General features: G+C 68.2%; 47 protein-coding genes. 25 read left to right on the forward strand and 22 right to left on the reverse strand.

What is annotated here, in order from left to right; all coding sequences use genetic code 11:
- The 4 genes from Q8S38_RS00310 to Q8S38_RS00325 form a co-directional block, all read left to right on the forward strand.
- On the forward strand, positions 1-141 hold a 141-nt coding region (locus tag Q8S38_RS00310), incomplete at its 5' end, for a DNA translocase FtsK (RefSeq protein ID WP_371125807.1).
- A gap of 135 nt (positions 142-276) precedes the next feature.
- Complete coding sequence (locus tag Q8S38_RS00315) at positions 277-1,845, forward strand: cryptochrome/photolyase family protein (protein ID WP_305678417.1); 1,569 nt, start codon at positions 277-279, stop codon at positions 1,843-1,845.
- A 120-nt stretch (positions 1,846-1,965) separates the two neighbouring features.
- Entirely contained in the window at positions 1,966-3,090 is a 1,125-nt protein-coding gene (locus Q8S38_RS00320) for a metallophosphoesterase family protein (protein ID WP_305678418.1), read from the forward strand.
- Positions 3,091-3,100: 10 nt separating this feature from the next.
- Complete coding sequence (locus Q8S38_RS00325; protein WP_305678419.1) at positions 3,101-5,731, forward strand: AAA family ATPase; 2,631 nt, start codon at positions 3,101-3,103, stop codon at positions 5,729-5,731.
- A 199-nt stretch (positions 5,732-5,930) separates the two neighbouring features.
- Here the strand turns inward: Q8S38_RS00325 and hydA are convergent, their stop codons facing one another.
- Positions 5,931-7,424, reverse strand: a complete 1,494-nt coding sequence (hydA, locus tag Q8S38_RS00330; protein WP_305678420.1) for a dihydropyrimidinase — start codon at positions 7,422-7,424, stop codon at positions 5,931-5,933.
- A 198-nt stretch (positions 7,425-7,622) separates the two neighbouring features.
- Between hydA and rsgA the strand changes: the two genes are divergently transcribed.
- From rsgA to Q8S38_RS00365, 7 genes are all read left to right on the forward strand, one after another.
- Positions 7,623-8,642, forward strand: a complete 1,020-nt coding sequence (gene rsgA / locus Q8S38_RS00335) for a ribosome small subunit-dependent GTPase A (protein WP_305678421.1) — start codon at positions 7,623-7,625, stop codon at positions 8,640-8,642.
- A gap of 264 nt (positions 8,643-8,906) precedes the next feature.
- On the forward strand, positions 8,907-11,756 hold the full coding sequence (locus Q8S38_RS00340; RefSeq protein ID WP_305678422.1) for a monovalent cation/H+ antiporter subunit A: 2,850 nt from the start codon (positions 8,907-8,909) through the stop codon (positions 11,754-11,756).
- A 1-nt stretch (position 11,757) separates the two neighbouring features.
- Complete coding sequence (locus Q8S38_RS00345) at positions 11,758-12,141, forward strand: Na+/H+ antiporter subunit C (protein ID WP_305678423.1); 384 nt, start codon at positions 11,758-11,760, stop codon at positions 12,139-12,141.
- The gene (locus Q8S38_RS00350) at positions 12,138-13,697 is read left to right on the forward strand and encodes a monovalent cation/H+ antiporter subunit D (protein WP_305678424.1); all 1,560 of its coding nucleotides are present in this window, start codon (positions 12,138-12,140) and stop codon (positions 13,695-13,697) included. The genes Q8S38_RS00345 and Q8S38_RS00350 overlap by 4 nt, the downstream gene beginning before the upstream one ends.
- 3 nt (positions 13,698-13,700) lie before the next feature.
- Positions 13,701-14,192 carry a Na+/H+ antiporter subunit E gene (locus tag Q8S38_RS00355; protein ID WP_305678425.1) on the forward strand — a complete coding sequence of 164 codons (492 nt, stop codon included), beginning with the start codon at positions 13,701-13,703 and terminating at the stop codon, positions 14,190-14,192.
- Positions 14,189-14,458, forward strand: a complete 270-nt coding sequence (locus Q8S38_RS00360) for a K+/H+ antiporter subunit F (protein ID WP_305678426.1) — start codon at positions 14,189-14,191, stop codon at positions 14,456-14,458. The genes Q8S38_RS00355 and Q8S38_RS00360 overlap by 4 nt, the downstream gene beginning before the upstream one ends.
- 10 nt (positions 14,459-14,468) lie before the next feature.
- On the forward strand, positions 14,469-14,828 hold the full coding sequence (locus Q8S38_RS00365) for a Na+/H+ antiporter subunit G (RefSeq protein ID WP_305678427.1): 360 nt from the start codon (positions 14,469-14,471) through the stop codon (positions 14,826-14,828).
- A 256-nt stretch (positions 14,829-15,084) separates the two neighbouring features.
- On the opposite strand, the gene Q8S38_RS00370 is transcribed toward Q8S38_RS00365, so the two are convergent.
- Positions 15,085-17,727, reverse strand: a complete 2,643-nt coding sequence (locus tag Q8S38_RS00370; protein WP_305678428.1) for an HAD-IC family P-type ATPase — start codon at positions 17,725-17,727, stop codon at positions 15,085-15,087.
- Positions 17,728-18,578: 851 nt separating this feature from the next.
- On the opposite strand from Q8S38_RS00370, the gene Q8S38_RS00375 reads away from it, so the two are divergent.
- Positions 18,579-19,727 (forward strand): alpha/beta hydrolase, encoded by a 1,149-nt coding sequence (locus Q8S38_RS00375; RefSeq protein ID WP_305678429.1) that lies wholly within the window; start codon positions 18,579-18,581, stop codon positions 19,725-19,727.
- A gap of 74 nt (positions 19,728-19,801) precedes the next feature.
- Here the strand turns inward: Q8S38_RS00375 and Q8S38_RS00380 are convergent, their stop codons facing one another.
- From Q8S38_RS00380 to Q8S38_RS00415, 8 genes are all read right to left on the reverse strand, one after another.
- The gene (locus Q8S38_RS00380) at positions 19,802-20,512 is read right to left on the reverse strand and encodes a response regulator (RefSeq protein WP_305678430.1); all 711 of its coding nucleotides are present in this window, start codon (positions 20,510-20,512) and stop codon (positions 19,802-19,804) included.
- Complete coding sequence (locus tag Q8S38_RS00385; protein WP_305678431.1) at positions 20,509-23,226, reverse strand: sensor histidine kinase; 2,718 nt, start codon at positions 23,224-23,226, stop codon at positions 20,509-20,511. Before Q8S38_RS00385 ends, Q8S38_RS00380 begins: the two co-directional genes overlap by 4 nt.
- An 18-nt stretch (positions 23,227-23,244) precedes the next feature.
- Complete coding sequence (kdpC, locus tag Q8S38_RS00390) at positions 23,245-23,835, reverse strand: potassium-transporting ATPase subunit KdpC (protein WP_305678432.1); 591 nt, start codon at positions 23,833-23,835, stop codon at positions 23,245-23,247.
- Positions 23,836-23,848: 13 nt separating this feature from the next.
- A complete protein-coding gene (gene kdpB, locus Q8S38_RS00395; RefSeq protein ID WP_305678433.1) occupies positions 23,849-25,891 on the reverse strand; it encodes a potassium-transporting ATPase subunit KdpB in 2,043 nt (680 codons plus the stop codon).
- A 20-nt stretch (positions 25,892-25,911) separates the two neighbouring features.
- A complete protein-coding gene (gene kdpA, locus Q8S38_RS00400; protein ID WP_305678434.1) occupies positions 25,912-27,603 on the reverse strand; it encodes a potassium-transporting ATPase subunit KdpA in 1,692 nt (563 codons plus the stop codon).
- A 15-nt stretch (positions 27,604-27,618) separates the two neighbouring features.
- Positions 27,619-27,708, reverse strand: coding sequence for a potassium-transporting ATPase subunit F (locus tag Q8S38_RS00405; RefSeq protein WP_305678435.1), 90 nt, complete (start codon positions 27,706-27,708; stop codon positions 27,619-27,621).
- Positions 27,709-28,023: 315 nt separating this feature from the next.
- A complete protein-coding gene (locus Q8S38_RS00410) occupies positions 28,024-29,169 on the reverse strand; it encodes an AGE family epimerase/isomerase (RefSeq protein WP_305678436.1) in 1,146 nt (381 codons plus the stop codon).
- Positions 29,170-29,316: 147 nt separating this feature from the next.
- On the reverse strand, positions 29,317-29,772 hold the full coding sequence (locus Q8S38_RS00415; RefSeq protein ID WP_305678437.1) for an Lrp/AsnC family transcriptional regulator: 456 nt from the start codon (positions 29,770-29,772) through the stop codon (positions 29,317-29,319).
- A gap of 126 nt (positions 29,773-29,898) precedes the next feature.
- Here Q8S38_RS00415 and rocF point away from each other — a divergent pair, with 126 nt between their 5' ends.
- Together rocF and Q8S38_RS00425 are read left to right on the forward strand one after the other, a co-directional pair.
- Positions 29,899-30,828, forward strand: a complete 930-nt coding sequence (gene rocF, locus Q8S38_RS00420; RefSeq protein WP_305678438.1) for an arginase — start codon at positions 29,899-29,901, stop codon at positions 30,826-30,828.
- 2 nt (positions 30,829-30,830) lie between these two features.
- Positions 30,831-31,919: an ornithine cyclodeaminase gene (locus tag Q8S38_RS00425; protein WP_305678439.1), complete on the forward strand. Its 1,089-nt coding sequence runs from the start codon at positions 30,831-30,833 to the stop codon at positions 31,917-31,919.
- On the opposite strand, the gene Q8S38_RS00430 is transcribed toward Q8S38_RS00425, so the two are convergent.
- On the reverse strand, positions 31,886-32,761 hold the full coding sequence (locus Q8S38_RS00430) for a MurR/RpiR family transcriptional regulator (RefSeq protein ID WP_305678440.1): 876 nt from the start codon (positions 32,759-32,761) through the stop codon (positions 31,886-31,888). The genes Q8S38_RS00425 and Q8S38_RS00430 overlap by 34 nt on opposite strands.
- Positions 32,762-32,884: 123 nt before the next feature.
- On the opposite strand from Q8S38_RS00430, the gene Q8S38_RS00435 reads away from it, so the two are divergent.
- The 6 genes from Q8S38_RS00435 (at position 32,885) to Q8S38_RS00460 (ending at position 38,285) form a co-directional block, all read left to right on the forward strand.
- A complete protein-coding gene (locus tag Q8S38_RS00435) occupies positions 32,885-33,661 on the forward strand; it encodes a transporter substrate-binding domain-containing protein (RefSeq protein WP_305678441.1) in 777 nt (258 codons plus the stop codon).
- Positions 33,662-33,757: 96 nt separating this feature from the next.
- Positions 33,758-34,480, forward strand: a complete 723-nt coding sequence (locus Q8S38_RS00440; RefSeq protein WP_305678442.1) for an ABC transporter permease — start codon at positions 33,758-33,760, stop codon at positions 34,478-34,480.
- Positions 34,480-35,190, forward strand: a complete 711-nt coding sequence (locus Q8S38_RS00445) for an ABC transporter permease (protein ID WP_305678443.1) — start codon at positions 34,480-34,482, stop codon at positions 35,188-35,190. The genes Q8S38_RS00440 and Q8S38_RS00445 overlap by 1 nt, the downstream gene beginning before the upstream one ends.
- 4 nt (positions 35,191-35,194) lie before the next feature.
- Positions 35,195-36,307: a succinylglutamate desuccinylase/aspartoacylase family protein gene (locus Q8S38_RS00450; protein ID WP_305678444.1), complete on the forward strand. Its 1,113-nt coding sequence runs from the start codon at positions 35,195-35,197 to the stop codon at positions 36,305-36,307.
- Positions 36,308-36,354: 47 nt separating this feature from the next.
- Entirely contained in the window at positions 36,355-37,155 is an 801-nt protein-coding gene (locus Q8S38_RS00455; RefSeq protein ID WP_305678461.1) for an ABC transporter ATP-binding protein, read from the forward strand.
- Positions 37,156-37,313: 158 nt separating this feature from the next.
- On the forward strand, positions 37,314-38,285 hold the full coding sequence (locus tag Q8S38_RS00460; RefSeq protein ID WP_305678462.1) for an NAD(P)H-binding protein: 972 nt from the start codon (positions 37,314-37,316) through the stop codon (positions 38,283-38,285).
- An 806-nt stretch (positions 38,286-39,091) separates the two neighbouring features.
- Here Q8S38_RS00460 and Q8S38_RS00465 read toward each other — a convergent pair.
- Genes Q8S38_RS00465 through Q8S38_RS00475 form a run of 3 tightly spaced genes read right to left on the reverse strand, consistent with a single transcriptional unit; the run spans position 39,092 to position 43,867 of the window.
- Entirely contained in the window at positions 39,092-39,487 is a 396-nt protein-coding gene (locus Q8S38_RS00465) for a hypothetical protein (protein WP_305678445.1), read from the reverse strand.
- Positions 39,488-39,493: 6 nt separating this feature from the next.
- Positions 39,494-40,108 (reverse strand): hypothetical protein, encoded by a 615-nt coding sequence (locus Q8S38_RS00470; RefSeq protein ID WP_305678446.1) that lies wholly within the window; start codon positions 40,106-40,108, stop codon positions 39,494-39,496.
- Between the two features lie 33 nt (positions 40,109-40,141).
- Positions 40,142-43,867 (reverse strand): vitamin B12-dependent ribonucleotide reductase, encoded by a 3,726-nt coding sequence (locus Q8S38_RS00475; protein ID WP_305678447.1) that lies wholly within the window; start codon positions 43,865-43,867, stop codon positions 40,142-40,144.
- 715 nt (positions 43,868-44,582) lie between these two features.
- On the opposite strand from Q8S38_RS00475, the gene Q8S38_RS00480 reads away from it, so the two are divergent.
- The 3 genes from Q8S38_RS00480 to Q8S38_RS00490 all read left to right on the forward strand — a co-directional run bounded on the left by Q8S38_RS00480 (position 44,583) and on the right by Q8S38_RS00490 (position 46,311).
- Positions 44,583-45,053, forward strand: coding sequence for a hypothetical protein (locus Q8S38_RS00480; protein WP_305678448.1), 471 nt, complete (start codon positions 44,583-44,585; stop codon positions 45,051-45,053).
- Positions 45,054-45,161: 108 nt separating this feature from the next.
- Positions 45,162-45,572, forward strand: a complete 411-nt coding sequence (locus tag Q8S38_RS00485) for an NADH:ubiquinone oxidoreductase subunit NDUFA12 (protein ID WP_305678449.1) — start codon at positions 45,162-45,164, stop codon at positions 45,570-45,572.
- 109 nt (positions 45,573-45,681) lie between these two features.
- A complete protein-coding gene (locus tag Q8S38_RS00490; RefSeq protein WP_305678450.1) occupies positions 45,682-46,311 on the forward strand; it encodes a DUF2155 domain-containing protein in 630 nt (209 codons plus the stop codon).
- 3 nt (positions 46,312-46,314) lie between these two features.
- Here Q8S38_RS00490 and aat read toward each other — a convergent pair whose 3' ends face one another.
- The 5 genes from aat to Q8S38_RS00515 form a co-directional block, all read right to left on the reverse strand.
- Positions 46,315-47,004: a leucyl/phenylalanyl-tRNA--protein transferase gene (gene aat / locus Q8S38_RS00495; RefSeq protein ID WP_305678451.1), complete on the reverse strand. Its 690-nt coding sequence runs from the start codon at positions 47,002-47,004 to the stop codon at positions 46,315-46,317.
- A gap of 186 nt (positions 47,005-47,190) precedes the next feature.
- Positions 47,191-48,555, reverse strand: coding sequence for an acetyl-CoA carboxylase biotin carboxylase subunit (gene accC, locus Q8S38_RS00500; RefSeq protein WP_305678463.1), 1,365 nt, complete (start codon positions 48,553-48,555; stop codon positions 47,191-47,193).
- Positions 48,556-48,581: 26 nt separating this feature from the next.
- Entirely contained in the window at positions 48,582-49,040 is a 459-nt protein-coding gene (gene accB, locus Q8S38_RS00505; protein WP_305678452.1) for an acetyl-CoA carboxylase biotin carboxyl carrier protein, read from the reverse strand.
- A gap of 72 nt (positions 49,041-49,112) precedes the next feature.
- Positions 49,113-49,568 carry a type II 3-dehydroquinate dehydratase gene (aroQ, locus tag Q8S38_RS00510; protein ID WP_305678453.1) on the reverse strand — a complete coding sequence of 152 codons (456 nt, stop codon included), beginning with the start codon at positions 49,566-49,568 and terminating at the stop codon, positions 49,113-49,115.
- A 94-nt stretch (positions 49,569-49,662) separates the two neighbouring features.
- Positions 49,663-50,475 carry a DsbA family protein gene (locus Q8S38_RS00515; protein WP_305678454.1) on the reverse strand — a complete coding sequence of 271 codons (813 nt, stop codon included), beginning with the start codon at positions 50,473-50,475 and terminating at the stop codon, positions 49,663-49,665.
- 174 nt (positions 50,476-50,649) lie between these two features.
- Between Q8S38_RS00515 and Q8S38_RS00520 the strand changes: the two genes are divergently transcribed.
- Positions 50,650-51,873, forward strand: a complete 1,224-nt coding sequence (locus Q8S38_RS00520; RefSeq protein WP_305678455.1) for a pyridoxal phosphate-dependent aminotransferase — start codon at positions 50,650-50,652, stop codon at positions 51,871-51,873.
- A gap of 231 nt (positions 51,874-52,104) precedes the next feature.
- Positions 52,105-54,201, forward strand: coding sequence for a mechanosensitive ion channel family protein (locus tag Q8S38_RS00525; protein WP_305678456.1), 2,097 nt, complete (start codon positions 52,105-52,107; stop codon positions 54,199-54,201).
- Positions 54,202-54,209: 8 nt separating this feature from the next.
- Here Q8S38_RS00525 and Q8S38_RS00530 read toward each other — a convergent pair whose 3' ends face one another.
- The 3 genes from Q8S38_RS00530 to Q8S38_RS00540 all read right to left on the reverse strand — a co-directional run.
- Entirely contained in the window at positions 54,210-54,491 is a 282-nt protein-coding gene (locus tag Q8S38_RS00530) for a type II toxin-antitoxin system RelE family toxin (RefSeq protein ID WP_305678457.1), read from the reverse strand.
- On the reverse strand, positions 54,481-54,738 hold the full coding sequence (locus tag Q8S38_RS00535; protein ID WP_305678458.1) for a type II toxin-antitoxin system Phd/YefM family antitoxin: 258 nt from the start codon (positions 54,736-54,738) through the stop codon (positions 54,481-54,483). Before Q8S38_RS00535 ends, Q8S38_RS00530 begins: the two co-directional genes overlap by 11 nt.
- Positions 54,739-54,883: 145 nt before the next feature.
- The coding region (locus Q8S38_RS00540; protein ID WP_305678459.1) for an Rne/Rng family ribonuclease at positions 54,884-57,190 on the reverse strand (2,307 nt) is incomplete at its 5' end.

Genomic DNA, 57,190 nt, shown 5'->3' on the forward strand with positions numbered 1-57,190 from the left:
CGCCGCCTCCAGATCGGCTACAACCGCGCCGCCTCGATCATGGAGCGGATGGAGCACGAGGGCATCGTCGGCCCCGCCAACCACGCCGGCAAACGCGAAATCCTCGTCGAAACCGGCAGGGCACGGGAAGACGAGGACTGAGGGCGGCACAGCCCCCGCCTGCGTCGCGGCTGAACCGTTCGCGGGGGCAGCGCGTACTCATCGCAACGATGGGAGCGCTGCGATGAGGCCGACACGATCTGCAACCGACCGCCGGTGCCGGCGGAGCCCTGCGCGGTGAAGACCCTCGTCCTCATCCTCGGCGACCAGCTCAACCGCGACCTCTCTTCGCTCGATGGCTTCGAGCCCGGCCGAGACGTCGTGCTCATGGTCGAGGTCGCGCAGGAGACGACCTATGTCCCCCATCACAAGCAGAAGATCGCCTTCATTCTCTCGGCGATGCGCCACTTCGCCCAGGAGCTGCGCGACGAGGGGCTGAGCGTCGACTACGTCGCGCTCGACGACCCCGCCAACACCGGTTCCTTCTCGGGCGAACTGGCGCGCGCGGTCGCTCGCCATCGTCCCGACCGCGTCGTCGTCACCGAGCCCGGCGAATGGCGGGTGCGCCGGATGATGGACGACTGGGCGCAGGATCTCGGGCTTCCCGTCGAGATCCGCGACGACGACCGCTTCATCTGCTCGCGCGCCGATTTCGCCGCCTGGGCCGACGGGCGCAAATCCTATCGCATGGAGTTCTTCTACCGCGAGATGCGCCGCCGCACCGGGCTGCTGATAGAGGATGACGGGCCGGTCGGCGGCCAGTGGAATTTCGACGCGGAGAACCGCAAGCGCCTGCCGGCGTCGCTGTCATTGCCGCCGCGGGGGCGCACGGCCCCGGACGCGGTCACGGCAGAGGTCATCACGCTGGTCGCGGCCCGCTTTCCGGATCATTTCGGCGATCTCGACGGCTTCGGCTGGGCCGTGACGCGGACCGAGGCGCTGGCTGCGCTCGACCATTTCATCGCGGACGCCCTGCCGTCCTTCGGCGATTATCAGGATGCGATGGCTGAAGGAGAGCCCTTCCTCTTCCACGCCTTGCTGTCGCCCTATCTGAACATCGGGCTGTTGCTGCCGCGCGAGGTCTGCGTCGCCGCCGAGACCGCCTGGCGCGCCGGCAAGGTGCCGCTCAACGCCGTCGAGGGCTTCATCCGCCAGATCCTCGGCTGGCGCGAATATGTCCGCGGCATCTACTGGCTGGAGATGCCCGGCTATGCGCAGACCAACGCGCTCAAAGCCGAGCGGCCGCTGCCCTGGTTCTACTGGTCGGGCGAGACGGAAATGAACTGTCTGGCGAACGCCATTGGGGACACCCGCCGCAACGCCTATGCCCATCACATCCAGCGGCTGATGGTGACCGGCAACTTCGCGCTGCTTGCCGGCATCCGCCCGGCCGAGATCGAAGAGTGGTACCTCGCCGTCTATGCCGACGCCTTCGAATGGGTCGAGCTGCCCAACACCCATGGCATGGCGCTCTTCGCCGATGGCGGGCTCCTGGGCTCGAAACCTTATGCGGCGTCGGGCGCCTATATCGACCGCATGTCCAACTACTGTGGGCCTTGCGCCTATGATCCCAAGATCAAGACCGGGGCGGGCGCCTGCCCGTTCAACCCGCTTTACTGGAATTTCCTGATCGAGAACCGCGCCAGGCTCGGCAACAATCCGCGCATGGCGATGCCCTACAGGACGCTGGACAAGATGCCGGCCGAGCGAGTTGAAACGATCGCGCGAGAAGCCAACGCCTTTCTCGACGCTCTGGACGAGGCGAAACCTCCGCAAAAAGCAGGGCAGCCCGATTTGTTCGCCTGAGCGCGGCGTGCGGGCCGATCGTAGCGGCGGACAGGCGATGCCTCGCCAAACACGCCAAAGCCGCGCAGTGTCGCGGCGAACGGTCGGCGGATTCGGTGATCCGCTGGCGCGCGAGGTCTGATGTTCCGCTTCCTCCACTCCTCCGACCTGCATATCGGCAAGCGCTTCGGCAACATGCCCGAAGAGTTGCGCGGCCGGCTGCGCGAGGCGCGCCACACGGTGCTCGACCGGCTGGCGGCGCAGGCGCGGGCGGGCGGCGCGGAGACCGTGCTGCTGGCCGGAGACAGCTTCGACACCGAGACGCCGAGCCCCGCCATGCTGCGCCAGGCGCTCGCCGCCATGGCCGGCCATGCGCCGCTGCGCTGGGTCGTCCTGCCTGGCAACCATGACTCGCTGCTCGCCGACGAGCTCTGGGCCGCGACACGCGCCGCGCTGCCCGCCAATGTCGTTCTGGCGACGGAAGCCGCGCCGCTCGCGCTCGCACCCGGCGTCGTCATCCTGCCCGCGCCCTGCACCACGCGCCGGCCCGGCCGCGACCTGACCGACTGGATGGACGCCGTCGCCACGCCCGAAGGCGTCCTGCGCATCGGGCTCGCCCATGGCGCGATCCAGAGCTTCTCCGAGGATGGCGGCGGCCTCGACATCATCGCGCCCGACCGGGCGAACCGCGCCGGGCTCGATTATCTCGCGCTGGGCGACTGGCACGGCCAGATGCCGATCGGCCCGCGCAGCTGGTACTCAGGTGCGCCCGAGCCAGACCGCTTCAAGCATGATCAGCCCGGCCGGGCGCTCCTGGTCTCGCTCGCCGGCCCCGGCGCGATGCCCGATGTCGCGCCCGTGGAGACCGGCAGCTTCGACTGGCGCAGCCTGCCGCTCGATCTGCTCTCCGGCGACGATGGTGCCGCGGCTCTGACAGAGCGTCTGCCCGCCGGCCCGGTCCGACGCCAGACCCTGCTGCGCGTCGTCGCCGCAGGGCGCCTTCGGCCGCAGGCACGCGCTGGTCTCGATGCCGCGATCGCGGCGGTCGCGCCGGAATTCGCCTTCCTGCAACTGGATGCCGACGCGCTGGCGACGGATTGCGAGAGTGACGATCTCGACGCGATCGACCGGGCCGGGGCGCTGCGCCAGGCTGCGGATGCGCTGCTCACTGAGAGCCTCGACGAGGCCCGCCCCGCCGGCGAGCGCCAAGCGGCGCGCGACGCGCTCATGCGGCTGTTTTCCTATTGCGAGGCCATGCCGTCATGAGATGCCCGTCATGAAGCTGACGGCGCTGCGCCTGCACAATATCCGCCGCTTCGCCGGGCGCGGCGTCGCCGTCGAGGGCATCGGCGACGGCGTCAACGTGCTCTGCGCCGCCAACGAGTTCGGCAAATCGACCTGTTTCGATGCGCTGCACGCCCTGTTCTTCCAGCCGCATACCGGCACGCCCGGTGCCGTGCAGGGCCTGCGGCCCTATAGCGGCGGCAACCCGCTGGTCGAGGCCGACATCCTGACGGCCGCAGGCGCCTTCCGGCTGACCAAGCAGTTCTATGGCGGCAAGCGCGCCATGGTGCGCGAACTCGCCTCGGGCCGGCTCATCGCCCAGGCCGACGAGGCCGAGCGCTTCATCGCCAACCTCGTCCAGGGCGGCACGGCGGGGCCCGCCGGCCTGCTCTGGGTGCGCCAGGGCATCACGGGGATCGAGCGGCGCTCGCCCAAGGACGAGGAGGGCGAGAAGCGCGCGCGCGAATCCGTCCTGACCTCGGTCCAGGGCGAGGTGGAATCCCTCACCGGTGGCCGCCGTATGGCGCAGGCGCTTGCGAGCTGCGAAACCGAATTGTCGGTTTTGGTCACGGCGACGGGGCGTCCCAAAGCCGGCGGTGCCTATGCACAAGCCCTCGAGGAGCGCGACAGGCTGGTCGAAACCGAGAAGCGGCTCGCGGCGGATGTCGCCGAACTGCGTGCGGCGCTCGATCGTCGCCGCGCCCTGCGCGCCAGGCTCGCCGAGATCGAGGATCCGGAGCAGCAGGCGCAGCGCCTGCGCGATCTCGCCCAGTCCGAGTTGGCCTGGACAACGGCAAAGGCCCATGGCGAGGCCCTGAAGACCGCCGAGGTCGAGGCGGCTCTGGCGCGCAATCAGCGCGATGCGGCACGCGCGGCGCTGGACGCCTTCCGCAGCCAGCGCGCGCGATGGGCCGAGCTGCGCGATCGCGATGTCGCCGGCCGACAAACACGCGACGAGGCTCTGGCGCGGCAGCGGGCCGCCGCCGAGGCGGGCCAGGCTGCGGCGCTTGCGGTCGAGACGGCGGAAATCGCCGAGCGCGAAGCACGCGATCTTCTGAGCCGGCTCGAGAAAGCGCTTCAGGCGCGCGACGCCGCCGAGCAGCTGGCGCGTCTCCAGCAGGACCATGCCCGCGCCGAGGCCGGCCGGGCGGAGGTCGAGACGATCCAGGCCGAGCTGAAGGTCCTGGCGCTGCCGCCGCAGGCGGTGCGGCAGCTGGAGGCTCTGGAGACCGAGCTGATCGGCCTGCGGGCGGTGGTCGCCGCGCGCACGCCGCTGCTGCGGGTCGATTATCGTGCTGGCGCGTCGCGTGCCATAACGCTCGACGGGGCAGCGCTCGCAGATGGCGAGGAACGCGCGCTGACACGCAGCGCCGCACTCGAGGTCGAGGGCATCGGGCGCCTGATGCTGACGCTGCCGACTGCGCGCGACGGGCATGACGAACTGGCCCGGGTCGAGGCGAAGCTTGTCGCCCTGCTGAGCACCCTCGGCGTCGCGAACCTCGCAGAGGCGCGCCAGCGCGAGGCCGCCAACCGCGAGCTGACCGGCCGGCTCGACCTCGCCCGGCAGCGCCTTGCTCTGCTCGCCCCCGACGGGTTCGCGGCCTTGCACGAGCGAATGGCGCGGCTGGAGGCGCAGGGGACTGGCTCGGTCGAGATCAAGGGCGATCCCGCTGCGGTGCGTGTTGCCCTGACCGCGGCTGAAGCGCAGGTCCAGGCCTCCCGCCACGACCAGCGCGCGGCGCAATCGGCGCGGGATGAAGCCGGCGCGGCTGTTGTCGAGGCTGAACGTGCGCTGGCGAGCGTGGCCTCGGAATTGACAGGCCTGGCTGCCAGCCTCGGCCCGGAGGAGGGGCGCGAGGCGCAGGAGGCCCAGCTGGCGCAGGCCCTGGCGCAGGCGGAACCGGCCTGGACCTCGGCTCAGGCGCAGGTCGAGACCCTGCGCGCGGGCGCTGTCGATCTGGCTGCAGCGGAAGCCAAGTTCCGGCGGATGCGTTCTGTGGTCGATGGCGCCGCCGCGGAGACCGCGAGCCTGCGCGAGGAGGCGGCCGAGCTGAACGGCCGGATCCGGGCCCGCGCCGATGCCGCGATCGAGGAGGCCTGGCAGGAGGCGCGCGAGACGCTTGCGGCCGTGCAGAAGCGGCTGGCGGCGCTGGAGCGCGAAGTGGCGCTGCTGACCCGCCTGCGCGACGCGCTGGAGGCGGCGCGTGCCGAGGCGCGCGACCATTATTTCGCGCCGGTGATGACGGAGTTGCGACCGCTGCTCGGGCTGTTGTTCGAGGATGCGACCGTCACCTTCGACGAGGAGACGCTGCTGCCCCGCACCGTCAGCCGCAACGGGCTGGAGGAGCCGGTCGGCGTGCTCAGCGGCGGCATGCGCGAGCAGCTCGCGGTGCTGACGCGGCTCGCCTTCGCGCGGCTCCTGGCCAAGGACGGCCAGCCGGCTCCGGTCATCCTCGACGATGCGCTGGTCTATTCCGACGACGACCGGATCGAGCGCATGTTCGACGCGCTGCACCGCCAGGCCAGCGACCAGCAGATCATCGTCTTCTCCTGCCGCCAGCGCGCCTTCGCCCAGCTCGGCGGCACGATCCTGCGGATGGTGCCGTGGGTGCCGGAGGGCTGAGCCGACGCACCTGGCACACCCGCGCCGTCATCCCGGACAAGCCGCGTCAGCGGCGCCGATCCGGGATCCATTCCTGACCCTCTCAAGGCAACGTTCCGGAATGGATCCCGGGTCTCCGCTTCGCTTCGCCCGGGATGACACTGGAAAGGGCATGGCAATAGCGAAACCTTGCACCGACGAGGTCGTTCGTCGGAAAAGCTCACAAAATCGTCGCGCCGAAATTCCGCTCCGGGTCCATCTCCAGCACGAGCCTGCCGGTCGGCTCGGCGGCCGGACCGCCCGTGCGCGCCAGCCAGCGGCCGGAGCCTGCCTTGGCGTGGAGCGCCCCGTCGCTGATGACGACATCGCCGCGGCGGATCACCGTCTCGGGCCAGCCGATCACTTGATAGCCGGCAAAGGGTGTGAATCCGGTGAGGTCGTGCATGGCCTCATCCGTGATCGTCACCTCGCGCGTCGGGTCCCAGATCGCGATGTCGGCATCATAGCCCGGCTGGATCGCACCCTTGCCCGGCAGGTTGTAAATCTTCGCCGGCGCGGTCGCGGTCAGGTCGACGAAGGCCTCGAGCCCGCGCCCGGCGAATTCGGGGCGGCCCTTCGAGACCAGCGCGTCGAACATCAGGGGCAGGCGGGTTTCCAGTCCCGGCAGGCCGTTGGCGATCTGCTTGAAGTTGGGGTTGGGCCCGGCGGAGAGCTTGCCGCTCTCGTCGAAGCGGTAGGGCGCGTGGTCGGAGGACACCGTCTGGAGATCGCCCAGTGCCAGCGCCTGCCAGAGCGCGTCCTGGTCGGCGGTCTCGCGCGGCGGCGGCGAGCACATCCATTTCGCGCCTTCGAGGCCGGGCTTGTCGAGATCGGCCTTGGTCATGAACAGATATTGCGGGCAGGTCTCGGCGAAGACCTTGAGGCCCTGGCCGCGCGCCTGCCGGATCACGGCCGCGCCTTCGGCAGTCGAGACGTGGAAGATCATGATCGGCTGGTCGATCAGCGCGGCCTGCGTGATCAGCCGGGTGAAAGCCTCCGATTCCGAGCCGCGCGGATGGCTGATCGAATGGAACTTCGGCGCGGTGTAGCCGCGCTCGACCAGCTTCTTGCCCATCCAGGAGATCATGCCGTGGTTTTCGGCATGGACGCAGATCAGGGCCCGGTGCCGGCGCGCCGTCAGCATCAGGTCGAGCAGCGGCTCGTCGTCGACCTTGATCAGGTCGTAGGTCATAAAGACCTTGATCGAGGCGTGCCCCTCCTGGATCAGCGCCGGAAGATCTTCCTTGATCGTCTTCTCGTCGGGGTTCGCGACGATCATGTGGAAGGCGTAGTCGATCAACGCGCCGCGCTTCGCCAGTGCGGCATAGTCGTCGACGACCTTGCGCAAATCGAGCCCGCGATGCTGGGCGGCAAACGAGACCAGCGTGGTGTTGCCGCCGAAGGCCGCCGAGGTCGTGGCGCTCTCGAAGGTGTCGGCATTCATTAGCCCGCCGGCCGAGACCTGCTCGACATGGGCGTGCGTGTCGATGCCGCCGGGCAGGACGAATTTGCCGGTTGCGTCGATCTCGCGCGCTCCCTTGCCGAGCCCGGTGCCGATCGCCGCGATCTTGCCGTCCTTCACGGCGACATCGGCGACGTAGCTCGCCGTCGCCGTGCCGACGGTGCCGCCGCGAATGACCAGATCATAGGCGAGGTCCTGGGGGTGCGGGGGCATGGTGATCTCCTCGGCGGTATGGCGGCGTCGGCATGACGGATTTGCGTTCCGCCGCGACCATAGCAAAGCCGCGGCCAACCGCGATGGTGCCCGGCGCAGGGCGCGGATGTCTTGCTGCCGGGTCGTTGCGGCCGAGTCCCAGCAACGAGGGCGTTTCGCCGCTTGCCAGATCGCGGAAACCCCGCTCTATCGACGGGCATGACCATGCCCCCCGATCGCGACGCCGCTTCCTGGACACTGGCTGCGCTGGGCTGGTCGCCCTTCTTTGCCGAGCAGATCGATCCCGACGATTCCGGGCTCGTGCCCGTCCGGATCGCCACCGTCCACCGCGCCCGGATGAGCGCGATGGCGACGGAGGGCCCGGTCCGGCTGGAACTGCCTGTTCATGCCAACACCGGCGACTACACCGTCGGCGACTGGGTTCTGGTCGAACCCGGGACGCATCTCCTTCGCCGCCTGCTCGCGCGCCGCACCGTGCTGGCGCGCCGCGTCGAGGGCAGCAAGATGCCGCAATATGCCGGCGCCAACATCGATACGCTGTTCATCGTCACCTCCTGCAATGCCGATTTCAACGTCGCTAGGCTGGAGCGCTATCTCGCGCTCGCCAATGAGAGCGGCGCGGAGCCGGTGATCCTGCTGACCAAGGCCGATCTCGCCGCCGAACCCGAGACCTATCGCGCGCAGGCGGCCGCGCTGCAGCGCGGCCTGCCTGTGGTGACCGTCAACCCGCTGGGAGACGATGTCGCGGAAGTGCTTGCGCCCTGGTGCGGGGAGGGGCGTACGGTGGCGCTCGTCGGCTCGTCGGGCGTCGGCAAGTCGACCCTGGTCAATGCGCTGGCCGGCCACGCGCGCGAGGACGAGCAGCAGACCGGCGACATCCGCGCCCATGACGCCCAGGGCCGCCACACCACGACCTCGCGCTCGCTCCATGCCATCGAAGGCGGTGGCTGGGTCATCGACACGCCGGGGATGCGCACCCTCCATGTCAGCGATGCCGCGGCCGGCCTCGATACGCTCTTCGCCGAAATTAGCGAACTCACCCATCTCTGCCGCTTCCGCGACTGCACCCATGAGCACGAGCCCGGCTGCGCGGTGCAGGATGCGGTCAAACAAGGCCGGATCGACCCCGATCGCCTGGCGCGCTGGCGCAAGCTCGACGCCGAGAACAAGGCCAAGACGCCCGCCGCGCGTGGGTCGCGGGGGCAGAGGCGGTCGTGACGGCGCTCCCCGAAGCGCGCCTGACATGAAACGGGCTCCTTGCCCATGCGCGGCCCGACAGGACGAACCGAGGTCCGCCGACGATCGGAAGCGGCAGTTCCCTGTCGAAAAATGGATCAAATGCGCGATTGCGCACTAGAGCGAATCTGCAAACATGGAATAGGGTGACAAAGCTCGTGCGCCGTCGATGTATGGGCGTGGAGAGCCCGACACGATCGAACGCCTCTTCCACTCCTATTCGCAGATAGACGGGGTCGTTGTTTCATGAGCTTGTGGCTGATCCCGCTGATACCCTTTCTGGCGGCAGTATTGCCACCGCTGACGATCCGGTCCGGGCGCACCGTCTGCGCCGTCACGACGGGGCTGGCGACGTTGCTCGCGATGGTCCTGCTGCTCTCGCATGCACCGGCCGTCTATCGCGGCGAGATCGTCCAGGCGCGGTTGGACTGGCTGCCGCAGATCGGACTCTCGTTCTCGTTCTTCCTCGACGGTCTCGGCCTGTTCTTCGGCGCGCTCATCCTCGGGATCGGCCTGCTGGTCATCGTCTATGCGCGGTTCTATCTCAGCCGCAACGACCCGATGGGGCGCTTCTATGCCTATCTGCTGCTGTTCCAGGGCGCGATGGTGGGCGTGGTGGTGTCCGACAACATCCTGCTCCTGCTGGTGTTCTGGGAACTGACCAGCCTGACCTCCTTCCTGCTGATCGGGTACTGGCGGCATCTGCCCGAAGCCCGGCAGGGCGCGCGGATGGCGCTGGTCGTCACCGGCGGCGGCGGCCTGCTCCTGATCGCCGGCATGCTGATGCTCGGCCAGATCGCCGGCTCCTACGAACTGTCTGAAATTCTGCAGCGGGGCGACCTGATCAAGGCCTCGCCGCTGTATCTGCCGATGCTGCTGCTGGTGCTGGGCGGCGCCTTCACCAAATCGGCGCAGTTTCCGTTCCATTTCTGGCTGCCGCACGCCATGGCCGCGCCGACCCCGGTTTCGGCCTATCTGCACTCGGCCACGATGGTGAAGGCCGGCGTCTTCCTGCTGGCGCGCCTCTGGCCGGTGCTCGCCGGCACCGACGCCTGGTTCCTGATCGTGGCGCCCGTCGGGCTGGTCACCATGCTGGTCGCGGCCTGGATCGCGATCTTCAAGGATGATCTCAAGGGGCTGCTGGCTTTCTCCACCGTCAGCCATCTCGGCCTGATGACGATGCTGCTGGGCTTCGGCACGCCGATGGCGGCGGTGGCCGCCGTGTTCCACATCCTCAACCACGCCACCTTCAAGGCGGCGCTGTTCATGGGTGCCGGCATCATCGACCACGAGACCGGCACGCGCGACATCCGCCGTCTCGGCGGTCTGCTGACGCTGATGCCGATCACCGCGACGCTGGTGCTGATCGCCTCCGCCTCGATGGCGGGCATCGCTCCGCTCAATGGCTTCCTGTCCAAGGAGATGATGCTCGAGCAGGCCTTGCAGACCTCCTATGCCGGCATCCCCTGGCTGTTCCCGGTGATGGTGGGTCTGGCGACGCTGTTTTCCGTGGCCTATTCGGTCAGGCTCGCGGTGCGCGTGTTCTTCGGCCCGAAGCGGCACGACTATCCCGCCCACCCGCACGACCCGCCGGCCGGCATGTGGCTGCCTGTCGCGGTGCTCGTCGTCCTGGTGGTGGCGATCGGGCTTCTGCCGGCGCTGATTGCCGGGCCTATCGTCGCGCGCACGGCGCTTGCGGTGATCGGCGGGCCACTGCCGTCCTATTATCTGGCGATCTGGCACGGGGTCACGCCGGCTCTGCTGGTCAGCATCGCGGCGCTCATCGCCGGCACGGCCCTGTTTCTCGCCTATGGCCGGGTGGACGCCATCCGCCTCGGCCTGCCGCGTCCTGACGCCAAGACGCTGTTCGATCGCGTCGTCGACAGGGCGGTGACGGCCGCAAGCGGTCTCATCGCGCGCTCGCATACCGGCTCGCTGCAACTCTACTTCGCCATCATTCTCGGCGCCGTGCTGGTGCTGGCAGCCGGTGGCTTCTGGACCGCGTCGCATGGCGCCGGCGCGCGCGCCACGCTGCCGGTCTCGTTCCCGGCCGTCGTCGCCTGGCTCGCCCTGGTCGTCGCCAGTCTGGCCGCGGCGCTGCGCCACCATGACCGCGTCTTCGCCCTGGTCCTGACCAGCGTGGTCGGCCTCGTGGTGTCGCTCGCCTTCCTGCAGTTCTCGGCGCCCGACCTCGCCCTGACGCAGATCTCCGTCGACGTGGTGACGACCGTCCTCTTGCTGCTCGCGCTCAATCTGCTGCCCAAGACGACGCCAAGGGATATCGGCGGGATGGTGCGCTGGCGCGATGCCGGGATCGCCGCGCTCGCCGGCCTCGGCATTGCGGCTCTCGCCTATGGGGTGATGACGCGCGGCTACGAGACGATCTCGACCTATCATCTGGAGCAGTCGAAGCCCGGTGGCGGCGGCACCAATGTCGTCAACGTCATCCTCGTCGACTTCCGCGGCTTCGACACCTTCGGCGAGATCATCGTGCTCGGGATCGCGGCGCTGGCGATCTACGCGCTGCTGGATCACCCCTTCGGGAGGGCCTCGGCGCGGCGGCTGGCCAGCATTCGCTCTGCGGAGGAGGCCCGCGACGCCCATCCCCTGATGCTGGTCGTGGCGACGCGGGCGCTGCTGCCGCTGGCGCTGACGGTCGGCGCCTACATCTTCCTGCGCGGGCACAACCTGCCGGGCGGCGGCTTCATCGCCGGCCTCGTCGTGGCGATGGCGCTGATCATGCAGTACATGGCCAGCGGTTATGTCTGGGCCCATGATCGCGCCCGGATCGACCCGCGGGCGATGATCGGCGCCGGCATCGTCATCGCCGGACTGACGGGCATGGGATCCTGGCTGTTCGGACGGCCGTTCCTGACCAGCTCCTACGACTATTTCTCGCTGCCGCTGGTGGGAGAATTCGAGCTGGCGACGGCGATGGCGTTCGATCTCGGCGTGTTCCTCACCGTCGTCGGGGCCGTGCTGATGTCGCTGGCGCAGATTTCGCGCGTCCAGCAGCGCGCCGAGCGGTCCCCCGTGACCGATCATCCGATGGACATCGTGCTCGACGCCAAAACCGCCGTCGTGAAGGAGGTTTGAGGTGGAACTGCTTGTCGCCAGCGCAACGGGCGTGATGACGGCGGTCGGGATCTATCTCCTGCTCCGCGCGCGCACCTTCCCGGTCATCATCGGCCTGACCTTCCTGTCCTATGCCGTGAACCTGTTCCTGTTCGCGATGGGCCGCCTCGGCATCAACCAGCCGCCGATCTTCGGCGCGCAGGCGACGGGCTATGCCGATCCGCTGCCCCAGGCGCTGGTCCTGACTGCGATCGTGATCTCCTTCGGGATGACGGCGCTGATCGTCGTGCTGGCGCTGCGCGGGTTCCTCGAATCGGGAAGCGACGCGGTCGATCTCGCGGCGCCGGAGGAGGGCGGCCCGGCCGCCGCCGGGGCCCATGGCGACACGGCGCGGCGTCCGTCATGAACCACTGGATCGTCATTCCCACGGTTCTGCCGGCCATGACGGCGGCGCTGCTCATCCTGGCGCTGCCGCACCACCTGATCCATCAGCGGATCGTGTCGATCGGCGCGACGGTGCTGATGCTGGTCCTGGCGATCGGCCTGCTGATGCTGGCCGGCGACGGGGCGCCCAGGGCCTATTTCCTGGGCAACTGGCCGGCGCCCTTCGGCATCGTGCTGGTGCTGGACCGGCTGTCTGCGACCATGCTGGTGCTGACGGCGGCGCTGGCGCTGGCGGTGGCGATCTATGCCTGCGTCGGCTGGGACACGCGCGGGCGGCACTTCCATGCGCTGCTGCAGTTCCAGCTGCTCGGCGTCAACGGCGCCTTCCTGACGGGCGACCTGTTCAACCTGTTCGTCTTCTTCGAGGTCATGCTGATCGCCTCCTATGGCCTGATGCTGCATGGCGGCGGCGCACCGCGGCTGAAGGCGGGCTTCCATTACGTCGCGATCAATCTCATCGCCTCGACGCTGTTCCTGTTCGGCGTCGGTCTGATCTACGCAATCACCGGCACGCTCAACATGGCCGATCTCGCTGGCAAGGTCGCCGCCGTCTCGGCTGGCGACCAGGCGCTGCTGAAGACCGGAGCGATGCTGCTGTTTGCGGTGTTCGCCACCAAGGCGGCGCTGGTGCCGCTGCACTGGTGGCTGCCGAGCGCCTATGCCGCGACCTCGGCTCCAGCGGCCGCGATGTTCATGATCATGACCAAGGTCGGCGCCTATGCGATCATCCGCGTCTACGGGCTGATCTTCGGCGCCGACGCCGGCCCTCTCGGCGCCGTCGCTGCGCCGATCGTCATCCCGCTGGCGCTCGTCACGCTCATCGTCGGTGCGGTCGGCGTGCTCGCCAGCCGCAATCTGCGCGACCTCGTCTGTTTCGCGGTCGTCGCCTCGATGGGCAATCTGCTGATCGCGGTGGGGCTGTTCGACGGCGTCGGCACCACCGCGGCGATCTACTATCTCGTCCACAGCACGCTGACGGGCGCCGCCCTGTTCCTGCTCGTCGATCTGATCGCCCAGCGGCGCGGCAAGGCGTCCGACACGCTCGCGCCGGCGCCGGCCATCGCCAACGAGACGGTTCTGGGCGCGCTGTTCTTCCTGGGCGCCATCGCCATGGTCGGCATGCCGCCTCTGGCGGGCTTCATCGGCAAGCTGCTGATCCTCGGGGCGACGCGCGAGACAGCCCAGGCGCCCTTGATCTGGTCCGTCATCCTCGGCGCGAGCCTGCTGATGATGATCGGCTTCGCGCGCGCCGGCTCGGTGGTCTTCTGGAACAATCCAAGGCCTGGGGATGAGGCCGGCGGCGCGCCGGTCGGCCGGGTCAGGGACGGGCTGACCGCGACCGCCCTCGTGCCGATCGTCGTCGTCGGCCTGCTGCTGGGCGCGACCGCGGTGCTGTCCTTCGCCGCCGGACCCTTCACCGCCGCCTTCGAGGCGACCTCGGCGCAACTGCTCGACAAGTCCGGGTATATCCGTGCGGTGCTCCAGCCCGCCGCGGGCCCCGGCAGCGGGGGGAACTAGGCCATGGCCATGCGTCTGTTTCCGCATCCCCTGCTCACGGTCTGGATCGTCGTCGTCTGGATCCTGCTCGTCAACACGATCACGTTCGGCCATCTGGTGCTGGGGCTGGTCCTGGGCGTTCTGATTCCGCTCACCACCAGCGCCTATTGGCCGGGGCGCCCGCGCGTGCGCTCTCCGCTGATGATGATCGAGTTCATGCTGGTGGTGCTCTGGGACATCGTGGTGTCCAACATCCAGGTCGCCTCGCTGATCCTGTTTCGCCGCGGCGACAGCCTGCAGTCGCGCTTCATCACCGTGCCGCTGGATCTCAACTCGCCGGAGGCGATCACCGTTCTGGCCGGGACGATCACGATGACGCCGGGCACGGTCTCGGCCGATATCAGCGCGGACGGCCGCGCCCTGCTGGTGCATTGCCTCGAGGCCGATGGGGCGGACGACACGGTCGCCCAGATCAAGCACCGCTACGAACGCAGACTGAAGAGGATCTTCGAATGATCGAAACCGCCTGTCTGATCGCGATGGTCGCTACCAGCTTCGCCATTATCCTGAATCTCTACCGGATGGCGCTCGGCCCCGACGTGACCGACCGCATCCTCGCCCTCGACACCATGGTCATCAACGCGATCGCCCTGATCGTGCTGCTCGGCATCGTCTACGGCACGGCGATGTATTTCGAGGCGGCGATGCTGATCGCCATGGTCGGCTTCGTGACGACCGTGGCGTTCTGCAAATACCTGCTCCGCGGCAATGTGATCGAATAGGATGCTGACCATGCACGGGATTGGCGAATGGGCCGTCGCGGCCTTGATCCTCATCGGAGCCTTCTTCATCCTCGTCGGCTCGTTTGGACTGGCCAAGCTGCCCGATATGATGCGGCGCCTGCACGGGCCCTCCAAAGCGACAACGCTCGGCATCGGCTCGCTGCTGATCGCCTCGATGCTCAACTTCATCGGGGTCAGCGGCCGGATCTCGTTCCACGAACTGCTGATCACGATCTTCCTGTTCCTGACCGCGCCGGTGACCGCTCATATGCTGGCCAAGGCGCATATCCTGCGCTCGCAGAAGGACCGAGGCAGCCTGTCGCCGACCGGCCGCCCGGCCGGCTGGGCCACCCTCGACGTCGACAAGTGAGCGCCGTGCAGCCGGGCAGGGAAAGCGTCTCTGGCGGTGCTTGACGCAGCCCTGTCGACGTCGCCGGATGCCGTCGCGTCTTCCATGGCGGCACCGGATCGACCGGATGCGAACGTCGATGGGCGATCCTGTCCCGTGAATTCGCCATATCCACCGGCCTTCCCGCGCCACCGGCTGGCCGCCGTTGGACGGACCAGCGCAGGGGCTGAAGGCGGTTCCGGAAGCGTCCATCGTCTGCTGCCTGGCGAGCGGGCGGTCACATTCGGCGCAGACCGAGCCGCAGCTGCTTCTCGATCTCGATCACGATGAAGAAGACCACGCCGATGGCGACGATCAGCACCCCGTCCGCCAGCGGAAGCGCCGTCGTGCCGAAGATGCGCTGCAACGGCGGCAGATAGGTGATGGCAAACTGCGCCACCGTCGCGACGGTAACCGTGATCCAGATCGCCCGTGTTCCGCGCGCGGCGGCAAAGGTCAGCGACGCGCCATGGATGTTGCGGATGAAGAACAGGTGGAAGATCTCCAGCACGACCAGCGTGTTCATCGCCATGGTCTGCGCCTGGGCCAGCGGATAGCCGCGGTCCATCGCATAGCTGAAGATCCCGAACACCGCCGCCAGGAAGAGCAGCGACACAAACAGAACGTGCCAGACCAGACCGCCGGTCAGGAGCGGCTGGCCGCGCGGCCGGGGAGGTCGGCGCATCGTTCCCGCCTCCGTGGGTTCGAACGCCAGGGCGATGCCCAGCGTGATCCCGGTGATCAGGTTGATCCAGAGAATCTGCACCGCCGTCACCGGCAGCGCCAGGCCCAGCAGAAGCGCCGCCACGACCGTCATGGCCTCGCCCGCATTGGTCGGCAGCGTCCAGCTGATTACCTTTGTCAGGTTGTCGTAGACCGTCCGTCCTTCGCGCACTGCCGCCGCGATGGAGGTGAAGTTGTCGTCGGCCAGCACGAGATCGGCGGCCTCCTTGGCGGCTTCTGAGCCTTTCAGGCCCATCGCCACGCCGATGTCCGCGCGTTTCAGCGCCGGCGCATCGTTGACGCCGTCGCCGGTCATGGCGACCATCAGCCCATGGGCCTGAAGGGCCATGACCAGGCGCAGCTTATGCTCCGGGCTGGTCCGGGCGAAAATGTCGGTATCGAGCACCTCCTGACGGAGCTGTGCATCGTCGAGATCATCGAGATCGGCGCCCGTCAGCACGTCGCGCGTATTGGCCAGACCGATCTGCTTGCCGATCGCGGCCGCCGTTCCCGCGTGATCGCCGGTGATCATCTTGACCCGGATGCCAGCGGCCGCGCAATCGGCCACGGCGGCAACCGCTTCCGGTCGTGGCGGGTCGATCAGCCCGACGAGCCCGAGCAGCGTGAGCTGCCCCTCGAAGGCCGAGGCTCCGATCGGCCCCGGTGCGGTGCGGCGGACCGCGAGCGCCAGCACGCGCTGGCCCTGCGCTGCGATCTCGTCTGCGGTGCGGCGCCAGGCCTCGGCGTCGATCTCCGTCACGCCATCGGGCGTCCCCTGATCGACGCACATGTCGAGCACGCGCTCGGGCGCGCCCTTGACGTGCAGGAGCGTGCCCAACGGGCCGGTATGCAGCACGGCCATGTAGCGGTTGCGGGCATCGAAGGGAATCTCGTCGGAGCGGTTCCAGCCCTGTCCCGAGACCGGATCGACCTTCCCGGCGAAGGCGAGCAGGGCCCCTTCCATCGGATCGCCCTCGACGATCCAGACGCCAGCAGTCTCATGCAGTTCGGCGTCGTTGCACAGCCGCGCTGCCAGGGCGATACCGGCGAGGCCTCCAGGCGCGGGGGAGATCGCGCCTGACGGCGCATAGCCTTCGCCCCCGACGGTGAACACGCCCTCCGGTGTCGCAACCGTAACCACTGCCATTTCATTGCGCGTGAGCGTACCGGTCTTGTCCGTACAGATGACGGAGACCGCGCCGATCGCCTCGATGGCTGGCAGCCGTCGGACGATGGCGTTGCGCCGCGCCATCGCCTGGACGCCGATCGCGAGCGTGATCGTCATCACCGCGGGCAGGCCCTCTGGGATGGCGGCCACGGCCACGCCGACCACCGCCATGAACAATTCCGCGAAATCGCGATGCGCCACGGCGTAGCCATAGAGGAGCAGCAGGCCGGCGATGGCGAGAATGAGCAGGCTCAGCCAGCGGGCGAAATGGTCCATCTGCTGCACGAGCGGCGTGGTCAGTTGCTCGACCCCGGCGATGAGCCCGCCGATCCGGCCGATCTCGGTGTTCGCGCCGGTCCCCGTCACCAGCCCCTGCGCCGTGCCCTGCGTCACGATCGTTCCGGAGAACGCCATCGAGCGGCGATCCCCGAGCGCGCTTTCGCTTGCCACGGGTGCGGCATTCTTGGAGACGGGCACGGATTCGCCCGTCAGGATCGCCTCCTGCACGGCCAGGCCGCGGACCTCGAGCAGCCGCAGATCGGCCGGGATCCTGTCTCCCGGCTCGAGCAGCACGATGTCGCCCGGCACCAGAGCCGCGCCGTCGACCGTGACGCGCCGGCCGTCGCGCAGCACCGAGGCGCGCGGCGCCAGCATCTGGCGGATGGCGTCCATGGCCTCGTCGGCGCGGCCTTCCTGAACAAAGCCGATGATCGCATTGGCAAGCACCACCGCGAGGATCACGCCCGTATCCAGCCAATGACCGAGCCCGGCGGTGACGACGGCGGCACCCAGGAGGACGTAGATCAGCACATGGTCGAACTGGACCAGAAAGCGACGCAGCGGGCCGTGCCTCTCCTGCTGCGGCAGAAGGTTGGATCCATGGGTCGCAAGGCGCGCCTTCGCCTCTTCGGCGCTCAGGCCGCCGGCGGTCGCTTCGAGCGTCGCCAATGCGTCCGCCGCCGGGATCGCATGCCAATCGGGTTGGGTCATCAGCCTCTCCACCGCGCTCCTGCGGGGACGGCCGCTCGCCTCGCAGGTCGCTCTCGCCGGAACGATAAGCGCAGGCTGCGCCAAGGCCGTTGATCGAGCGCAAGGCGAAGCCAGACGGCGCTGCCCAGAACTGCGGACTCTGACGGCGTGCCTCGGACTTCACGCCGAGCGGGGAAGAGAAACCGTGTTGAGCAGCGTGCTTCGGGGATCGGAGCGCGTCAGGCCTCTCGGGCTGCTCAACGTGTCGCCTTCGACCTCGACGAGCGGCAGCAGGCCCGGCGTTGCGGAATCGACATCATCGATTTCGATCGGCTGGCCTCGCCCGAGCCCTCACCCATCGGCGGCATCCACCTCAAGGCTGAGGGCGAGCATTCGCGGCAGGCCGCCGCAGCCGTGCAGTGGGCGGTGCAACGCCGACGCTTCCGCAAGGGCGGATTCAGTCACTGCATGTCATGGCGGTCATCCATCCCGGCATCAGCTTTCGGATGAGTGTCCGTCCCGATCGTCAATGGCGGAATGACCCAACGTTCGCGTGAAACCGAAGCGCAGAGGATGCGCCATGACTTTGCGCAGACGGGCGCATGGTTCCCATGGGATCTCCGGCATGGCGGTGTGGACGCCTCAATGGCTTTGCATCAAGCTCTGAAATCTGCAATCGAGATTGCGCATGGGCCGGCAGGGGGGAGGATCATGAAGGTGTTCAGGGTCGCGCCGGTTCTTCCGGGCGCCAGGGCTTTGATCGCCCTGATCGCAATGCCGTTCCCATCCCCTTCCCAGGGGCGTCATATCTCATCGGCAGGATGCCGATGCTGTGGTTGAGCGCGCGTATCGCGTGGTTCTGGAGTTGACCGATGTCCGATGTTGCGCGCCGCCTCGCTCTCATCTGCACCATGCTGGCCGCGTTGGCGGTCAGCGCCTGTGCCTCGCGGCCCGAGACGGGGTTTCTCGCGGCGGTCGGGGAGGCGGCGCCGGGCGCGACCGAACACACCATTCTGGTCGCGACCACGCGCCAGCGCGACGAGCGGCCCGGGACGCTGTTCAACGGTGAGCGGGCCAAGCCGCTCGATTTCGCGACGGTTCGCCTGTCGGTGCCGCCAACGCACAAGCCGGGCGAGATCGAATGGGCTTCGACAGCGCCGGGCAACCCGCAGACCGATTTCGTCGTCCGCCAGGCGGGCTATCTCGATGGCGACAAGGCGTTCCTGAAAGCGCTCAACGCGCAACTCGCGCAGCGACCGCGCGGCAGCCGCAAGGTGCTGCTGTTCATCCACGGCTACAACACGATGTTCGCCGAGAGCCTCTATCGCTTCGGCCAGGTCGTGCATGATTCGAAGGCGCCGGCTGTCCCGGTGCTGTTCACCTGGGCCTCGCGGGGCGCGGTGACGCAATATGTCTACGACACCAACAGCGCCACGGCGGCCCGCGACGATCTGGAGCGCACCATCCGGCTGCTCTTCGACAGCAATGCCGAGCAGGTCAACATCCTGGCCCACTCGATGGGGAACTGGGTCACCGTCGAGACCCTGCGGCAGATCAAGATTTCCGGCAAGACACCGCCCATGGGCAAGCTCGGCGCGATCGTCCTGGCCGCTCCGGACATCGACATCGACGTCTTCAAGTCGCAGATGCGCCGGTTCGGCAAGCCGAAGCGGCCGTTCTTCGTCGTCCTGTCAAAGGACGACAAGGCGCTCGCCGCGTCGCGTTTCATCGCCGGAGGGCAGGCGCGCCTCGGCGCCGACGGCAACACCGCCGAGTTGGCCGAACTCGGCGCGGTCGTCGTCGACATGACCGATGTCAAGGCGACGGATGCCAGCAATCACGGCAAGTTCGCGCAGCTCGCCGAAATCGCGCCCCAGCTGCGCACCGTGCTGGAGCAGGGCGTCCATCGCCCCCCCAGCGCGGGGAGCGCCACGCATGATGCCGTGACCGGATCGCTCGAGGCGATCGTGGCCTTACCGGTTGCGATTCTGGGGCTGCCGTTGAAAATCATCGCGCGCTAGGAGCAATCCAGACGTGATCGCGCCCTCGCTCCGACCGCTGCGCCATCAGCGCGGCGTCGCCGCGATCATCCCGGTCAGCTGGCCGCGCTGCGCGCATCCACCAGCCGATAGCCGACGCCGGGTTCGGTGACGATGAAGCGGGGGTCGGCGGCGTCGTCGCCGATCTTCTCGCGGATATGGCCCACGGCGATGCGCAGATAATGGGTGTCGGCGGCATGGGCCGGGCCCCAGATCGTCGTCAGCAGCTGCTTGTGGCCGACCAGCTTGCCGGCATTGCGCGCCAGCAGCGCGACGACGTCGAACTCCTTGCGGGTCAGCTTCAGCGAGGCGCCGTCCACGCTGATCGATCGGCTCGCCAGATCGATCTCGAGCCCGCCGATGCGGATGGCCGCCGGCTCTGCCGCGCGCTCGCGGCGGCTGCGCAGCAGCGCCCGCAGCCGCGCCAGCAATTCGCCGGTCGAGAACGGCTTGGTGACGTAGTCGTCGGCGCCGGCGTCGAGCGCCGCGATTTTCTCGGTCTCGGCATCGCGCACGGACAGGACGAGGATCGGCACGCTCGACCATTCGCGGATCGCCTCGATCACCGCCTTGCCGTCCATGTCGGGCAGGCCGAGATCGAGCAGCACGGCGTCCGGCGCCATCGTCGCGGCGCGCTCGATGCCCAGCCGGCCGCGGTCGGCTTCCAGCATCTCGAAGCCGCCGGCGCCGAGCACGATCGCGAGAAAGCGGCGGATCGGCGCCTCGTCGTCGATCACCAGGATGCGGGCGGGCTTGGGCTCGGTCATTCGGTCTCTTCGCTGCTGGAAGGCGCTAAAGCCAGCCTCATCACGATGGCGGTGCCGCGTCCATCAGGTCCGGCGCCGGCCATGACTGTGCCGCCATGCGCCTCGACCAGCCCCTTGACGATGGACAGGCCGAGCCCGGTGCCCGCCGGCCGGCTGTCGCCCTCCGCGACCCGGTGGAACAGGTCGAAGACCCGCTCGCGCTCGGCCTCGGGGATACCGGGGCCTTCGTCGGTCACGGCGATCTCGGCCATGGCGCCGTCGGCCCGCGCCGTGATCGTGATCGACGTTCCGGCCGGTGCATATTTCGCGGCATTCTCGACGATGTTGGCAATGGCCTGGCCGATCAGCACCGGATCGACATGGAGCGCCGGCAGATCGCGCGGGGTCTCGATGATCAGGCTGTGGCCGGCGAGCACGCGCTTCAGATCGGTGCGGACGACGCCGACGATCTCGCGCAGATCGACCGCCGCGCGCTTGGGCGCCAGCACGCCATGGCCGAGCCGCGTCATGTCGAGCAGGTTCTGGACATAGCGGTCGAGCCGGCGCGCCTCGTCCAGCGCCGTCAGCGTCAGCTCGCGCCGGTCGGCGGCATCGAGCACGCCGTCGGTCTCCGCGAGGCTCGACACGGCGCCGATCACCGTCACCAGCGGCGTGCGCAGATCATGGCTGACCGAGTTCAAGAGCGCACCGCGCAGCTTTTCGCCCTCGGCCGAGACGCGGGCGTCGGCCAGTTCCTCGGCCAGACGCGTGCGCTCGACGGCGACCGCGACCTGGTCCTCGACGGCGATCAGCAGCCGTCGCGTCTCAGGGTCGAGGCCGCGCAGCCTGTCCTTGAACCGCACGCCGACGACGCCGAGCGTTCGGCCCGCCGTGGCAAGCGGCACGAACAGCCATTCGCTCATCGGCAGCGTCGCCGTGCCGGCACCGGCCGGCTCGTTTTTCTCAAACGCCCAGCGCGCGGCGCCTTCGGCGCGGGCGTCGAGGTCCTCGATCGTGGGGTGGCCCTGCACCTGCTGCAGCGTTCCCGCCGCATCGGGCATCAGGATCAGCGAGTGGCCGTCGAGCGTGGCGGCGATGTGGAAGGCCGCCGCCCAGAGCACGTCGTCGGTCTCGGTCGCCGAGGCGATCTTGCGGGCGAAATCATAGAGCGTCGCGGTTCGCCGCTGCGCCGCGCGCATCGCCTCGACCTGCGCCTTCAACCGACTCGCCAGGCTGCCTGTGAAGACGGCGCCGAGGAGGTAGACAGCGACGGAGACGACGTCTTCCGGGCGCCGCATGTCGAGCGAATAGAAGGGTGGCGTGTAGAAAAAATTATAGGCGGCCGAGCCGAGCAGACCGGCGAGCAGCGAGGGCCCCAGCCCGTGCCGGGCGCCGACGACGAGCACCGCCGCGAGATAGATCGCGGAGATCGCGCCGCCGGGGACCGCGTCCCAGATCGAGATCGGCAGCGCCAGCAGCGTCGCGATCGCGATGGCGACCAGCGCGACAGCGTAGCCTTGCCAGGGGCCACGCAGCACCGGGCCGGCGGCCGCCTTGCGGCGCTCGATGCGGGCATGGGGCGTCACCACGGTGATCTCGAAATCGGTGGCGTCGTCGAGCAGCCGGTCCGCCACGGGCTCGCGGAAGACGCCGAGCAGGCGCTGCCACCGGGAGCTGTGCGAGCGCGGACGCCCGATGACGAGGCGCGAGACATTGCGCTGCCTTGCATAGCGCAGCACCTCGGCCGCAACGTTCGACTCCGCCTGCAGCACGACGGTTTCCGCGCCCAGCGTCTCCGCCAGGCGCAAGGCTTCGAGGGTGACGGCGCGCGTCTCGGCCGGAAGCGCCTCATGGCGCGGCGTCATCACCGTGGCGACGATCCAGGGCAGGCGGGCGCGCTCGGCCATGCGCCTGCCGGCCCGCACCAGGCTGCGGGCGACGGGCGCCTCGTTGATGCAGACGAGCAGGCGTTCCTCGGCCGGCCAGGGGCCCTTGACGGCATGGTCCTGCATCCAGGCCAGCATCTCGGCATCGACCCGGCTGGCCGCCGTGCGCAAGGCGAGTTCGCGCAGCGCGGTCAGCTTGCCCTTGCCGAAGAAGTTCTCCAGCGCCTGGCCGATCTGCTGCGGCACATAGACCTTGCCGTCCTGCAGGCGCTTGATCAGCTCCTCAGGCGGCAGGTCGATCAGCTCGATCGCGTCCGCCCGCTGCAGGAGATGGTCGGGCACCGTCTCCTGCACGCGCACGCCGGTGATGCGGGCGACGATATCGTTGAGGCTCTCGACATGCTGGATGTTCAGCGTGGTGACTACGTCGATGCCGGCATCCAGCACCTCGACGACATCCTGCCAGCGCTTGGGGTGGCGCGAGCCCGGCGCATTGGTATGGGCGAGTTCGTCGATCAACGCGATGGCGGGCTTGCGCGCGAGCAGGGCGTCGACGTCGAGCTCGCTGAGATCCTGGCCGCGATAGGCGACGAGCCGGCGCGGCAATTGTTCGAGGCCCTGGAGCAAAGCGGCGGTCTCGGCCCGCCCATGCGTCTCGACCAGCGCCACCACGACGTCGAGGCCCGCGCGCTGCCGCACGCGAGCCTCCTCGATCATCGCGAAGGTCTTGCCGACGCCGGGCGATGCGCCCAGAAAAATCTTGAGCCGACCGACGCTCCTCTCCTCTTCGCCGCGCGCCTCGGCGAGGAAGGATTCCGGTGTCGGTCTGTCGTCAGGCGCGCTCGGCATGGGGTCGCGACCTGAGCATCAGCGCGCCAGCCTGTCGAGGGCGAGGTTGAGCGCCAGGACGTTGACGCGAGGCTCGCCGAGCACGCCGAGCAGAGGCGGCTCGACCTGCGCCTGGACGAGTTGCCTGACGCGCTCCTCGGCCAGGCCGCGTGCCGCGGCGACGCGACCGATCTGGACAAGGGCGGCCTGTGGCGAGATGTGGGGATCGAGCCCGGAGCCTGACGCCGTCACGAGATCGGCCGGTTGCGCCCCGCCGCCGAGCGCCGCGACGCGCTCGGTGATCGCCTGCTTGAGCGCAGCAGAGCTGGGACCAAGATTGGAGCCGGTCGAATTGGCCGCATTGTACGGGCTTTCGACAGTCTTGGCCGGGTCCTGCGGATCGGCCGCCGCGGTGGCCGAAGGCCGGCCGTGGAAGTAAGTCTCCGCGGCGAAGGACTGGCCAATCAGCGCCGCCCCGATCACGGCACCGTCCTTCAGAACGGGCGAGCCGTTGGCCTGGAAGGGCAGCACCGCCTGGGCGACGCCGGTGACGGCGAGCGGATAGGCGGCCCCCGTGAGGAGGCTAAAGGCGCCGAGCAGGACGAGCGCGGGACGAAAATAGGAGGTCATGGTGTCTGTCTCCTCAGGCGAGATGAAGCAGGTCGACGATCAGGTCGATCGCCTTGATGCCGATGAACGGAACGATGAGGCCGCCGAGCCCGTAGATCAGCAGGTTGCGGCCGAGCAGCTGGGATGCGGAGGCGGGGGCATAGCGCACGCCCTTCAGCGCGATCGGGATCAGCGCGACGATGACGAGCGCGTTGAAGATGATCGCCGACAGGATCGCCGATTGCGGGCTGCCAAGCCCCATCACGTCCAGCACCGCCAGCCCCGGATAGGCGGTGACGAACAGCGCCGGCAGGATGGCGAAGTACTTGGCGACGTCGTTGGCGATGGAGAAGGTCGTCAGGGCACCGCGCGAGATCAGGAGCTGCTTGCCGACCATGACGATCTCGATCAGCTTGGTCGGGTCGCTGTCAAGGTCGATCAGGTTGCCGGCCTCCTTGGCGGCGGGCGTGCCCGAATTCATCGCGACGCCGACATCGGCTTGGGCCAGCGCGGGTGCGTCGTTGGAGCCGTCGCCGCACATCGCGACAAGCCGCCCTTCCGCCTGCTCCTTGCGGATCAAGGCGAGCTTGGCTTCCGGCGTGGCCTCGGCCAGGAAATCGTCGACGCCGGCTTCCGCTGCGATGGCGGCCGCCGTCAGCGGGTTGTCGCCGGTGATCATCACCGTGCGGATGCCCATGCGGCGCAGCTCTGCGAAGCGCTCCCGGATGCCGGGCTTCACCACGTCCTTGAGATGGACGACGCCGAGCACGGCGTTGCCGCGCGCCACCACCAAGGGCGTGCCGCCCGAGGAGGCGATCTTGCGCACCGCCTGCTCGACGGCGGCCGACAGCGCGCCGCCGGTGAGCTTCGCCATGGTGTCGGAGGCGCCCTTGCGCAGCGCGCGGCCGTCGGGGAGATCGACGCCGGACATGCGGGTCTGCGCCGTGAAGGGCACGAAGGTCGCTCCGGCCCCGGCCGAGGGATCGAAGCCGAAGCGCGTGGCGGCCAGATCGACGATCGACTTGCCTTCGGGCGTGTCGTCCGACAGCGAGGCCAGGAAGGCGGCCTCGGCGAGATCACGCTCGCTGACATTCGCCGCCGGCTCGAAGGCGCTGGCCATGCGATTGCCGAAGGTGATCGTCCCGGTCTTGTCCAGCAGCAGCACGTCGATGTCGCCGGCCGCCTCGACCGCGCGGCCGGATTTGGCGATGACGTTGGCCTTCACCAGGCGGTCCATGCCGGCGATGCCGATGGCCGAGAGCAGCCCACCGATCGTGGTCGGGATCAGCGTAACGAACAGGGCAGCGAGATAGATCACCGGCAGCGTCGTGCCCGACCAGGAGGCGAAGAAGGGCAGCGTCACCACGACGAACAGGAAGACCAGCGTCAGCGCCGCGAGCAGGATGTCGAGCGCGATCTCGTTGGGTGTCTTCTGGCGCTTGGCGCCCTCGACCATCGCAATCATCCGGTCGAGGAAGGTCTCGCCCTGGCGGGCGGTGACGCGCACCACGAGCCAGTCCGAGACCAGCCGCGTGCCGCCGGTGAGCGAGGACCGGTCGCCGCCGGATTCGCGGATGACGGGGGCCGACTCGCCGGTGATGGCGCTTTCGTCGACCGAGGCGACGCCCTCGATGATCTCGCCATCTGTCGGCACGATGTCGCCGGCCTCGACCAGGATGACCTCGCCGGGCTCGACGAGTTCGACCTCCTTGGTGCCGTAGACGACCCGGTTGGCCGGATCGACCAGCACCTTGGCGAGCGCCGAGGACCGGGTCGACCGAAAGGCGTCGGCCCGCGCCTTGCCGCGCCCCTCGGCGACGGCCTCGGCGAAATTGGCAAACAACACCGTGAACCAGAGCCAGATCGCGATCTGCAGCCCGATCCAGAACACCGGGCCGCCGGTCAGCCCCTCGCGGACAACCAGGATGGTGGCCAGAACCGAGACCACCGCGGTCGAGAACATCACCGGGTTGCGCGCGAGGCTGCGCGGATCGAGCTTGCGGAAGGCCTGCAGGATCGCAGGCTTGATGATGACGGGCGAGAACAGGCCCATCTCGGAGGGAGCGTGCTTGCTCATGGGATGGCTTTCCAACAGCTCTAGAAGCTCTGCCCGGCCAGGATCGAGACATGCTCCGCGATCGGGCCCAGCGCGAGGACGGGGAGGAAGGTGAGGGCGCCGACGATCAGGATCGTCGCCAACAGGAGCGTGACGAAGAGCGGTCCATGCGTCGGGAAGGTGCCGGCGGTCTCGGCGGCGGGACGCTTGGCCGACAGGCTGCCGGCGATCGCCAGGATCGGGATGATATAGCCGAAGCGGCCGAGCAACATCGCGATGCCGAGGCAGGCGTTGTGCCAGGGCGTGTTGGCGGTGAAGCCGGCGAAGGCCGAGCCGTTGTTGCCGGTCGCCGAAGTGTAGGCATAGAGCAGCTCGGAGAGCCCGTGCGGGCCGGCATCCTGAACCGAGGACTGCGCGTTTCCGGTCGCGATGGCGAGCGAGGCCAGCACGAGGATGCCGAGCGGCATGACCAGCAGGGTCAGCGCGGCGAGCTTGATCTCCTTCGCCTCGATCTTCTTGCCGAGATATTCCGGCGTGCGGCCGACCATCAGCCCCGCCAGGAAGACGGTGAGGATGACGAAGAGCAGCATGCCGGTGAGCCCGACGCCGACGCCACCAAACACCACCTCGCCAAGCTGGATGTTGAGCATGGCGACCAGCCCGCCGAGCGGCGTGAAGGAATCGAGCATCGCATTGACCGAGCCGTTGGAGGCCGCCGTCGTCGCCGCCGCCCAGAGCGTGGAGGCGAAGATGCCGAAGCGCACCTCCTTGCCCTCCATGTTGCCCGCAGTGGGATCTATGAGCCCGGCATGCAGTGGGTTGCCCAGCCGCTCCGCGCCGTAGATCGCGCCAAAGCCGACAAGGAACAGCACCGCCATGGCAGCAAACAGCGCGCCGCCCTGCCGGCGGTCGCCGACGAGCCGGCCATAGGTGAAGCAAAAGGCGACCGGGATCAGCAGGATCGAAATCGTCGTCAGCAGGTTGCTGAGCGCGTTCGGGTTCTCGAAGGGATGCGCCGAATTGACGTTGAAAAAGCCGCCGCCATTGGTGCCGAGCTGCTTGATCGCGACCTGGCTGGCGACGGGGCCGAGCGCGATGCTCTGCTGGGCGCCTTCCAGCGTTGTCGCGTCGAACGATCCCGCCAGCGTCTGCGGCAGGCCGAGCGCGACCAGGACCAGCGCCAGGACGAGCGAGGCCGGCAGCAGGATGTAGAGCGTCGTCCGGGTCAGATCGACCCAGAAATTGCCGAGCACGCGGGTCTGCTTCGCGGCAAAGCCGCGCGCCACCGCGGCCGCCACCGCCGCGCCGCTGGCGGCCGAGACGAAGTTCTGCGTCGTCAGGCCGAGCATCTGGCTGAGGTTCGAAAGCGTCGTCTCGCCGCCATAGGACTGCCAGTTGGTGTTGGTGACGAAGGAGATCGCCGCGTTGAAGGCGAGATGGGCCGACAGCGCGTCGAAACCCTGCGGGTTCAGCGGCAGGACGTTCTGGAAGCGCAGCATCAGGAACAGCAGTGCAAAGCCCGCCGCGTTGAAGGCGAGCAGGGACAGAGCATAGGCCTGCCAGCGCTGCGGCTGCGGCCGGCCCTCGCCGGCGAGCCGCAGCAGGGCGTTTTCGACGGGCGCGAGAAACTGCGCTTCGCCGGTGAAGACGCGGGCCATGTAGTGGCCGAGTGGCCAGGCGAGGGCCAGCAGCAGGGTCGCGAAGATCAGGAACTGGATCAGATCGAGGGTCATGGGGAGCGAGACCTCTCAGAAGGATTCGGGGCGCAGCAGCGCCTTGAGCAGATAGGCCAGCAGCAGCGCGGCGGCGCCCAGACCGAGGATGATGTCGAGGGGCATGATGCGCCTCACAGCCGCTCAGTGGCGGAAACGGCGATGCCGGCGAGCCCGAACAGTGCGAGGCCGCCGAGGAAGAAGAGGGTGTCGATGATCATGGTGAGGCTCCGATCGTGTGTTCGATCGGAGCTAGGGGCGATGCCCGTAAGGCCGCCATGTCGAATGAGAGCGCGAGACGTAACGTCCGCGTAAAGCATCGCGGCCCTTCGGCTTGGGCGCGCGACAGGGAGCGGGCCGAACCAGTCGGCCCGCGCTCGCGCCGGGCTCGACGCCGCGTGAACGGCTGGCGGTCTTGAGGCCGCCCCCGCGATGGGGGGATCAGCCTCTCGCGGCGACCAGACGCTTGACGCGCACGACCTCGGCCAGCGCCAGCAGCAGGTGATAGAGCACGCGCACCGGAACGGCGGCCCGGTCCGGCGCGCCGGATGCGTCGATCCGGTTGACCCATAGGCCGCTGTCGGGATCGACGAAGCGTTCGAACATCAGCGCGAGATGCGGGTCGAGCCGCGCGGCCGCCACGGGGTCGTGCTCGAACGCGATGCGGGCGCTCAGCGCCTTGAGATATTCGGTCTGCGGCCAGAGCAGGGCCGCCGCGTCGAGCGTGCCGCCATCGGGCCCGATCTCGTTGACGACGGGATGCGCCGGCCCCTGACCGTGATGCCGCTCGGCAAAGTCGTAGAGCGTCCGCGCGAGAGCGCGCGCGCTGGTGCCGCCGGTGAGGCGGTCGTGATGGTACAAAAGCCAGGTCCATTCGTAATGATGGCCCGGTTCGCGCACCAGCCCGGCGCGGCCGCTGGCTGGCTGCCAGTCGGCGGTGAAGAACTCGCCGAGCGAGCCCGTCGCGAGGTCGAGCATGCGCTCCCGCATCAGCCGCACCAGCCCGTCGGCGCGGTCGAGCCAGCGCGGTGCACCGGAGGTTTCGGCCAGGGCATGGCAGGCTTCGAGCAGATGCATATGCGGGTTCTGCCGGCGCGGCAGGGTCCCCAGCGTATCCTCGGAGAAGCCCCCGTCGGGATGGGCGAGCGCCGTCTCGATGAAGCCCATCACGGCGTCCGCCCGCTCCAGCCAGATGCGCTCGCCGCTCGCCCGCGCGAACCAGCCGCAGGCGAACAGAACGAAGGCGAGGTCATAGAAGTCCGACTTCGCGTCGACAGGCTCGCCGTCGAGGCCGCAGCGATGGCTGAACAGGCCGTCGGGGCGCCGGCAATGCTGCCAGAGAAACGCCATGCCGTGGCGGGCCGCAGCGAGCGCACCGGGCACGCCGAGGATGTGGGCGTGGCTGAAGACATAGGCCAGCCGCGCGGTCACCAGCGTGGTGCGAACCGCGCTGTCGACGGGCCTGCCGTCAGGAGACACCAGCTCGACATAGCCGGGCTGCCCGGGCGTCCAGGCCCGGGCGAGCCAGCCCGGCAGCAGCGTACCGGTGAGCCAGCCCGCGATGGCGTCGGCCTCGTATCCACGCATCGCGCGCTCCTCGCATCCTGCCCGACCCGCCCCGGGGTTCGAAGCGTCACTCTCGCCGGGCGGTCATAACTGACGGCATGCCTCCGGCGAATGCAAAACGCACTGAAGCGCGGCAGCCGCCGCCGCCATACAGCCCGCGCCGGGCCGTCAACGCGGAAGGGCAGGGCTCAGCCCGGCCCGGCTGCTGCGCGGCGTCGCCAGCAGAAGGTGCGTTTCCGACGCCGCGATGCCGGCGATCAGGCGCAGCCGCGTCAGGACCCCGTCGAGGGCGGTCAGGCTGTCGGTGCCGAGCTCGGCGACGAGATCCCATTTGCCGCTCGTCGTGTGGATCGCCGTCACCTCGGCGAAGCCTGTCAGCGCCGCGACCACGCGGTCCTTGGCGCGTCCCTCGACCTCGATCAGGGTGATGCCGCGCACGGGGGCCGAGACCGCGTCCGCCCGCAGGATCACCGTGTAGCCGACGATCTCGCCGGCCTGTTCGAGGCGCTCGATGCGCGCCCTGACCGTGGCGCGCGACACGCTGAGCTCGAGCGCGAGATCAGACACGCCACGACGGCCGTTCCGGCGCAGCAGCGTGATCAGGCGCTGGTCGAGCTCGTCCATCGGTGATTGTCCATTCTGAGCGATTGGCCTTTCCATAACGGAAATCCGGCTTGTCATCCATGCCAATCTGGCGGGTTCATCCCGCCATTGCCGCGCCCTAACCTAATCGCAGGGAGGCGAGCACGCATGAGACAGACCACTTGCATTCTGCTGGGCGCACCGGTGCAGGACGGCACCGGGCGGCTCGGTTGCGACATGGGGCCCAGCGCCTTCCGCGCCGCCGGCATCGGGCCGGCCCTGCAGTCGCTCGGCCACACCGTGATCGACCGCGGCAACCTCGTCCCGGCGCCGCGACGCGACCTCACGCACGCCAACCCCGCGCTGCACGGCCTGCCCGAGATCGTGGCCTGGACCGAGGCGCTGTCGCAGACCGTCTACGAGACCGGCGCTGAGGGCCTGACCATCGTGCTGGGCGGCGATCACAGCCTGGCGGCCGGCACGCTCGCCGGCCATGCCCGCCGCGCGAGCGAGGACGGCCGCAAGCTCTTCGTGCTCTGGCTCGATGCCCATCCCGACCTCCACACGCTGGAGACGACCGAAAGCGGTCATCTCCATGGCGTGCCGATGGGCTATGCGCTCGGTCTCCCCGGGTTCGCCGGGACCTTTCCGCCGCTGGCGGCTGCGCTCGATCCCTCGCGGGTCTGCATGATGGGCCTGCGCAGCGTCGATGCGGCGGAGCGGCGGATTCTGGCCGGCAGCGGCGTGCATGTCCACGACATGCGTGCCATCGACGAGAACGGCGTCGGCGTGCTGCTGCGGCGCTTCCTCGACATCGTCGAGGCGCAGGACGGCATCCTCCATGTCAGCCTCGACGTCGATTTCCTCGATCCCGACATCGCGCCGGGCGTCGGCACCACCGTGCCGGGCGGAGCGACCTTCCGGGAGGCGCATCTGATCATGGAGATGCTCCATGACAGCGGCCGCGTCGCCAGCCTCGACCTCGTCGAGCTCAACCCCTTCCTCGACGATCGCGGCCGCACGGCGAGGCTGATGGTGGACCTCACCGCGAGCCTGATGGGCCGCAGCGTGCTGGATCGCCCGACGCGGAGCTACTGAGCATGGACCGCAAGCTCAACCTCGTCCGCTTCGTCAGCGTCGACCGGATGATGCGCATCGTCGGCCGGCACGGGATCGAACGCGTGCTGACCGACCTCGCGGCCTGCATCGAGGCCGATTTCAGGCGCTGGGAGGTCTTCGACAAGACAGCGCGCGTCGCCTCGCACAGCCATGACGGCGTTATCGAGCTGATGCCGACCAGCGACGGGCGGCACTACGCCTTCAAATACGTCAACGGGCACCCGCGCAACACGCGCGACGGCCGCCAGACGGTCACCGCCTTCGGCGTCTGGGCCGATGTCGCGACCGGCTATCCGCTGCTGTTGAGCGAGATGACGATCCTCACCGCGCTGCGCACAGCCGCGACCTCGGCCATGGCGGCCAGGTACCTCGCGCCGCACGGTGCCCACACCATGGCGCTGATCGGCAATGGCGCGCAGTCGGAGTTCCAGGCGCTCGCCTTCAAGGCGGTGCTCGGGGTCGATCGCCTGCGGCTCTACGATACCGATCCCGCCGCGAGCGTGCGCTGCGCCCACAACCTCGCGGATTTCGGGTTCGAGATCGCGATCTGCCGCTCGCCGGACGAGGCCGTGCTGGGCGCGCAGATCGTGACCACCGCCACCGCCGACAAGGCCAACGCCACCATCCTGACCGACAACATGGTCGGCGCCGGCATCCACATCAACGCGGTCGGCGGCGACTGCCCGGGCAAGACCGAGCTCCATGCCGACATTCTCCGGCGCAGCGACATCTTCGTGGAGTATCCGCCACAGACGCGCATCGAGGGCGAGATCCAGCAGCTCCCCGCCGACCATCCCGTCACCGAACTCTGGCGCGTCGTCACGGGGCAGGCCGAAGGCCGGCGCGAGGCGCGGCAGATCACGCTGTTCGACTCGGTGGGGTTCGCGATCGAGGATTTCTCGGCCCTGCGCTGGCTCGCCTTGGAGGCCGCCCGCACGGGCGAATACGATGAGCTCGACCTGCTGGCCGATCCCGACGAGCCGCGCGACCTGTTCGGCATGCTGCTGCGCGCCGGGGCGGGCCCGGCCGTCGCGCCTCAGCGGCCGCGGGAGGTCTGCGAGACCAGATAGCTCGAGATGGCGTCGGTCAGCTGCGCCGCCTTGGCGACATTGTCGGCGTTCGAGACCATCAGCGCCGTCACCAGCGCCTCGATCACGAGCAGCGCCGCGACATTGCTCGACGACAGCACGGGATGGGTGCAGCGGGCGATGAGGACCTCGCCGGCAAGCGGGGCGAGCGGCGATGCGGCCGAGTCGGTCAGCGCCACGATGGCCGCCTTGCGATCGGCGGCATAGCGCGTCAGGTGCACGACATCGGTGGCGTAGCGCGGGAAGGAGATGGCGATCAGCACATCCTCCGGTCCCAGCGCCATCAGGCGGCCGGCGGCATTCTCGGTGCCGCCGAACTCGACCACATTGACGAGCTGGCGACAGAAGGGCTGCAGGCCGAGCGTCAGCAGCCCCGCCAGATGGGCCGAGAGGCCGAAACCCATCACATAAACGCAGCGCGCCGATGTCAGGCGGGCGACGATGCGCGACAGGCCCTCGGGCTCGATCGCCTCGGCCGTGCCGCGCAGATTGGCCAGCGTGTCCTCCAGCCCCTCGCGCAGCGGCGAGCGCCCGTCCTCGCGGTTGAAGCTGCCGCGCAGCTTCTCGACCGGGCGCAGCACGGCCTGGAGCGTGTCGGCGAGCGCGGCGCGCAGATCGGGAAAGCCGCTGAAGCCCAGCAGCCGGGCGAACCGCGACAGGGTCGCTGTCGAGACGCCGGTCGCGGCCGCGAGATCCTCGATCGACAGGGCCGAGCCGCGCACCGGATTGCGCAGGAGGTGCTCCGCGATGACGCGATTGGAAGCCGATCCCGAGGCCTGCAGCGCCAGCAACTTCCGGCCGAGCTCGGAGGCAGCGAAGGCCATGTCGCTTCCGCCGCTGCCACCCAGACCATTGTGAAGGGATATTTTCATGTATTGACCTTATGAAAATTAATCGCCAGTGTGAAGCCCGAGCCGTTAACCAAGACCACTGATCGGGAGAATGTCATGCTGAAGCGTACCGTCCTCGCCTGGGCCGCAACGGCCTCGATCGCCCTCGTTCTCGGCCAGCCGGCGGTGGCCCAGGCCACGAAGCTGCGAATCGGGGTAGAGGGCAATTATCCGCCGTTTTCGATGATCGCGCCCGACGGCAAGCTGGGCGGCTTCGACATCGACATCGCCAATGCCATCTGCGCGCAGATGAAGGCCGAGTGCAGCTTCGTCCAGCAGGAATTCGACGGCATGATCCCGGCGCTCAACGCCAAGAAGTTCGACATGATTGTCGCCTCGATGACGATCACCGAGGCGCGCAAGAAGACCGTCGATTTCTCCGATCCCTATTACGACGTGCCTTCGCGCTTCGTCGCCAAGGCGGGCGCTTTTGCCGATCACTCGCCGGCCGCGCTGAAGGGCAAGACCATCGTCGTGCTGCGCAATTCGCCGCGCGCCGCCTATCTGGCCGAGAACTACAAGGACAGCACCATCGTCTTCGCCGGCAAGGAGACCGAGGTCTACATGGAGCTCGCCGTCGGGCGCGCCGATGTCGGCTTCGGCTCCTCGGTCGTCTCCGGCGAGGCCTTCCTGAAGAAGCCGGAAGGCAAGGGCTACGCCCAGCTCGGCCCGGCGATCCGGATCGGCGCCGGCTCGGGCGTCGGCATCGCGATGCGCAAGGGCGACGATGCCCTGCGCACCCAGGTCAACGCCGCGCTCGCCGCCTTCAAGGCCAATGGCGGCTACAAGGCGCTGGCCGACCGTTATTTCGACTTCGACATCTCGGGGTCCTGAGGCCGGCACCCGGCGTCAGGGTCGGGCCTGACCCGGCCCTGATGGGCCGGGCCGGCTCCCCTCGTTTCGCGGGACATGGCCAGGGCTCGCCCGGCCATGACGCCCCTTCATGCCGATCCGGACGAAGCCATGTTCCTCCACGGCTATTTCCCCGCCATTCTCGAAGGCCTGCGCTCGACGCTGCTGGTTTCGGCCGTGTCGCTGGCGATCGCCTGCGTCTTCGGGCTGATGGGGGCCGGCGCCAAGCTGTCGGCCTCGCGGGCGGCCAACATCGCGGCCGACACCTATACGACGCTGATCCGCGGGCTGCCGGAGCTCGTCCTGCTGCTGCTGATCTTCTATGGCGGCCAGATCCTGATCAACAGCCTCGCCGACAAGGCCGGGCTCGGCTATCTCGACATCAACCCCTTCATCGCCGGCACGACGACGCTGGGCTTCATCTTCGGAGCCTATCTGACGGAGACCTTTCGCGGCGCCATCCTCGCCATCCCGCGCGGGCAGAGCGAGGCGGGTCTCGCCTATGGCATGAGCCGGGGCCAGGTGCTGCGTCGTATCGTGCTGCCGCAGATGGTCCGCCACGCCATTCCCGGCTTCACCAACAACTGGCTGGTGATGATCAAGGCCACCGCGCTTTTGTCGATCATCGGGCTCGACGACATGGTCCACCGCGCCAACCTCGCCTCGGCCGCCACGCGCGAACCCTTCACCTTCTACGCCGCGATCGGCGGGATCTATCTCGCGGTCACCACGGTCTCGATCCTGCTGCTCGGCTGGGTCGAGCGGCGCTTCTCGCTTGGCGTGCGCAAGGTGGAATTCTGATGGTCGACTGGGCCCTCATCGCGGAATCCTGGCCGCTCTACATCAACGGCCTCAAGGTCAGCCTGATCCTGATGGCGATCTCGGTCTCGGCGTCGTTCCTGCTTTCGGTGCCGCTGGCGATCGCACGGGTCTCGCCCAATCCGCTGCTCTCGAAGCCGGTTTTCCTTTACACCTATGTGATCCGGGGCACGCCGCTCCTGGTGCAGCTCTACATGATCTATTTCGGCCTGGCGCAGTTCGAATGGCTGCGTGAGAGCGCGGCCTGGCCGCTGTTCCGCAACGCCTGGTTCTGCGCCTGGCTGGCCTTTGCCCTCAACAGCACGGCCTATACGACAGAAATCCTCGCCGGCGCCTTGCGCCAGACGCCCAGTGGCGAGCTGGAAGCCGCGCGCAGCCTCGGCCTGTCGACCTTTTCGATCTACCGCCGCATCCTGTTGCCGAGCGCCATGCGCCGCGCCCTGCCGCAATACGGCAACGAGCTCGTCATGGTCATGCATGCGACCTCGATCGCCAGCGCCGTCACCATCGTCGAACTCACCCGCACCGCCCGCGACGTCTACTACAACAACCTCGCCCCGCTCGAGGCCTTCGGCCTGGTGGCGGTGTTCTACTTCGTCATCACCTTCACGCTCGTCGGCCTCGTCAAGCTGCTCGAAGGCCGATTCCTGAAGCACCTGCGGCCCAAATCCGCCGACCCGAAACCCGCCTGACGCCATGCTCACCGAAACCATCGCGATCCCCGCCGCCGCCCCCGGCACGGCCCACCACCTCACCGTGCAGCGGTTCGGCCGCGCCGGGGCGCGGCCTTGCGTCTACATCCAGGCCGCTCTCCATGCCGACGAGATCCCCGGCATGATCTGCGCCCAGGCGCTGCGCCGGGAGCTCCTGGCGATCGAGGCGGCGGGACATCTGCAGGGCGAGGTGGTGCTCGTGCCGGTCGCCAACCCGCTCGGGCTCGGCCAGCAGGTGCTGGGGCAGCCGGTCGGGCGCTTCGCGCTGGGTGATGGCGGCAATTTCAACCGCGACTTCCCCGATCTGTGCGTCTCGCTCAGCCGCATCGGCGAAAACCTGGCCGACGCGCCGCAGCACAACCTGGCGATCATCCGGGAAGGCCTCGCCGCAGCCCTGTCCGAGGTGCCGGCGCTGACGCCGGCCCAGCATCTGAAGAAGACGCTCATGGGCATCGCGCTCGGCTGCGATGTCGTGCTCGACCTGCATTGCGACGCCGAAGCCGCGATGCATCTCTACACCCATACCGCATCCGCCGAGATCTTCGCCCCGCTCGCCGCATTGCTGGGCGCGCGGGCGATCCTGCTGGCCGAGGTCTCCGGCGGCGATCCCTTCGACGAGGCCCTGAGCCGGCCCTGGTTCGACCTCGCCCGGGCCTTTCCGGGCCAGCCCGTGCCCTTCGGCTGCCATTCCGTCACCGTCGAGCTGCGCGGCCAGCGCGATGTCGGCCACGAGACCGCCACCGCCGACGCCGCCGCGATCCTGGCCTTCCTGCGTCATCTCGGCGTGATCGCCGGCGCGCTGCCCACCCTCCCGCCGGCGCTGTGCAGCGCGACGGCGCTGGAGGCGTCGGAGCCGCTGATCGCGCCGTTCGCCGGCATTCTGGTCTATCGCCGCGAGGTCGGCGAGGACGTCGGCGCGGGCGATGTCGTCGCCGAGATCGTCGATCCGCTCACCGGCGAGACGACCCCGGTCGCCGCCGCGTCGGGCGGTGTCTTCTATGCGCGCTCGGCGCTGCGCTTCGCCGTGCCCGGCAGCAGGCTGGGCAAGATCGCCGGCACCCGCATGACGCGCAGCGGCAGGCTGCTGAGCCCATGACCGAGCCCAAAACCCAGCCCATGACCGAGCTGATGACGGAGGCCGCGATGGAGTCGTCGAGCGCGAGGGCGGGCGCGGAGCCCGCGACCAAGCTTCAGGCCGAAGACCTGTGCAAGCGCTTCGGCGCGGTCGACGTGCTCAAGGGCGTCTCGCTGTCGGCCAGGGCCGGCGAGGTGATCGCGATGATCGGCTCGTCGGGGTCGGGCAAGAGCACTATCCTGCGCTGCCTGAACCTGCTGGAGAAGCCCCATGCCGGCCGCATCATCGTCGGCGGCGAGGAGTTGCGGCTCATGCCCGGCAAGGGCGGCGAGCTCGAGGCGCAGGATCCCGCCCAGCTGCAGCGGATCCGCGCCAGGCTCGCCATGGTCTTCCAGCAGTTCAATCTCTGGGCGCATATGACGGCGCTCCAGAACGTCGTCGAGGCGCCGATCCGCGTGCTCGGCCTGTCGCGCGCCGAGGCGACCGAGCGGGCCGAGCGCTATCTCGCCCGCGTCGGGGTCTCCCATCGCAAGGACGCCTATCCGGCGCATATGTCGGGCGGCGAGCAGCAGCGCGTCGCCATCGCCCGGGCGCTCGCCATGGAGCCGGAGGTGATGCTCTTCGACGAGCCGACCTCGGCGCTCGACCCCGAGCTCGTCGGCGAGGTCCTGCGCGTGATGCGCTCGCTGGCGGAGGAGGGCCGCACCATGCTGGTCGTGACCCATGAGATGGGGTTCGCCCGCGAGGTCGCCAACCGCGTGATCTTCCTGCACCGCGGCGTGATCGAGGAGGAAGGCGCGCCGGCCGAGATCCTGGCGCAGCCGCGGAGCGAGCGCCTGCGCAGCTTCCTCTCCAGCAGCCTGAAATAGGGCGTCCGCCGCCAGCGGGCGGCCGAGATCGCGTGCAAGTCCGCGCGCAAGAGTCCGCAAGATCGACGATGACGCGGCGGCCCCGGTGAGGCACTCTCAGTGTCACGATGATCCTGCCCGACACCCCGCCCGACCCGCAGCCCCGCCTGCGCATCTGCCTGCTCGGCGCGACCGGCACGATCGGACGCGCCACGCTCGATGCGCTGCTGCGGCGCGGCCATGAGGTGGTCTGCTTCACGCGGGCGCCTGCCGGCGCCAGGGGCGCGGATCCCCGCCCGGAGCGCGCCCGCCTGCCGGAGGGGACTGCAATCCGGCCGGTCGATTTCGGCGATCCCGCCGCGCTTGCGACGGAGGGGTTCGCCGGCGAGCGCTTCGACGCCGTGCTGTCCTGCATGGCCTCGCGCAGCGGGGCGCCGGCGGACGCCTGGGCCGTCGACCACCGCGCCCATCTCAACGTGCTCGCGGCGGCGCAGCAAGCGGGCATCGGCCATTTCGTCCTCCTCTCGGCGATCTGCGTGCAGAAGCCGCTGCTGGCCTTCCAACAGGCCAAGCTGGCCTTCGAGGCGGCGCTGATCGGCTCGGGCCTGCGCTATTCGATCGTCCGGCCGACCGCCTTCTTCAAATCGCTGTCGGGGCAGATCGAGCGCCTGCGCCAGGGCCGGCCCTTCCTGATCTTCGGCGACGGAACCCTGACCGCCTGCAAGCCGATCAGCGACGCCGATCTCGCCGACTACCTCGTCGGCTGCCTCGACGATCCGCACCGGTGGAACGCCATCCTGCCGATCGGCGGACCCGGCGAGGCGATCACGCCGCGCCAGCAGGGCGAGGCGCTGTTTGCGCTGCTGGGGCGCGAGCCCCGCTTCCGATCCGTCCCCGTCGCGGTGCTCGATATCGTCATCGCGACGCTGAAGCTGCTCGGCGCGGTCGTGCCGCCCCTGGCCGCGAAAGCCGAGCTCGCCCGGATCGGCCGCTACTACGCCACCGAATCCATGCTGGTGCTGGACCCCGCGACCGGGCGCTACGATGCGGCGGCGACGCCCTCGACGGGAACCGACACCCTGGTGTCGTTCTACCGCGCGGTCGTGAACGGCGCGGCCGCGCCCGAGCGCGGCGACCACGCCGTGTTCTGACCCCGCCGCACCGCAACGGGACGGCGGCGTCGCTGGAGGGGGCGGGCAGGGGCGGGCAGGGCGGCACGCCTCCGCCTTCCGCCCGCCGGCCGGCGTCGGATCGATGAGGGGCAGCGGAGCGCCGCGAGGCGCGTTGGGTAACAGGCCGCATCCGTTGAGCCAGGACGCGGCGCGGGCAGATTGAGCCACTGCCCGCACGCCCCGTGGCGCTCCGCTTGCCGGCGATTTGTGACCCCGGGCCGCGCTTATCGGGTCGAAAGCCAGCCTCCGCCGCGAGCCCTTTCGACGCCAGTGCCCCTCATCGGGTTGTCGCGTCTACTCGGGCATGGGACGCAGGCGTGAGCCATAAGACCGTTCCAGCGAGCTCCTCGCACAGGGGCCGTAGTACCCCCAGGGCGGTGCCCCGAAGCCTCCCGGGACTGGCGTGCAAAGCCAGCCGCAGGCGCCGCGCCCATCCCCACCATGGCTGTGCCTTCCGGATGGCTGCCCCTCGGGGATGAGGTGGGGCATCGTAGGGTGAGAGAGAAGCGGCGGGGATAAGTCAGCCTCCTTCTCCCCTCGGGGGAGAAGGTCCGGCAGGGGATGAGGGCGCGCCCCACCGGCCCTCATCCGTCACGGCTTCGCCGTGCCACCTTCTCCCCCGAGGGGAGAAGGGATCGCGCCCTTCGCCGTATCCTAGACACTCATGCACTCTCCCGCTCCCGAATGGGAAAAGGGCTGCACAGCAAGAGAGAAGACTAGATGCGCAGAACTCTAAGTCGATAGCGAGGAATATTTGCTAAAGCACAACTGAATACGCATATTATTTAAGCAACTCGGGGCATATTTTTGAGCATAACCTGATCTTCTGATGCGATGCGGTAAGCGTTCTGATAAGCGTCAGCAATATTGCTATCAACAAATATTCTGTTTCCTATCAATTCAAGCGCTTCTTCAAGTACGGTTACAAGCTTAAGGAAATTCTCTTGGCCTTGATGCTTTTGATTAAGATGGCGGAGGTAAAAATTCTTAAAACCCTTTAGCCGGAAGCCAACGAGCGTGCGTGACTCCATTTCTAGCGCAAGAGTTAATGTCTCATCAATGCGCCTGTATACGCATGCTGCATCCTCGCGAAGATATTCAACGCTATCAGACGCCTCATAGTATATCGCTACTGGGACATAAGTCCCATGATCGATTGTAATTGAGGGCTGGTCGATCATGTCACTTTACCAAGCTTGTTTGCGATATCGCTCCTCGAAGTCGATTGGCAGCAAAGGCTCATTGGGACTTGCTTCAACAAATCCCCAATGGGTGATAACGCCCGAGGCGCTTGATGCCTCCTGTTTGTGCCGGCTCCGACCGACGACATCAATGCGCACATGCGTGACAAAGACAAGGCCGGCGGCAACGGGTGCAATCTCCCCTTGACACGCCAAGGCCGGTTTGTGGCGAACATAAAATTCCGGTTTCGTTATGAATGAGTAAACATCGAACCCGTGATTGTCGTCGGCTAGGGGGCGCTTCAGCCCCCTGAAGCACGCATGCGCATCACGAATAGACATCAATGGTCTGGTATCAAGCTGTTGAGTTATTTTGGAGGCATTGGGTAGCGGTGGAACCCTACCGAATATGAGGCTCCAAGCACTAAAGACAGGTTGGTATTTGCAGTTTTCGATGTCTTTTTGAAGATCGTGCTGCGCAAAACGGTAGAGACCGGGTTGGTCTCTGCCGAAAGGTGAGCGGCCGATCACGATGTTGGGTAAATCTCGCCATGGCGATGGCCTATGGCCACCGCCGTCGATCAACACCAGGCTGGGGCGGGAGGTGATAGAAGCCTTCATGGCGAAGTTTCCCCGCTTTCCACAGCTGCTATCTCACGAACACCCCGTCGTGCTGCCACACGTGTTGCACTTCAAACACGTGCCATTCCGCACCAGCGTGAAGTTGCCGCACTCGCCACAGCTGTCGCCGACATAGCCCTTCATGATCGCCTCGGCCCGGCGCTCGGACGCCGAGGGCTGGGCGGCCGGGGCCGCGAAGCCGAGCTTGGCCATCTCGGCCTCGCCGAAGGCCTCCGGCTCCTCCTTCAGCGCGGTGGCGCCGACCGTGGTGAAGGCGGTGACGGTGGCGCCGCCGCGGGCGGTCGTCTCCGTGCCGACAGCAAGGCCGCCGCCGCCCTGGATCGCGTGGAAGTTCATCGGCTTGCCGCGGCGGAAACCGGTCGAAGCCAGCGGGCTCGTGGTGATCGGCGTCGTCGTCTGGGGCGCCTTGTCCTGGCCGACGCCGCCGCCGATCACGTCATGGCCGATCTCGCTCGGGTCGATATGGGCGAGGTCGTGCCGGCCGAGATAGGAGATCGCGAGTTCGCGGAAGACATAGTCGAGGATCGAGGTGGCGTTCTTGATCGACTGGTTGCCCTGCACGAAGCCCGACGGCTCGAAGCGCGTGAAGGTGAAGGCCTCGACATACTCCTCCAGCGGCACGCCATATTGCAGGCCCAAGCTGACCGCGATGGCGAAGTTGTTCATCATCGCCCGGAAGGCGGCGCCCTCCTTGTGCATGTCGATGAAGATCTCGCCGAGCCGTCCATCGGCATATTCGCCGGTGTGGACATAGACCTTGTGGCCGCCGACGACCGCCTTCTGGATGTAGCCGGTGCGGCGGGCGGGCATCTTCTCGCGCTCGCGGATGACCTTCTCGACGATGCGCTCGACGATCTTCTCGGTGAGCTGCGTCGTGCGCGCGGCCATCGGCATCTGCTGCAGCGCCTCGACCGCATCCTCCTCGTCGTCCTCGTCGGCGATGAGCGCCGAGTTCAGCGGCTGGGAGAGCTTCGAGCCGTCGCGGTAGAGGGCGTTGGCCTTCAGCGCCAGCTTCCAGGAGAGCATGTAGGCGCTCTTGCAATCCTCGACCGTGGCGTCGTTGGGCATGTTGATGGTCTTGGAGATCGCGCCGGAGATGAAGGGCTGGGCGGCCGCCATCATCCGGATATGGCTCTCGACCGAGAGATAGCGCTTGCCGATGCGCCCGCAGGGATTGGCGCAATCGAAGACGTTGTAATGCTCGGTCTTGAGGTGCGGCGCGCCTTCCAGCGTCATCGCCCCGCAGACATGGACATTGGCGGCCTCGATCTCCGCTTTGGAGAAGCCGAGGAAGGGCAGCACCTCGAAGGCGGGATCGTTGAGCTTCTCGGCGGGGACCTTCAGCGTGTTGACGAGGAAATCCTCGCCCAGCGTCCATTTGTTGAAGACGAACTTGATGTCGAAGGCGGCCTTCAGGTCCTTCTCGACCGCGTCGATCTTGTCCTGCGGGAAGCCCTTGGCCTTGAGCGAGCCGTGGTTGACGCCCGGCGCCTGCGCCATCGAGCCATGGCCGACGGCATAGGCCTCGATCTCGGCGATCTCGTGCTCGCGGTAGCCGAGCGCGCGCAGCGCGTCGGGCACGGCGCGGTTGATGATCTTCCAGTAGCCGCCGCCGGCGAGCTTCTTGAACTTCACCAGCGCGAAGTCGGGCTCGATGCCGGTCGTGTCGCAATCCATGACGAGGCCGATCGTGCCGGTCGGCGCGATCACGGTCGCCTGGGCATTGCGGTAGCCATGCTTCTCGCCGAGCGCCAGCGCGTTGTCCCAGGCGATGCGGGCACGCTCGGACATCAGCGAGGAGGTGCCGCCGAGACGGGCCAGCGTGCCATGGTCGAGCGGCACGGGGGTGACCTCGAGGCCCTCATAGCCGGTGGCCATGCCATGGGCCGCGGTGCGGTGGTTGCGGATGACGCGCAGCATATGCGCGGCGTTCTTCTTGTAGCCGGGGAAGGGGCCGAGTTCGCCCGCCATCTCGGCCGAGGTCGCATAGGAGACGCCGGTCATGATCGCGGTCAGGGCGCCAGCCAGGGCGCGGCCCTCGTCGGAATCATAGCCCAGGCCCATGCTCATCAGCAGGCCGCCGATATTGGCGTAGCCGAGGCCCAGCGTCCGGTACTCATAGGAGAGTTCGGCGATTTCCTTGGACGGGAACTGCGCCATCGTCACCGAGATCTCGAGCACGACGGTCCAGAGCCGGCAGAGATGCTCGTAAGCGGCGACGTCGAAGACCTTGGTCTCGTTGTCGTAGAACTGCAGCAGGTTGGCGGAGGCCAGGTTGCAGGCGGTGTCGTCGAGGAACATGTACTCCGAGCAGGGATTGGACGCGCGGATGCGGCCCGACGCCTTGCAGGTGTGCCAGTCGTTCATCGTGGTGTTGAAGTGCAGGCCCGGATCGGCCGAGGCCCAGGCGGCGAAGCCGATCTTCTCCCACAGATCGCGGGCCTTCAGCGTCTTCATCACCTTGCCGGTGGTGCGGCCGGTCAGGTTCCAGTCGCCGTCGTTTTCGACCGCGCGCAGGAAGTCGTCGGTGAGCGAGACCGAGTTGTTAGAGTTCTGGCCGGAGACGGTGAGGTAGGCCTCCGAATCCCAGTCGGTGTCATAGATGTCGAACTTGATGTCGGTGTAGCCCTGCTTGGCGAACTGCATCACGCGCTTGATGTAGTTGTCGGGCACCATCGCCTTGCGTGCGAGCTTCACCTCGCGCTTGAGGGCGGGGTTCTTCTCCGGATCGAAGCAGGAATCGCCTTCGCCCTCGCAGTTCACGCAGGCCTTGAGCACGGCCTTCATGTGCTTCTGGACGGTCTTGGAGCCGGTGACGAGGGCGGCGACCTTCTGCTCCTCCTTCACCTTCCAGTCGATATAGGTCTCGATGTCGGGATGGTCGACATCGACCACGACCATCTTGGCCGCGCGGCGCGTCGTGCCGCCCGACTTGATCGCGCCGGCCGCGCGGTCGCCGATCTTGAGGAAGGACATCAGGCCCGACGAGCGGCCGCCGCCGGCGAGCTTCTCGCCTTCGCCGCGTAGCATCGAGAAGTTCGAGCCGGTGCCCGAGCCGTATTTGAACAGGCGGGCTTCGCGGACCCAGAGGTCCATGATGCCGCCTTCGTTGACGAGGTCGTCCTGCACGCCCTGGATGAAGCAGGCATGCGGCTGGGGATGCTCGTAGCTCGACTTCGACTTGGTCAGCTTGCCGGTCTTGTAGTCGACGTAGAAATGGCCCTGGCTGGGGCCGTCGATGCCATAGGCCCAGTGCAGGCCGGTGTTGAACCATTGCGGCGAGTTCGGCGCGACGCGCTGGGTCGCGAGCATGAAGCGCAGCTCGTCATGGAAGGCGGCGGCATCGTCTTCCGAGGTGAAATAGCCACCCTTCCAGCCCCAATAGGTCCAGCAGCCTGCGAGGCGGTCGAACACCTGCTTCGACGAGATCTCGGAGCCGGACCGCTCGCCCTCGGGCAGCTTGGCGAGCGCCGCCTCGTCGGCGACCGAGCGCCAGAGGAAGGAGGGGACGTCGTTCTCCTCGACCTTCTTGAGCCGCGCCGGCACGCCAGCCTTGCGGAAATACTTCTGCGCGAGCACGTCGCTGGCGACCTGCGACCACGCCTCGGGCACCTCGATGCCCTCCAGGCGGAACACGATCGAGCCGTCGGGATTGCGAATCTCGCTCACCGCCGAGCGGAAGGGAATGGCGGCGTAAGGCGACTGTCCGGCGGAGGTGTAGCGGCGCTCGATGCGCATGATCCGTCATTCCCTGATGCTTGCCGCGGGCGGGTCACGCCTCGCGCGGCCGGTTGATCACCGGCTCCTGATGTCAGCCCGAACTCGGTTTGATTGCCCCGTGGACGTCGCGGCGTTGTGGCCCGCCTCGCTCGTCCGGTTGCGGCCAGAAAGACCGCGCGCGCCTCTTCGACGCCACCGTTGCCGGTGTGCCGCGCAAGACCGCCTCGACCCCTCTGGAAACTCTTTCGCAGGTGTCGATTGGCGTTTCCGCCGGCCGTCACGCGACTGTCAAAACCTAGTCCCGGATGGGGCGTTCCGTCAAGGATTAGTGCCGCGCAAACCAGGTGGGCACGACATCTGGTGGGTCGGTGTGAGTTATGGGGATAAGTTCCGGCAACCCCGCTAAGCCATGGGAATCGCGACAGGATTCCGGCACTGCGGCCAGATTGCCACAAGCGCGCGCCGAATAGGAGGCCGCGACGGCGGACCGGGAATGATGCCCAAACGTCATCGGGCCGCCTCGCGCCGACGGAGTTGAAGGCTGCGTCTCCACCGGGCCGATCAAGTGTTTGAATCCATGCCGTCTTGGCCGGTCGCGCGGCCGGCGCGGCCCTTGGCCCAAACCCGAATCGACATGCCGCGAATCTGCGGGCACGGCTTCCAGCGGCGACCTGGAACCCGCCCTTAAGCAGGCTGTGCAAAGGTCGGGGGGACCTCACGGGAACGTCGCGCCATGCACATGCGGGCTGTGTTCGCCATGCTTCTGTTCATCGGCGCGTGCTCGCCGGCGGGCGAGCCGCTGTCGCGCGACTTCGCGGGCTGGTGGCGCCCCGAGGCCGGCAAGCTCGGCTGCGAGCGCGCAGCGATGCGTTTCGAGCGCAACCAGGTGCATGTGCGCCGCGACGCGCGCTTCGTCACGGTGTTCGAGATCACCGAGGCGAAGCTCGCCCCCGGCGAGGCCCGGCTGACGCTGCGAATCGCCGACGAGGCCGCGCTCCTCGCCGCCATCGATCAGGGCCGCCCGGCGATGGCGACCGAACTGCCCAAGCGGGCGATCGTCTTGACCTTGCGGCGCGCGGGCGATCGCCTCGTACCGAACAATGCCTTGATCCAGGAGAGCGGGCCGCGCGGCTTGCGCGCTCCCGGGCGAGGCGAGGCGCGCGCCATCACCCAGATCTTCACGATGACGCCCTGTCCGGTCTGACGCCCGCGCCTGCATCGCGCCGGGCTGGACAGGGCGCGCCCCGCTCTTCATAAGTCCCCGCAGTTCAATCGACCGCGACGCGCGCATCTCCACGAAGGCGACATTGCCATGAAGCCCTGGCTGCTGCAGATCTTCACCTGGTGGAACGGCCAGACACTGGGCACGCGCTTTCACACCTGGCGCTTCGGCGAGCGGGTCGGCGAGGACGAGTTCGGCAATGTCTATTACCGCACCAAGGGTGGGGTGAAGGACAAGGCGCTCGGCTTCCAGCGCCGCTGGGTCGTCTACAACGGCGACATTGAGGCCTCCAGGATCCCGCCCGGCTGGAATGGCTGGCTGCACCACACCGTCGACGTCGCGCCTTCCGAGGAACGCTACGAGGCGCGCGAGTGGCAGGAACCGCACCAGCAGAACTGGACCGGCACGCCGCAGGCCTACCGCCCCAAGGGCTCGACGCTGGCCGAAGGCGAGCGGCCCTCCGCCACCGGCGACTACGAGGCCTGGACGCCGGGCCGCTGACACCGCGCGGGGCAGGGCGGCCTTGCGCCCTTTTTCCGCTGCGATTGGCGTGTTACTGCGCGGGCGTCGCGGGCCGCCCGCGCTTCCGCTAGAGATTCGCAAAGCCGCCATGCCGTCGCCCTTTCGTCATCCGGTTCTGGCCGGCCTGGTCTCGAGCACGCTTCTGTCACTGGCTCTGACCGGCCCGGCCTCAGCCGACCGCATCCGCAACCCCACCGCGGTCTTCGCCGGGCTCGACAAGATCACCGGCCGGATCATCTCCTTCGAGGTCGCGGTCGACGAGACCGTGCAGTTCGGCGCCCTGCAACTTACCCCGCGCGTCTGCTGGACGCGGCCGCCGACCGAGGCGCCGCAGACCACGACCTTCACAGAGGTCGACGAGGTCACCTTCAACAACGAGTATCGCCGCATCTTCACCGGCTGGATGTATGCCGCCAGCCCCGGGCTGCACGGCGTCGAGCACGCGATCTACGATGTCTGGCTGACCGACTGCAAAGGCGGCACCGAACTCGTCGTCGATCCCAAGGAGCCCGAGGCGCCGATCGCGGAAGAGCCGCGCCGGCCGCGCACCGCGCCGGCCCGCGATGTCAACCAGCAGCCCGGCCTGCCGCCGCCGCCCGCGCCCGGCCAGCGCATCGACGTGCTGCCGCCCCAGGGCGTGCCGGTGGCGCCGCGCCAGGCGCCCAGCCAGCGCTTCTTCCCGACCAATCCCGGCCGCGACCCGACGGGCGGCAACTGAGGCTCAGGCCTGACCGCCGGCTTCGATCGCCGCGACGGCCTCGGGCCCGCGCAGAATCCGTCCCGGGGACCAGATCGCCCAGTCGCCGGGCGCGGCCAGCGCCCGCTCGAGCAGGCGCTGATAGGCCGCCCGCGGCACCTCCTGCGTGCCGAACTGGGCGAGATGAGCGGTCTGGAACTGCGCGTCGAGGAGGCTGTAGCCGCCCTGGCGCAGCCGGGCGACGAGATGCACCAGCGCCACCTTGGAGGCGTCGGTCTCGCGGTGGAACATGCTCTCGCCGAAGAAGGCCCCGCCCAGCGCCAGACCGTAGAGACCGCCGACCAGCCGGCCCTCGCGCCAGCATTCGACCGTGTGGACATGGCCGATGCGAAATAAGGCGCCGAAGATCGCGCGGATGCGGTGGTTGATCCAGGTCTCGGGCCGGTCGGGTCGCGATTCCGCGCAGGCTTCGATCACGGCCTCGAAATCGCTGTCGATGCGGACCTCGAAACGCTCCGACCGGACGGTGCGCGCCAGCCGCGAGGCGAGATGGAAGCGATCGAGCGGGATCACGCCGCGCTGCTCGGGCTCGACCCAGAACAGGTTCGGGTCGTCGGCCGTCTCCGCCATCGGAAAAATGCCGGCAGCATAGGCCCGCAGCATGATCTCCGGCGTGATCTCGGGCGAGCGGACGGGGATGGAACGGGCCTTCATGCAGGCAGGGGAGCGCGGAGCGGCGCGGGAGTCAAACGACGATGTCATTATCCTCAGCCCTCATCCTGAGGAGCCGCGAAGCGGCGTCTCGAAGGACGCTCCAGCCAGCACTGAAGCGATCAGGAGCATCCTTCGAGACGCGCCTGTGGCGCTCCTCAGGATGAGGGCTGAGAGAGGATGCGGGCCCTAGCCCTTGCTCGGCTCATCCATGCCACCGGCGGCGAGGAATTTCTCGAGCCAGTGGATGTTGTAGTCGCCGTTCAGGATGTCTTGGTTGCGCACCAGCGTGCGGAACAGCGGCAGCGTCGTGTCGACGCCGTCGACGACGAACTCGTCGAGCGAGCGGCGCAGCCGCATCAGGCACTCGGCCCGGTTACGGCCATGCACGATCAGCTTGCCGACCAGGGAATCGTAATGCGGCGGGATGGTGTAGCCCTGATAGGCGGCTGAATCGACGCGCACGCCCAGGCCGCCCGGCGTGTGGAACGAGACGATCTTGCCCGGCGAGGGCCGGAACGTCGCATGATGCTCGGCATTGACGCGGCACTCGATGGCATGGCCCTCGATGACGACGTCCTTCTGCTGGATCGAGAGCGGCGCGCCGGCCGCGATCCGGATCTGCTCGTTGACCAGGTCGATGCCGGTGATCATCTCGGTGACCGGATGCTCGACCTGGATGCGCGTGTTCATCTCGATGAAATAGAACTCGCCATCCTCGTAGAGGAACTCGATCGTGCCGGCGCCGCGATACTGCAGCTTCGACATCGCCACGGCGCAGATATTGCCGATCCGCTCACGCTCGCCGGCGTTCAGCGCAGGCGAGGGGCCTTCCTCCCAGACCTTCTGGTGGCGGCGCTGCAGCGAGCAGTCGCGCTCGCCGAGATGGATGGCGTGGCCCCGGCCGTCGCCGAGCACCTGAATCTCGATATGGCGCGGCTTCTCGAGATACTTCTCGATGTAGACCGCGTCGTCGCCGAAATTGGCCTTGGCCTCGGTGCGGGCGGTCGAGAGCGCGACGGACATCTCGTCCTCGCTGCGCACGACCTTCATGCCCTTGCCGCCGCCGCCCGACGCCGCCTTGATGATGACGGGGAACCCGATTTCGGCGGCGATCTTCAGCGCCTCGCCATCATCGGTGACGCCGCCCTCGGAGCCGGGCACGCAGGGGATGCCGAGCGCCTTGGCGGTGCGCTTGGCCTCGATCTTATCGCCCATCGAGCGGATATGCTCGGCCTTCGGGCCGATGAAGGTGATGTTGTGCCGGTCGAGGATCTCGGCGAAGCGGGCGTTCTCGGAGAGAAAGCCGTAGCCCGGATGAACGGCGTCGGCGCCGGTGATCTCGCAGGCGGCGATCAGGGCCGGAATATTGAGATAGCTCTCGCGGGCGCTCGGCGGGCCGATGCAGACGCTTTCGTCGGCGAGGCGCACATGCATGGCGTTGGCGTCGGCGGTGGAATGCACCGCGACGGTGGCGATGCCGAGCTCCTTCGCCGCGCGCAGCACGCGCAGCGCGATCTCTCCGCGGTTGGCAATCAGGATCTTGTCGAACATCTTGGGCTCGCCGTTGGCCTTGAGCGTCACTCGATCACCAGAAGCGGCTCGCCATATTCGACGGGCTGCCCATCCTCGACCATGATCGCCACGACGGTGCCGGCGCGAGGCGCGACGATGTCGTTGAAGGTCTTCATCGCCTCGACCAGCAGGACGCGCTCGCCCGCCTTAACGACCGAGCCGATCTCGACGAAGGGCTTGGCATCGGGCGAGGGGCGGCGATAGGCGGTACCGACCATCGGGGAGGGCACGGTGCCGGGATGGGCGACCGCGGGCTTGCCTTCGGCCGGCGCGGCCGCGACCGGCGCGGGCGCGGCGGCATAGGCCGGCGCTGCCGCCGGCACCTGGACGGTGGCGGTGATCGTGCGCGCAACGCGCACGCGCAAATCGCCCTTTTCGACCTCGATCTCGGTGAGATCGGTCTCGTTCAGGAGCTGCGCGAGTTCGCGGACCAGTTCGGGGTCGATCGGGCTCTTGGTCGCCATGGCGGGTTCACCGTCTTCGTGGTCTTGAAAGGGCGCGCGAGAAAGGCGCCCGCGTTGCATGAAAAAAGCCGGTCAGGCCGGCTTGGCCGCGCGCTTGTGGAGAAGCGGCACGATCGCGTCGAAAGCAAGGTCGTAGCTGGCGACGCCGAAACCGCAGATCACGCCGACGCAGACCGGCGCCATATACGAATGGTGCCGGAATTCCTCGCGGGCATGGACATTGGAAACATGGACCTCGATGGCCAGCGCATCCGTGCCCTTGATCGCATCGCGCAAAGCGACCGAGGTGTGGGTGTAGGCGCCGGCATTGATGATGATTCCCGCACCCGCCAAGCCAGCCTGCTGGATGAAGGTGACGAGCTCGCCCTCGAAATTCGTCTGCTTGAAGAAGAGCGCGACTCCCGCCGCTGTCGCCCGGGCCTGCAGCCGCTCCTCGACACCCTGAAGCGTCACCGCGCCATAGGTGGCGGGCTCGCGGGTGCCGAGCAGGTTGAGATTGGGACCGTTGAGGACGTGGACGGCAACCATGGCGCAGCGGGTTTCCAGCGCCGCCCCAAGGCGGCGGACGCCGTCCTCATAGACGCTGGCGGCCGGCAGGGGAAGCCTGCCGAAGCGTCAGATCTCAGCCGTTGCAGGTCGCCTTGCCGCATTTGCGGACGGAGTCGATCTTCTGCTTGAGCGCCGCCGTGCCGACCGCGCCGAAGACAACCTCATCGCCGAGGATGAAGGCGGGGGTGCCGGTCAGGCCCAGCCGATCGCCCAGCGCCACCGTGTCCTCGATCACGGCGCGCGTCTGCGCCGAGTCCATGTCCTTCTTCAGGCGCTCGACATCGGCGCCGGCTTCCTTGGCGACTTCGAGCGCCTTGGCGCCATTGATCCGCCCCTTGGTCGCCATCAGCTTGTTGTGGAAATCAAAATACTTCTGGCCCTGGAGCTGCGCCATCGCCGCGACCGCGACGCGGCTCGCCTCGACCGAATCGGGCCCGAGGATCGGGAAGTCCTTGATCACGACGCGCAGCTTGGGATCGTCCTTGGTTAGCAGGCGGACATCCTCGACAGCCCTTTTGCAGAAGCCGCAATTGTAATCCATGAACTCGACGAGGGTGACGTCACCCTGCGGGTTGCCGACGATGGCGGAGGTCTTCGGATCGATCAGCCGGGCCATTTCGGCCGTCACCGCGCTGCGCTGCGCATCCGCCTGGGCGACGGCGTTGCGGCGCTCGAGTTCGACCATCGCCTCCTGGATCAGTTCGGGGTTCTGCAGCAGCGTCTCGCGAATCAGCGCGACGACGGCCTTGCGCTGCTCCGCCGTCAAACCCGGGGTCGGGGTCTGCGTCTGAGCCGACGCGGGCAGCGTGGCCGCAGCCAGGCCGAGGCCGAGCGCCAGAGCCGTCAGCAGGCGGCTCGATCGCCGGAGCAGGGTCAGGAGGGCCATGTCGTTGTCCTTCTCGGTGCCGGCCTTTGAAACCGGGGGCAAAGCTGTCACACAATCTCCGCCCGCTTCTCGTCCGTCGTAAGGCAGGCGTCAATTCACAGCTTTGCCACCGGTTGCGGGGTAATGACGCGTCGGCTACGCCCACGGACACACAAACGCCGCCGCGGACGCATCATGTCAGACACCAAGCCGACGCCCGGGCTCGCGCCCGGTAACGCCTCGCTCGCGCCGCAGGAGGCGTTGCAGCCGGCAGAGCGGGTTGCCCGCGTCCAGCCCTTCATCGTCATGGACGTGATGAACCAGGCGGCCGCGATCGAACGCGCCGGTGGTTCGGTCATCCACATGGAGGTCGGCCAGCCCTCGGCGCCGACGCCCGCGACCATCCGCGCCGCCGCCGGCCGTGCGCTGGAGCAGGGCCGGATCGGTTACACCCAGGCGCTGGGCACGGATTCGCTGCGGGCGCGCATAGCCCGCCATTACGGGCAAGCCTATGGCGTCGAGGTGCCGGGCGAACGCGTCGTCGTCACCACCGGCTCCTCGGGCGGCTTCATCCTGGCCTTTCTCGCCTGCTTCCAGCCGGGCGCGCGCGTTGCCATCACGGCGCCGGGCTATCCGGCCTATCGCAACATCCTGATCGCGCTCGGTCTCGAGCCGGTGGCGATCGAGGTCGGGCCCGAAACCCGCTTCGCCCTGACGCCGGAGTTGATCGCCAGGGCACATGCCGATAAGCCGCTGGCGGGCGTGCTGACGATGAGCCCGGCCAATCCGACCGGCGTGGTGATGGCGCCCGAGGCGATCGCGGCCGTGGCGGCCGAATGCCGGCGGCTCGGGCTCTGGTACATTTCCGACGAGATCTATCACGGGCTGACCTATGACCAGCCGGCGACCACCGCGCTGGCCGCCGACCCCGACGCGATCATCGTCAATTCCTTCTCGAAATATTACTGCATGACCGGCTGGCGCGTCGGCTGGCTCATTGTGCCACAGCGGCTGGTGCGGCCGATCGAGCGGCTGCAGCAGAACCTCTCGATCTCGGTGCCCTATCTCAGCCAGGTCGCGGGCGAGGCGGCCTTCGAGGCCACCGCCGAATGCGAAGCGATCAAGGCCGGTTACGCGGAAAACCGCGCCTATCTGCTGCAGGCGCTGCCGGCGATCGGGCTCGGCGACTTCCTGCCGGTCGACGGCGCCTTCTACATCTATTGCGACATCGGGCGATACAGCAACGATTCCATGGCCTTCTGCCGCGACGTTCTCACCCAGTCCGGCGTCGCCATCACGCCCGGGCTGGATTTCGACGAGGGCCGCGGCGCCCGGACGGTCCGGCTCTCCTTTGCCGGTTCGCTGAGCGAGTGCGAGGAGGCGGTGTCGCGTCTCGGCGGCTGGCTGCAGCACCGCTGAGCGGCGCCGCTTGCCAAGGCCGGCAGGGCGGCAGCAATCTGCGCTGACGGTGGGGGAGACGCGATGAGAGTTCGGGGGATTCGATGGTGGCGGGCTGCGGCCGGTGCCGCTCTGGGTCTTCTCGTCGCCGGGGCGCCGCTGGCCCTGGCTCAGGCTCAAGCACCATCCCCCGCGCCGCCGGCGGTGGTGTTGACGCTCAAGGGCGATGAGTCGGCCGAGGCAATTCGGACAATGGTCGAGGCGCTGGCTGGCTCCGGCCGCCAGGTCGAGATCCGGATCGCCGCGCCCGCCGCGACCGGGACGCAAGCTCAGGCTCCGGCCGCAGCCGCGCCCCGCGCCGTCGTCGCGGAGGACACGGTCACGACCCAACTCGACGCCTTCGTCGATCATGTCGTCGAGGGTCTGGATTATGGCGGCAGTGCCATCCCCCATATCGCCGAACTGGGCCCGGCCTGGGAGCGGGCCTGGCGGGACAACCGCAACGGGGCGAGCGGCCTCTCGGCGGGCGGGCGGATCGGCGTGATCCTGCTGCTGGCCCTGGCCGTCGCCGGAGCCTTCCGCCTCGCGAGCGCAGGCTGGTTTGCCCCGAAGCTGCGCCCGGCCGGGCCGGCCTTCACGCCCCGGCTCGTCGCTGCCGCCTGGGGGCTGCTTCAGGATCTCGCCACGATCCTGCTGGCGCTCGCCGTGGCGCGGTTCACCCGCAACAGCTGGCTGCCCGAGCCCGATCTTGCGCTGGCGACAGTCACCACGATGGCCAACGGGGCCGTCATCGGCGCGCTGTACATCGCGGTGGGCCGCTTCCTGCTCTCGCCGGGCGCGCCTGAACGGCGGATCATGCCGCTGCCGCGCGCGGAGCGGCATTTTGGCCTGCTCGTCGTCTATGCGGTCGTCACGCCCATCATCATCGTGGGTCTGCTCCTGGCCGGAAGGGTCTCCACGGGGCCGCTGCCGCTCGCCGGCCTGCTCACGCTGTCGGGAGCCGTGGCGCTCGTCTTCAAGCTGTGGTGGTTTTACGATCTGCGCCGCGATCTCGCCGTGCTGATCCTCAGCGGCTCGGCCCAGCCGGGCCCCTGGCGGCGGCTGATCGCGCTGGCTGCACCGTGGTTCTACATGGCGACGGCGATCGCGCTGTGGGCGATCGGGCGCGCGGCGGCGATGATGACCAATGGCGGGCGCTGGGCCGAGGCCGCGGCCCTGACGCAGACGGCGATCGTCATCATCCCGATCCTGGCCGTCGGCATCGGCAGCTGGCTCGACTGCCGCGCGGCACGCCGCGAGGTCGAAGCCGGCGCGACGCCGCTGACTCATGCGACGAGCGCTGCGCTGCGGGCCGGTGCGGTCGGCGTGCTCTGGGCGGCGGGCTTCTTTGTGCTCGCCCGGCTCTGGGCCGGCTTGCTGCTGGGGATGAGCACCGGCCAGTTCACCGCCTTTTCGCGACAGGCGGCGGGCGTCGCGATCTTCGCCTTCGCGGGCTGGGTCGCGCTCGTCTTCCTGCGCGCCTTCTTCGACGGGTATGCGCCCCGGCGCCGCGCCACCGGCCCGGGCGACGAGGACGAAGCGCCTGGCGACGGCGTGCCCTCGCGGCTGGCCACCGTGCTGCCCGTGCTGCGCGGGGTCGTGCTCGGCGCCGTGGTGGGGCTCACCATCCTCATCGTGCTGTCGCGGCTGGGCGTCGATATCGGCCCGCTGCTCGCCGGTTTCGGCATTCTGGGCCTGGCGATCTCCTTTGGCTCGCAGGCGCTGGTGCGCGACATCGTCTCGGGCGTGTTCTTCATGCTCGAGGACGCCTTCCGCGTCGGCGAATATGTCGACACCGGGCGCCTGAAGGGCACGGTCGAGAAGATCTCGCTGCGCTCGATGCAGTTGCGCCACCAGAGTGGGCAGATCCACACCATCCCCTTCGGCCAGATCCAGCAGCTGACCAATGCCAGCCGCGACTGGGCGACGATCAAGTTCAACGTCCGGCTCGATCACTCGGCCGACATCGAGCAGGCCCGCAAGACGATCAAGAAGGTCGGGCTGGCGCTGCTGGAAGACCCCGAATTCGGGCCACACTTCATCTCGCAGCTCAAGATGCAGGGCGTCGCCGACATCACCGACAGCGCCGTGGTGATCCGCCTGAAATTCACCGGCAAGCCGGCCCAGGCCTCGATGCTGCAACGCGAGGCGCTGAAGCGGGTCTATCGCGCCCTGAACGAGGCGCATGTGCCCTTCGCCTCGAATGCGGTGACGGTGCGCGGCGGCGAGGGGGGATCGGCCTCCTCGGGAGCCGCCGCCGCAATCACCGCGCTGCCGCCGCCGAGCCCGCTGGCGCCGGCGGCGGGATAATCCGGATCTCAACGCCCCTTGGCTGCCTCGTACACGGCGGAGTGATCGCGCCGGCCGACGGCGACGACGAGGACCGTGAGGACGGTGTCATCGACCCGATAAGCCAGCCGATACCCAGCCTGCCGCAACTTGATCTTGTAGTGGTGCGGCATCCCGTGGAGGGCGTCAGAAGCGACGCGCGGACGGAGCAGGCGTTCGGCAAGCTTCTTCTTGAACTGGACGCGAAGAGTATCGCCGAGCTTGCGCCATTCCTTCTGGGCCGAGGGCAGGAAGGCGAGGCTATAGCTCATCGAGCGTGACCGGCACGCCGATCTCGTGAGAGCGAGACTTGACGATTTCGGCCAGAGCGAGGTCGTCGAGCCGCTCCAGAATCGCCTCATAGGTATCAGCGGGGACCATATAGGCCATGACGCGGTTGTGGTTCAGGACGGCAACGGGCATCCCCTTGGCGTCATTGAGGACGGCGCTGGGACTCTTTTTCAGCTCCGAAACGCTGACCGCATAGTCGGCTTCGACGCGCTGAACACCGGTCTTCATTGTCTGGCCCTCTCGGTGATCGACTTTGATAGAGTACCGAATTCGGCACTGAAATCAATTCGGATCGCACGAGCGTGCTGCCGCGCCTGGGCTGACAGATCAAGAAAAAGGGCCGCTGCGGTGTCCCGCAGCGGCCCTTGTTTCGTCAGCCTCGGCCGGCCAGCTTGTTCCACCAGCCGCCGCGCTTGGGACGGTCCGGATCGGGCGGCGTCAGCACGACGGCGACCGGTTCCTCGATCACCCGCGGCGCGGGGGGCGCAGCGGGCTCGGGCTCCGCGGCAGGAGCGGCCTCGACCGGCGCCGGCGCGGCAGCTTCGGGCTCGACCGCCACGGCAGCCGGCTCAGCAGCCTCGCCGCCCTCGGTGATCGGCACGACCTTCTTGCGCGAGCGGCTGCGCTTGGGCTTCTCGGCCTCGGCGGGCGCGGCTTCAGCCTCGGCCACAGGGGCCTCGGCGGTCACCGTCTCGGCGGCGGACTCGAGCGGCTGCTCGGCCTCGCCCTTGGGCTTGCGGCCGCGGCGGGCGCGCTTGGGCTTCTCCTCGGCGACCACCTCGGCCACCGGCTCGGCGCTCGCGGCCGCCGGCTCGGACGCCGTCACGCCGCCCTCGGACACGTCCTCGGCGGACGGCTCGTCGCCGTCCTCGTCGCCCTCGTCGTCGCCGCCATCGGCCTCGTCACTGCCGCCGTCGAGACGCACGCCATTGGCGTCACGCTCGCCGCCACGCCGGCGACGACGGCGACGACGGCGCTTGCGCCCGCCTTCGCCACGCTCGCCCTCGGCCTTGTCCTCGCGCGAACCGCCCTCGGTCGCGACCGCCTCGGCCTCGACCGGCGCGTTCTCGGCGTCGAGCGCCTCGGCCTCGGCGGCCGCGTCGAGCGCATCCTCGTCGATGTCCGACACGATCGCCTCGGCCTTGAGGCTGGACGGAACGATGCGCCCTTCATTGCCGACGAACTCGCCGCGCTCGACCTCGAAATAGCGGGTGCCGAGCAGGGTCGCGTCGGTCGAGATCGTGACCGCGATGTTGAAGCGCGTCTCGAGATCGGCGAGATGGGCGCGCTTCTGGTTCAGCACATACAGCGCCACCTCCGGACGGGTCCGGACGTTGAGGTTGTGCGAGGCGCTCTTGATCAGCGTCTCTTCGAGCGCGCGCAGGATCTGCAGCGACACCGAGGAGACCGAGCGCATCATGCCGGCGCCGGCGCAGTGCGGGCAGGGCACCGAGGAGCTTTCCAGCACGCCGGTCCGGATGCGCTGGCGCGACATCTCGAGCAGGCCGAAGGCCGAGATGCGGCCGACTTGGATGCGGGCGCGGTCGTCTTTGAGGCAGTCCTTCAGCTTCTTCTCGACGGCGCGGTTGTTGCGGTTCTCCTCCATGTCGATGAAATCGATCACGATGAGGCCGGCGAGATCGCGCAGACGCAGCTGACGGGAGATTTCCTCCGCCGCTTCGAGATTGGTCTTGAGGGCGGTGTCCTCGATATTGTGCTCGCGGGTCGAGCGCCCGGAGTTGATGTCGATGGCGACCAGCGCCTCGGTCTGGTTGATGACGATGTAGCCGCCCGACTTCAGGGTCACCGTGTTCGAGAACATCGCGTCGAGCTGGCTCTCGATCCCGAAGGAGGCGAAGAGCGGCGTCTGCTCGCGATAGGCCTTCACGCTCTTGGCATGGCTCGGCATGAGCATGCGCATGAAGTCCTTGGCTTCGCGATACGCCTCGTCTCCGGCGACGTGAACCTCGTCGATGTCCTTGTTGTAGAGATCGCGGATCGAGCGCTTGACGAGGTTGCCCTCCTCATAGACCAGCGCCGGCGAAATCGAGGCGAGCGTCAGCTCGCGCACGCTCTCCCACATCCGCATCAGATATTCGTAGTCGCGCTTGATCTCGACCTTGGTGCGCGAGGCGCCGGCCGTGCGCAGGATCAGGCCCATGCCCTCGGGAACCTCGAGCTCGCCGGCGATTTCCTTGAGGCGCTTGCGGTCCTCGGTGTTGGTGATCTTGCGCGAGATGCCGCCGCCCTTGCCGGTGTTGGGCATCAGGACGCAGTAGCGGCCGGCCAGCGACAGCCAGGTGGTCAGGGCCGCACCCTTGCCGCCGCGCTCGTCCTTGACGACCTGGACCAGCATGACCTGACGGCGCTTGATCACGTCCTGGATCTTGTAGCGGCGCATCAGGCGGCGTTTGAGCCGCTCTTCCTCGGCCATGCCGCCTTCGGATTCGTCGTCGTTCTCGCGGGCGTGTTCGTCGTGCTCGTCGTCTTCCGACGGCGCCTCGGCCATGATGGCCTCACGGTCCGCGACCGGGATCTGGTAATAGTCCGGGTGGATCTCGCTGCAGGCGAGGAAGCCGTGGCGGTTGCCGCCGTACTCGACGAAGGCGGCCTGCAGGCTGGGCTCTACGCGAACGACCTTGGCGAGATTGATGTTGCCGCGATGCTGGCGCTTCGCGCG

This window comes from Allobosea sp. (genome assembly GCF_030695125.1).
Taxonomy (GTDB): Bacteria; Pseudomonadota; Alphaproteobacteria; order Rhizobiales; family Beijerinckiaceae; genus Allobosea.

Excerpts from the sequence above, each read along its gene's own strand:
- Q8S38_RS00320 (WP_305678418.1), top strand. The coding sequence starts at position 1,966 with ATGTTCCGCTTCCTCCACTCCTCCGACCTGCATATCGGCAAGCGCTTC.
- Q8S38_RS00325 (WP_305678419.1), top strand. The coding sequence starts at position 3,101 with ATGAAGCTGACGGCGCTGCGCCTGCACAATATCCGCCGCTTCGCCGGG.
- hydA (WP_305678420.1), bottom strand. The coding sequence starts at position 7,424 with ATGCCCCCGCACCCCCAGGACCTCGCCTATGATCTGGTCATTCGCGGC.
- rsgA (WP_305678421.1), top strand. The coding sequence starts at position 7,623 with ATGACCATGCCCCCCGATCGCGACGCCGCTTCCTGGACACTGGCTGCG.
- Q8S38_RS00340 (WP_305678422.1), top strand. The coding sequence starts at position 8,907 with ATGAGCTTGTGGCTGATCCCGCTGATACCCTTTCTGGCGGCAGTATTG.
- Q8S38_RS00350 (WP_305678424.1), top strand. The coding sequence starts at position 12,138 with ATGAACCACTGGATCGTCATTCCCACGGTTCTGCCGGCCATGACGGCG.
- Q8S38_RS00355 (WP_305678425.1), top strand. The coding sequence starts at position 13,701 with ATGGCCATGCGTCTGTTTCCGCATCCCCTGCTCACGGTCTGGATCGTC.
- Q8S38_RS00360 (WP_305678426.1), top strand. The coding sequence starts at position 14,189 with ATGATCGAAACCGCCTGTCTGATCGCGATGGTCGCTACCAGCTTCGCC.
- Q8S38_RS00365 (WP_305678427.1), top strand. The coding sequence starts at position 14,469 with ATGCACGGGATTGGCGAATGGGCCGTCGCGGCCTTGATCCTCATCGGA.
- Q8S38_RS00370 (WP_305678428.1), bottom strand. The coding sequence starts at position 17,727 with ATGACCCAACCCGATTGGCATGCGATCCCGGCGGCGGACGCATTGGCG.
- Q8S38_RS00375 (WP_305678429.1), top strand. The coding sequence starts at position 18,579 with ATGTCCGATGTTGCGCGCCGCCTCGCTCTCATCTGCACCATGCTGGCC.
- Q8S38_RS00380 (WP_305678430.1), bottom strand. The coding sequence starts at position 20,512 with ATGACCGAGCCCAAGCCCGCCCGCATCCTGGTGATCGACGACGAGGCG.
- Q8S38_RS00385 (WP_305678431.1), bottom strand. The coding sequence starts at position 23,226 with ATGCCGAGCGCGCCTGACGACAGACCGACACCGGAATCCTTCCTCGCC.
- kdpC (WP_305678432.1), bottom strand. The coding sequence starts at position 23,835 with ATGACCTCCTATTTTCGTCCCGCGCTCGTCCTGCTCGGCGCCTTTAGC.
- kdpB (WP_305678433.1), bottom strand. The coding sequence starts at position 25,891 with ATGAGCAAGCACGCTCCCTCCGAGATGGGCCTGTTCTCGCCCGTCATC.
- kdpA (WP_305678434.1), bottom strand. The coding sequence starts at position 27,603 with ATGACCCTCGATCTGATCCAGTTCCTGATCTTCGCGACCCTGCTGCTG.
- Q8S38_RS00405 (WP_305678435.1), bottom strand. The coding sequence starts at position 27,708 with ATGCCCCTCGACATCATCCTCGGTCTGGGCGCCGCCGCGCTGCTGCTG.
- Q8S38_RS00410 (WP_305678436.1), bottom strand. The coding sequence starts at position 29,169 with ATGCGTGGATACGAGGCCGACGCCATCGCGGGCTGGCTCACCGGTACG.
- Q8S38_RS00415 (WP_305678437.1), bottom strand. The coding sequence starts at position 29,772 with ATGGACGAGCTCGACCAGCGCCTGATCACGCTGCTGCGCCGGAACGGC.
- rocF (WP_305678438.1), top strand. The coding sequence starts at position 29,899 with ATGAGACAGACCACTTGCATTCTGCTGGGCGCACCGGTGCAGGACGGC.
- Q8S38_RS00425 (WP_305678439.1), top strand. The coding sequence starts at position 30,831 with ATGGACCGCAAGCTCAACCTCGTCCGCTTCGTCAGCGTCGACCGGATG.
- Q8S38_RS00430 (WP_305678440.1), bottom strand. The coding sequence starts at position 32,761 with ATGGCCTTCGCTGCCTCCGAGCTCGGCCGGAAGTTGCTGGCGCTGCAG.
- Q8S38_RS00435 (WP_305678441.1), top strand. The coding sequence starts at position 32,885 with ATGCTGAAGCGTACCGTCCTCGCCTGGGCCGCAACGGCCTCGATCGCC.
- Q8S38_RS00440 (WP_305678442.1), top strand. The coding sequence starts at position 33,758 with ATGACGCCCCTTCATGCCGATCCGGACGAAGCCATGTTCCTCCACGGC.
- Q8S38_RS00445 (WP_305678443.1), top strand. The coding sequence starts at position 34,480 with ATGGTCGACTGGGCCCTCATCGCGGAATCCTGGCCGCTCTACATCAAC.
- Q8S38_RS00450 (WP_305678444.1), top strand. The coding sequence starts at position 35,195 with ATGCTCACCGAAACCATCGCGATCCCCGCCGCCGCCCCCGGCACGGCC.
- Q8S38_RS00455 (WP_305678461.1), top strand. The coding sequence starts at position 36,355 with ATGGAGTCGTCGAGCGCGAGGGCGGGCGCGGAGCCCGCGACCAAGCTT.
- Q8S38_RS00465 (WP_305678445.1), bottom strand. The coding sequence starts at position 39,487 with ATGATCGACCAGCCCTCAATTACAATCGATCATGGGACTTATGTCCCA.
- Q8S38_RS00470 (WP_305678446.1), bottom strand. The coding sequence starts at position 40,108 with ATGAAGGCTTCTATCACCTCCCGCCCCAGCCTGGTGTTGATCGACGGC.
- Q8S38_RS00475 (WP_305678447.1), bottom strand. The coding sequence starts at position 43,867 with ATGCGCATCGAGCGCCGCTACACCTCCGCCGGACAGTCGCCTTACGCC.
- Q8S38_RS00480 (WP_305678448.1), top strand. The coding sequence starts at position 44,583 with ATGCACATGCGGGCTGTGTTCGCCATGCTTCTGTTCATCGGCGCGTGC.
- Q8S38_RS00485 (WP_305678449.1), top strand. The coding sequence starts at position 45,162 with ATGAAGCCCTGGCTGCTGCAGATCTTCACCTGGTGGAACGGCCAGACA.
- Q8S38_RS00490 (WP_305678450.1), top strand. The coding sequence starts at position 45,682 with ATGCCGTCGCCCTTTCGTCATCCGGTTCTGGCCGGCCTGGTCTCGAGC.
- aat (WP_305678451.1), bottom strand. The coding sequence starts at position 47,004 with ATGAAGGCCCGTTCCATCCCCGTCCGCTCGCCCGAGATCACGCCGGAG.
- accC (WP_305678463.1), bottom strand. The coding sequence starts at position 48,555 with ATGTTCGACAAGATCCTGATTGCCAACCGCGGAGAGATCGCGCTGCGC.
- accB (WP_305678452.1), bottom strand. The coding sequence starts at position 49,040 with ATGGCGACCAAGAGCCCGATCGACCCCGAACTGGTCCGCGAACTCGCG.
- aroQ (WP_305678453.1), bottom strand. The coding sequence starts at position 49,568 with ATGGTTGCCGTCCACGTCCTCAACGGTCCCAATCTCAACCTGCTCGGC.
- Q8S38_RS00515 (WP_305678454.1), bottom strand. The coding sequence starts at position 50,475 with ATGGCCCTCCTGACCCTGCTCCGGCGATCGAGCCGCCTGCTGACGGCT.
- Q8S38_RS00520 (WP_305678455.1), top strand. The coding sequence starts at position 50,650 with ATGTCAGACACCAAGCCGACGCCCGGGCTCGCGCCCGGTAACGCCTCG.
- Q8S38_RS00525 (WP_305678456.1), top strand. The coding sequence starts at position 52,105 with ATGGTCGAGGCGCTGGCTGGCTCCGGCCGCCAGGTCGAGATCCGGATC.
- Q8S38_RS00530 (WP_305678457.1), bottom strand. The coding sequence starts at position 54,491 with ATGAGCTATAGCCTCGCCTTCCTGCCCTCGGCCCAGAAGGAATGGCGC.
- Q8S38_RS00535 (WP_305678458.1), bottom strand. The coding sequence starts at position 54,738 with ATGAAGACCGGTGTTCAGCGCGTCGAAGCCGACTATGCGGTCAGCGTT.